Source organism: Chitinophaga sp. W3I9, assembly GCF_050434025.1.
Taxonomy (GTDB): Bacteria; Bacteroidota; Bacteroidia; order Chitinophagales; family Chitinophagaceae; genus Chitinophaga.
The window spans coordinates 5212405-5270075 of the sequence record NZ_JBNPWC010000001.1 but is presented as its reverse complement, the minus strand read 5'-3'; the positions used below and the strand labels follow the sequence as shown (position 1 = coordinate 5270075).

Annotated in this window: 41 protein-coding genes and 1 pseudogene (2 of these 42 only partly in view); 22 read left to right on the top strand and 20 right to left on the bottom strand. The window is 50.0% G+C overall.

What is annotated here, in order from left to right; all coding sequences use genetic code 11:
- The 4 genes in view from QFZ51_RS21340 to pafA are tightly spaced (at most 44 nt apart) and all read left to right on the top strand, a layout consistent with a single transcriptional unit that may run on beyond the window.
- Nucleotides 1-1050, top strand: the 3' portion of a protein-coding gene (locus tag QFZ51_RS21340) for a fibronectin type III domain-containing protein (protein ID WP_429048686.1). The gene continues 171 nt to the left of window position 1, outside the view; the window shows 1050 of its 1221 coding nt (coding positions 172-1221); its start codon lies beyond the left edge, outside the window; its stop codon occupies nucleotides 1048-1050.
- Between the two features lie 44 nt (nucleotides 1051-1094).
- Nucleotides 1095-3332, top strand: a complete 2238-nt coding sequence (locus tag QFZ51_RS21335) for a glycoside hydrolase family 20 zincin-like fold domain-containing protein (RefSeq protein ID WP_429048685.1) — start codon at nucleotides 1095-1097, stop codon at nucleotides 3330-3332.
- A gap of 13 nt (nucleotides 3333-3345) precedes the next feature.
- Nucleotides 3346-5487 (top strand): hypothetical protein, encoded by a 2142-nt coding sequence (locus QFZ51_RS21330; protein WP_429048683.1) that lies wholly within the window; start codon nucleotides 3346-3348, stop codon nucleotides 5485-5487.
- A gap of 8 nt (nucleotides 5488-5495) precedes the next feature.
- Nucleotides 5496-7118, top strand: a complete 1623-nt coding sequence (pafA, locus tag QFZ51_RS21325; RefSeq protein ID WP_429048682.1) for an alkaline phosphatase PafA — start codon at nucleotides 5496-5498, stop codon at nucleotides 7116-7118.
- 187 nt (nucleotides 7119-7305) lie between these two features.
- Here pafA and QFZ51_RS21320 read toward each other — a convergent pair whose 3' ends face one another.
- Entirely contained in the window at nucleotides 7306-7605 is a 300-nt protein-coding gene (locus QFZ51_RS21320; protein ID WP_429048680.1) for a DUF1905 domain-containing protein, read from the bottom strand.
- Nucleotides 7606-7750: 145 nt separating this feature from the next.
- Here QFZ51_RS21320 and QFZ51_RS21315 point away from each other — a divergent pair, with 145 nt between their 5' ends.
- Entirely contained in the window at nucleotides 7751-8317 is a 567-nt protein-coding gene (locus QFZ51_RS21315; protein ID WP_429048678.1) for a hypothetical protein, read from the top strand.
- On the opposite strand, the gene QFZ51_RS21310 is transcribed toward QFZ51_RS21315, so the two are convergent.
- The 3 genes from QFZ51_RS21310 to QFZ51_RS21300 form a co-directional block, all read right to left on the bottom strand.
- Nucleotides 8235-9794 (bottom strand): serine hydrolase domain-containing protein, encoded by a 1560-nt coding sequence (locus QFZ51_RS21310; RefSeq protein WP_429048676.1) that lies wholly within the window; start codon nucleotides 9792-9794, stop codon nucleotides 8235-8237. The two genes, QFZ51_RS21315 and QFZ51_RS21310, sit on opposite strands and share 83 nt — an antisense overlap.
- 65 nt (nucleotides 9795-9859) lie before the next feature.
- Nucleotides 9860-10537 (bottom strand): hypothetical protein, encoded by a 678-nt coding sequence (locus tag QFZ51_RS21305; RefSeq protein ID WP_429048674.1) that lies wholly within the window; start codon nucleotides 10535-10537, stop codon nucleotides 9860-9862.
- A gap of 2 nt (nucleotides 10538-10539) precedes the next feature.
- Nucleotides 10540-12000 carry a patatin-like phospholipase family protein gene (locus tag QFZ51_RS21300; RefSeq protein WP_429048673.1) on the bottom strand — a complete coding sequence of 487 codons (1461 nt, stop codon included), beginning with the start codon at nucleotides 11998-12000 and terminating at the stop codon, nucleotides 10540-10542.
- Between the two features lie 136 nt (nucleotides 12001-12136).
- Here QFZ51_RS21300 and QFZ51_RS21295 point away from each other — a divergent pair, with 136 nt between their 5' ends.
- Nucleotides 12137-13159, top strand: coding sequence for a DUF3500 domain-containing protein (locus QFZ51_RS21295; protein ID WP_429048672.1), 1023 nt, complete (start codon nucleotides 12137-12139; stop codon nucleotides 13157-13159).
- 226 nt (nucleotides 13160-13385) lie between these two features.
- On the opposite strand, the pseudogene QFZ51_RS21290 reads toward QFZ51_RS21295, so the two are convergent.
- From QFZ51_RS21290 to QFZ51_RS21280, 3 genes and pseudogenes are all read right to left on the bottom strand, one after another.
- Nucleotides 13386-14766: pseudogene (locus tag QFZ51_RS21290) on the bottom strand (sulfatase-like hydrolase/transferase).
- 243 nt (nucleotides 14767-15009) lie between these two features.
- Nucleotides 15010-17394, bottom strand: coding sequence for an ABC transporter permease (locus QFZ51_RS21285; RefSeq protein ID WP_429048670.1), 2385 nt, complete (start codon nucleotides 17392-17394; stop codon nucleotides 15010-15012).
- A 27-nt stretch (nucleotides 17395-17421) separates the two neighbouring features.
- The gene (locus tag QFZ51_RS21280) at nucleotides 17422-17982 is read right to left on the bottom strand and encodes an AAA family ATPase (RefSeq protein WP_429048668.1); all 561 of its coding nucleotides are present in this window, start codon (nucleotides 17980-17982) and stop codon (nucleotides 17422-17424) included.
- 499 nt (nucleotides 17983-18481) lie between these two features.
- Between QFZ51_RS21280 and QFZ51_RS21275 the strand changes: the two genes are divergently transcribed.
- Both QFZ51_RS21275 and QFZ51_RS21270 read left to right on the top strand, forming a co-directional pair.
- On the top strand, nucleotides 18482-19411 hold the full coding sequence (locus tag QFZ51_RS21275; RefSeq protein WP_429048666.1) for a sensor histidine kinase: 930 nt from the start codon (nucleotides 18482-18484) through the stop codon (nucleotides 19409-19411).
- 131 nt (nucleotides 19412-19542) lie between these two features.
- Entirely contained in the window at nucleotides 19543-20679 is a 1137-nt protein-coding gene (locus QFZ51_RS21270) for an FG-GAP-like repeat-containing protein (RefSeq protein WP_429048664.1), read from the top strand.
- 63 nt (nucleotides 20680-20742) lie between these two features.
- Here QFZ51_RS21270 and QFZ51_RS21265 read toward each other — a convergent pair whose 3' ends face one another.
- Entirely contained in the window at nucleotides 20743-20967 is a 225-nt protein-coding gene (locus tag QFZ51_RS21265) for a hypothetical protein (protein WP_429048663.1), read from the bottom strand.
- A 122-nt stretch (nucleotides 20968-21089) separates the two neighbouring features.
- On the opposite strand from QFZ51_RS21265, the gene QFZ51_RS21260 reads away from it, so the two are divergent.
- From QFZ51_RS21260 to QFZ51_RS21245, 4 genes are all read left to right on the top strand, one after another.
- A complete protein-coding gene (locus QFZ51_RS21260; RefSeq protein ID WP_429048661.1) occupies nucleotides 21090-21569 on the top strand; it encodes an inorganic diphosphatase in 480 nt (159 codons plus the stop codon).
- Nucleotides 21566-22057 carry a DUF421 domain-containing protein gene (locus QFZ51_RS21255; protein WP_429048660.1) on the top strand — a complete coding sequence of 164 codons (492 nt, stop codon included), beginning with the start codon at nucleotides 21566-21568 and terminating at the stop codon, nucleotides 22055-22057. The genes QFZ51_RS21260 and QFZ51_RS21255 overlap by 4 nt, the downstream gene beginning before the upstream one ends.
- Before the next feature lie 111 nt (nucleotides 22058-22168).
- Entirely contained in the window at nucleotides 22169-24766 is a 2598-nt protein-coding gene (locus QFZ51_RS21250) for a PAS domain S-box protein (protein ID WP_429048659.1), read from the top strand.
- Between the two features lie 192 nt (nucleotides 24767-24958).
- On the top strand, nucleotides 24959-25474 hold the full coding sequence (locus QFZ51_RS21245) for a hypothetical protein (protein ID WP_429048658.1): 516 nt from the start codon (nucleotides 24959-24961) through the stop codon (nucleotides 25472-25474).
- 6 nt (nucleotides 25475-25480) lie between these two features.
- On the opposite strand, the gene QFZ51_RS21240 is transcribed toward QFZ51_RS21245, so the two are convergent.
- From QFZ51_RS21240 to bla, 3 genes are all read right to left on the bottom strand, one after another.
- On the bottom strand, nucleotides 25481-27829 hold the full coding sequence (locus tag QFZ51_RS21240) for an ABC transporter permease (protein ID WP_429048656.1): 2349 nt from the start codon (nucleotides 27827-27829) through the stop codon (nucleotides 25481-25483).
- 121 nt (nucleotides 27830-27950) lie between these two features.
- Nucleotides 27951-30425: a YfhO family protein gene (locus tag QFZ51_RS21235; RefSeq protein WP_429048655.1), complete on the bottom strand. Its 2475-nt coding sequence runs from the start codon at nucleotides 30423-30425 to the stop codon at nucleotides 27951-27953.
- 93 nt (nucleotides 30426-30518) lie between these two features.
- Nucleotides 30519-31244 (bottom strand): BlaB/IND/MUS family subclass B1 metallo-beta-lactamase, encoded by a 726-nt coding sequence (gene bla / locus QFZ51_RS21230; RefSeq protein WP_429048653.1) that lies wholly within the window; start codon nucleotides 31242-31244, stop codon nucleotides 30519-30521.
- 123 nt (nucleotides 31245-31367) lie between these two features.
- Between bla and QFZ51_RS21225 the strand changes: the two genes are divergently transcribed.
- From QFZ51_RS21225 to QFZ51_RS21205, 5 genes are all read left to right on the top strand, one after another.
- Entirely contained in the window at nucleotides 31368-32183 is an 816-nt protein-coding gene (locus QFZ51_RS21225; RefSeq protein WP_429048651.1) for a serine O-acetyltransferase, read from the top strand.
- Between the two features lie 93 nt (nucleotides 32184-32276).
- The gene (locus QFZ51_RS21220; protein WP_429048649.1) at nucleotides 32277-34337 is read left to right on the top strand and encodes a TonB-dependent receptor; all 2061 of its coding nucleotides are present in this window, start codon (nucleotides 32277-32279) and stop codon (nucleotides 34335-34337) included.
- A gap of 243 nt (nucleotides 34338-34580) precedes the next feature.
- Complete coding sequence (locus QFZ51_RS21215) at nucleotides 34581-35375, top strand: MlaE family ABC transporter permease (protein ID WP_429048647.1); 795 nt, start codon at nucleotides 34581-34583, stop codon at nucleotides 35373-35375.
- Between the two features lie 2 nt (nucleotides 35376-35377).
- A complete protein-coding gene (locus tag QFZ51_RS21210) occupies nucleotides 35378-36151 on the top strand; it encodes an ABC transporter ATP-binding protein (RefSeq protein ID WP_429048646.1) in 774 nt (257 codons plus the stop codon).
- 3 nt (nucleotides 36152-36154) lie between these two features.
- Nucleotides 36155-37177: an MlaD family protein gene (locus QFZ51_RS21205; protein WP_429048644.1), complete on the top strand. Its 1023-nt coding sequence runs from the start codon at nucleotides 36155-36157 to the stop codon at nucleotides 37175-37177.
- Between the two features lie 26 nt (nucleotides 37178-37203).
- Here QFZ51_RS21205 and QFZ51_RS21200 read toward each other — a convergent pair whose 3' ends face one another.
- The 9 genes from QFZ51_RS21200 to QFZ51_RS21160 all read right to left on the bottom strand — a co-directional run bounded on the left by QFZ51_RS21200 (nucleotide 37204) and on the right by QFZ51_RS21160 (nucleotide 49462).
- Nucleotides 37204-37908 (bottom strand): 3-keto-disaccharide hydrolase, encoded by a 705-nt coding sequence (locus QFZ51_RS21200; protein ID WP_429048643.1) that lies wholly within the window; start codon nucleotides 37906-37908, stop codon nucleotides 37204-37206.
- 419 nt (nucleotides 37909-38327) lie between these two features.
- Complete coding sequence (locus QFZ51_RS21195; protein ID WP_429048642.1) at nucleotides 38328-39677, bottom strand: alpha-L-fucosidase; 1350 nt, start codon at nucleotides 39675-39677, stop codon at nucleotides 38328-38330.
- 10 nt (nucleotides 39678-39687) lie between these two features.
- Nucleotides 39688-40881 (bottom strand): DUF4998 domain-containing protein, encoded by a 1194-nt coding sequence (locus tag QFZ51_RS21190; protein WP_429048640.1) that lies wholly within the window; start codon nucleotides 40879-40881, stop codon nucleotides 39688-39690.
- Nucleotides 40882-40906: 25 nt separating this feature from the next.
- Nucleotides 40907-42067: a DUF5000 domain-containing lipoprotein gene (locus QFZ51_RS21185; RefSeq protein ID WP_429048638.1), complete on the bottom strand. Its 1161-nt coding sequence runs from the start codon at nucleotides 42065-42067 to the stop codon at nucleotides 40907-40909.
- Between the two features lie 26 nt (nucleotides 42068-42093).
- Entirely contained in the window at nucleotides 42094-43485 is a 1392-nt protein-coding gene (locus tag QFZ51_RS21180) for a RagB/SusD family nutrient uptake outer membrane protein (protein WP_429048637.1), read from the bottom strand.
- A gap of 30 nt (nucleotides 43486-43515) precedes the next feature.
- Nucleotides 43516-43980: a RagB/SusD family nutrient uptake outer membrane protein gene (locus QFZ51_RS21175; RefSeq protein ID WP_429048635.1), complete on the bottom strand. Its 465-nt coding sequence runs from the start codon at nucleotides 43978-43980 to the stop codon at nucleotides 43516-43518.
- A 22-nt stretch (nucleotides 43981-44002) separates the two neighbouring features.
- On the bottom strand, nucleotides 44003-47392 hold the full coding sequence (locus QFZ51_RS21170) for a TonB-dependent receptor (protein WP_429048634.1): 3390 nt from the start codon (nucleotides 47390-47392) through the stop codon (nucleotides 44003-44005).
- A 254-nt stretch (nucleotides 47393-47646) separates the two neighbouring features.
- The gene (locus tag QFZ51_RS21165) at nucleotides 47647-48810 is read right to left on the bottom strand and encodes a FecR family protein (RefSeq protein ID WP_429048633.1); all 1164 of its coding nucleotides are present in this window, start codon (nucleotides 48808-48810) and stop codon (nucleotides 47647-47649) included.
- Nucleotides 48811-48877: 67 nt separating this feature from the next.
- Complete coding sequence (locus QFZ51_RS21160) at nucleotides 48878-49462, bottom strand: RNA polymerase sigma factor (RefSeq protein WP_429048631.1); 585 nt, start codon at nucleotides 49460-49462, stop codon at nucleotides 48878-48880.
- A gap of 299 nt (nucleotides 49463-49761) precedes the next feature.
- Between QFZ51_RS21160 and QFZ51_RS21155 the strand changes: the two genes are divergently transcribed.
- From QFZ51_RS21155 to QFZ51_RS21135, 5 genes are all read left to right on the top strand, one after another.
- Nucleotides 49762-50910, top strand: coding sequence for a putative sensor domain DACNV-containing protein (locus QFZ51_RS21155; protein WP_370910550.1), 1149 nt, complete (start codon nucleotides 49762-49764; stop codon nucleotides 50908-50910).
- A gap of 18 nt (nucleotides 50911-50928) precedes the next feature.
- Nucleotides 50929-51528, top strand: coding sequence for a pseudouridine synthase (locus tag QFZ51_RS21150; protein ID WP_429048630.1), 600 nt, complete (start codon nucleotides 50929-50931; stop codon nucleotides 51526-51528).
- Nucleotides 51529-51638: 110 nt separating this feature from the next.
- Nucleotides 51639-53939 (top strand): family 20 glycosylhydrolase, encoded by a 2301-nt coding sequence (locus tag QFZ51_RS21145; RefSeq protein ID WP_429048628.1) that lies wholly within the window; start codon nucleotides 51639-51641, stop codon nucleotides 53937-53939.
- Between the two features lie 95 nt (nucleotides 53940-54034).
- Nucleotides 54035-55336 carry a hypothetical protein gene (locus QFZ51_RS21140; protein WP_429048626.1) on the top strand — a complete coding sequence of 434 codons (1302 nt, stop codon included), beginning with the start codon at nucleotides 54035-54037 and terminating at the stop codon, nucleotides 55334-55336.
- Nucleotides 55337-55658: 322 nt separating this feature from the next.
- On the top strand, nucleotides 55659-57671 hold the 5' portion of the coding sequence (locus tag QFZ51_RS21135; protein ID WP_429048625.1) for a glutaminase domain-containing protein. It continues 456 nt past the right edge of the window; the window shows 2013 of its 2469 coding nt (coding positions 1-2013); it begins with the start codon at nucleotides 55659-55661; its stop codon lies off the right edge, out of view.

The following is a 57671-nucleotide window of genomic DNA, read 5'->3' as shown; positions in this document are numbered from 1 at the left end:
CTAGCGCCGGCAACTGCCGATCCGCGTTTCACGGCAACGGCTACACGGTATACTGCTGTTACTACGCCGCCTTTCGCAGATTCCTTACCGGTGCGGTATCATCACTTTACTTTCGATCACCTCCAACCCAATACCAATTACGTGTACCGCGTAGGGCAGGAGAACGACTGGAGCGAATGGTTTTCTTTTCGTACGGCAGGATTGCCCGGTGAACCCTTTTCGTTTATTTACCTGGGAGATGCCCAGGCAAATATTCTTTCCATGTGGTCAAGGACCATCCGGAAAGCCTGGTCCGTGGCGCCGGATGCGCGCCTCATCATTCATGCGGGCGACCTGGTGAACAGGGGCAATAATAACAATGAATGGCAGCAATGGTTTGAAGCAGGGGGTTTTATTCACAGCACAGTTCCGGGTATGATGACGACCGGTAACCACGAATACTATGAAAACGCCGCAGGTCAGGATGTGCCTTCTGCCTTCTGGCGGCCGCAGTTTACCTTGCCGGAAAACGGCCCGGCCGGTTTGGAAGAAACCTGTTACTATACCGATGTGCAGGGCATGCGTTTTATTTCGCTTAATTCACAGGAAGTGGAAATATCCGATACGTTGCTGGTCCGTCAAAAGGTATGGCTGGAACAGCTGCTGAAAAATAATCCCAACCGGTGGACGGCCATCACGTTCCATCACCCGGTACTGTCGACCAAGAAAAGCCGCAACAACGAGCGGCTGCGTGAAAACTTTAAGCCACTGTTCGACCGGTATAAAGTAGACCTGGTACTCCAGGGACATGACCATACCTATGCCCGTGGACGCGACGGCAACAAGGGACCGGTATACGTAGTGTCTGTAAGCGGACCCAAAATGTCGGAGATAGATCCGCAGCCGTGGATGACCCGCACCGGCTCTTATACGCAGCTGTTCCAGGTGGTGGATGTTAAGCCCGCGGTGGTTTCTTTCCGCGCCTATACGGCTACCGGCGAATTGTATGATGCTTTTGACCTGGAAAAACAAGCCAACGGAGAAAATCTCCTGAAGAATACAATGAAATAACCGTCCTGCTATTCCTTTTTTTACAATCATCAGTTTATGAAATAATGAGAGGATTCCTGATCATATTATTTTTCATTCCGCAACTTTGTGCCGGGTCTGTATTGCCACCCGTAACCATTGTGTCAAAAGATAAACAGGTTGCCGCGCAGGTATTACAGGAAGAAGTGAAACGCCGTACCGGCCTTGTATGGCCCATCACAGCGCAGGCGCCGGAAAATGGCATGGTGATCATCTTTCAGACAAAGCCATGTGCGCCGGAATCGTATCATATCCATAGAACAGGCCGCATTATTCTCGTAGAGGGAGATGGCTCCCGCGGATTGTTATATGGGGCGGGCTATTTGCTGCGTATTATGCAGTACCGCCAGAAGGCGGCGATGTTGCCGGAGGAGATACATGCAGACGCCACACCAGAGAAAGGAATCCGCGGTCACCAGATCGGATACCGCAACCTGGCCAACTCCTACGACGGATGGACACCGGAGCAATATGAACAGTATATCCGTGACCTCGCCATCTTCGGGGCCAACAGTATAGAAGCGATTCCGTTTATGCCGGCGTCGCCGCATTTCACCGTTTCTTCCAACGAGATGACCCACCGGATCAGCGGGTACTGTAAAAAATACGACCTGGATTTTTCGGTGTGGACACCCGCAACGTTTGACCTGAAGGATACTATCAAGAGGCATCATTTCCTGATGCAGTTTGATACGCTGTTCCGCGAGACAGTGCGGCTGAATGCCGTATTTTTTCCTGGCGGAGATCCCGGCAACAACGCACCGCAGCTGGTGCTGCCGCTGCTGGAGGAGTTGGCGGTTCCGTTAAAGCAGTATCATCCGGAAGCCTCCATCTGGTTATCGCTGCAAGGCTACGATTCCACGGAATGCGCTTTCGTTTATTCGTATATCCATCAACATAAACCATTGTGGCTGGGAGGCATTGTAGTAGGGCCGTCCAGCCCTTCGCTGGAAGATACCAGGGCAGCTTTGCCGGCGCAATACAAGATCCGTCACTACCCGGATATTACCCATACTGTTCGCTGCGACTATCCCGTAGTATGGTGGGACCCGGCATTTGCGTTTACCCTTGGCCGTGAACCGGTGAACCCGCAGCCGGTATATTATGCAAACATTTACCGTTTTATTGTGCCTGATATGGATGGCTTTATCAGCTACTCCGATGGCGCGCATGACGATATTAATAAGATGCTCTGGAGCATGCTTGGGTGGAATAGCAAGGCCGATGTGCGGGAGATGATGATCCAGTATGCCAATTACTTTTTCCCTTCTGCCTCACCGGAATTAATAGCAGACGGGATCCTGGCGCTGGAAAAGAACTGGGAAGGACCGGTAGCGGATAACGGCGGTATAACAGCCACGCTTACACTGTGGCAACAACAGGAACGGCTACACGCAGAGTTGGCTGGCAACTGGCGCTGGCAAATGTGTTTGCTGAGGGCGTATTACGATGCGTATACCCGTGAACGTGCCATCCGGGAGGCCACGCTGGAAGCGGAGGTCAACCGCACCTTGCTGGAACATAAGGGCAATGAGATAGCCAACGCCGAAAGGATATTACAACAGGCAGATCAAAATGTGAAGCTGCAATGGCGGGATCGTATTATAGCATTGTGCGACGACCTGTATAAATCGGTATCCCTGCAAACCAGTGTGGCAAAGTATAAAGCCGCCGGGCCGGAACGCGGGGCGGTACTGGATTTCCTGGACCGGCCGTTGAATAACCGCTGGTGGCTGGAAGATAAGTTCCGTTATATTAAAACGCTTCCTTTAGCAGAACAGCGCAAGGCGCTGGATACTTTGGGGAGATGGGAAAATCCGGGGCCGGGCAGTTTCTACGATGATATTGGCAATGTATCGAAATCGCCGCATGTAGTCCGGAAGGAAGACCTGCACACGGATCCGCTGATGCGCCGCAGTGATACGCCGGGTTTCGACTGGTGGGAGGGTGGTTACAGCCGCCAGCGGTTGTCGTGGATGGTAAGCCTGCGCTGGCCTTCAGCCATGCGTTATGATCACCTGGATACTACCGCGCATTACGTAGTAAGAATAACGGGTTATGGCGAAAGCCTGCTGCGGGCGAATGGCGTATTGCTGAAACCATCTCTTTATAACAAAGGAACAGGAGAGATAAAAGAATTTCCCGTACCTGCTGATATCAGCAAAAGCGGCACACTGCTGCTGACATGGGATGATATCAATGAAGAACATTTAAACTGGCGACAACATTCAAGGGTTGCAGAAGTGTGGCTCATTAAATTATAAAATTATTATTGGGATGAAGAAAATAGCTTTCCTGGCAGCAGCTGTGCTACTGTCGTGCTCCGCCCGTGCCGCGTCTGACCAGCCTTTTATACAGGCGGTTTCCGTTAAGTACAACATTCCGCAGGGACTGGAGCTGATTAAAGTAATCACCGACTATAACGATAACGTGCAGGTGCTTACGAAGCAAGGCTTTTATCGCCTCAGCGGAAACGACCTGGTGCGCGATCTGCGCTTCCGCCCACTGGCACAGAAGATCCCCGTGGATGTTACCACGCAGGAGGGAAGCGGCCATTTGTATTATCTCTACGCAGATAAATGCCTGACCAACGGATATGCAGGTATCCCGTATATTAATCTCCCGCAGGGGAAATTTAACCGGGTGGCGGTAGATGCTGCCGGTCGTATGCTGTTGTCCGGCAAGGATGCATTAGCCATTGGCAACAATGGAAGGCTGCAGGAGCTGCCGCTGATCCCGGAGGGGGTGCAACGGATGGAAGCCAACGGAGGTACTTTCTTTATCTTAACCAATAAAGCGGTGTATGCGCTGAAAGATCAGCGTTTTGTGGTGGTGCATACGGTGAAATATGCTACTGCCATGGCTTTCAAAGGAAATGATATCCTGCTTGGTACGGCGAATGGCTACTACAGTATTAACCGCAATACAGGTGATACGAGTATGCCGTTGCAAACACGTGTGCCCGTTCCCGTTATTAATGAACTGCTGGTGACGAATGGGCATATCTGGGCTGGTACCGGCGTCGGCGCTTTTATGCGCACTGATTCCGGCACTTACCGCTACTTCGCCTCCAAACGCTGGCTGGATCAGGATATGGTAAAAAGTATGGCTGCCGACAGCCATGGGGATGTGTATGTACTCACCGGTACCGGTCTTAATAAAATTGCTTTTATACAACAAACACTGGCGCAGAAAGCGGCCTACTTTGAGCGTAAGATACGCGAGCGGCACATCCGCTATGGCTTCATTGCCAACCTTCACCTGAACCCGCCGGGAGATGTGGGATCAGCTGAAATGGCGGATACGGATAATGATGGTTTGTGGAGCAGCTTTTATCTCGGCAGTCAGGCTTTCCGGTATGCGGTTACCCATGATCCAATGGCTAAAAGATATGCCTGGGAAGCTTTTGAAGCATTTGAAAGAATTTTATCGATCAACCAGTTAACAGGTTTTCCTTCCCGGACATTTGAAAGAAAAGGATATAAAAATTCTGATCCTGAAAGATGGCGCGACTCACCCGATCCCGAATGGGAGTGGAAAGGCCATACCAGCAGCGATGAGTATGTAGCCTATATCTGGATCACGGCGATATTACATGAAATGGTGGCGGAAACGCCGGACGAAAAAAAGCGGGTCACTGCTTTTATTGATAAGATCATGACACACATTGTGGATCATAAGTATACGATGGTGGACATCGACAACAAGCCCACACTGTGGGCGCGCTGGAACCCGGAGTACATCAACTGGTACCCGACCACCATTGGCGACCGGCGACTGGGCAGCACCACTATCATTGCGGGTTTGCAGCTGGCGTATCAGCTGACCGGCAAAGAAAAATATAAAACAGAAGCCTATAAGCTGCTTAACAGGCACGGCTATCTGAAAAACATACAGATCGACTACCGCACTATCAAACCAACACCGGGATACCTGCACCAGGGAATTGATATGGGCATGGGCGACTGGAATCATTCTGATGATGAGATGGCCTTTCTTACTTATTGGGTGCTGTATAAATACGCCTTCACGGATGAGTTGAAGGCACAGTATAAAGGCGCTATCCGCAATCACTGGGAAGTGGAGCAACCGGAAAAGAATGCCGTATGGAATCTGATTGCGCTGGCTACCTCGGGCGATTACGACGCCCCGGCTACTACCTGGTGGCTGCAAACTTTCCCGATGGATTTGATCACCTGGAAGGTTACCAATTCAAACCGTAAAGACATTACACTGCTTCCTCCTAATTTCCGGCATCAGTACACGGAAGTACTGCTGCCACTGGATGAACAGCCGGTGCATCGTCATAATGCCAATGCCTTTACCCTGGATGGTGGCGGCAATGGTGAATCCGAGCTGGCGGGAGATGAATATTTGCTGCCTTATTGGATGGCGCGTTACCTGAAAATACTGGACTGATTTAAAATATGAAACAGATACAACAACTTTATGCAGCGGGCATCCTGGTGTTGCTGGTGGTTACCGCAGCCGCGCAGGCGCCCGCATCCAAACCAAGGATTGTAGTGGGCATGATGGTAGACCAGATGCGTTGGGACTACCTGTACCGGTATGCCGCAAGGTATGGGAATGGTGGCTTTAAGCGCCTGTTGCGCGAGGGTTTTAAATGTGAGCAAACGTATATCAATTACGCGCCCACGGTAACGGCCTGCGGGCACACGTCGGTGTATACCGGCAGCAGCCCGGCGGTGCATGGCATCGTGGACAACGACTGGTACAGCCGCGCGTTGCAGCGATCCGTGTATTGCACGGAAGATAGCACCGAAACCACGGTAGGAGCAGAAGGGAAAGCAGGGAATATGTCGCCCCGCAATCTGCTGGTGTCTACTGTTACAGATGAGCTGCGGCTGGCGACCAATTTCAAAAGCAAGGTGGTAGGCGTTGCGTTGAAAGACAGGGCCTCTATTCTTCCTGCAGGTCATACGGCCAATGCAGCTTTCTGGTATGATGGCAAGTCGGGTAACTTTATTTCCAGCAGTTATTATATGAAAGCATTGCCGGAATGGGCGCAGCATTTCAATGAACAACAGTTGCCCGTGAAATACCTGGCAAAAGGCTGGGAAACACTATATCCCATCACCACCTATACACAAAGTGATGCGGACAATAAAGACTATGAAAAATCATTCGGTCATGAGACAGCGCCGGTGTTTCCACACACTTTCACCGGCAGGGAAAAGAATTCCATACGCACCACCCCTTATGGCAACACGCTTACTTTTGCCTTTGCCAAAGCAGCCATTGAAGGCTATGGCCTTGGCGCCGGTATGGAAACAGATTTTCTTGCGGTGAGCTTTTCTTCTCCCGACGCCGTGGGGCATCAGTTTGGACCTAATTCAATCGAGGAAGAAGATCTATACCTGCGTCTTGATAAAGACCTGGAAGCATTCTTCACTTATCTTGATAAAAGATTCGGCAAAGGCAACTACCTCTATTTTATCACCGCAGATCACGGCGTGTCACAGTCGCCTGGCTTCCTCGAAGAGCACCGGCTGCCCACCGGCCTGCTGGATGCAGACATTGTATTGAAGGATATTAATACTGCTATCGCTGAGCAATTTGGCGTAGCAAAAGGCGTCGTAGCTTTATCGGCCTACCAGTTATACCTCGACCGTTCCGCCTTTGCGGCGCGGAACATTCCGCTGCAACAGGTTATCGCATTAGTAACGGAGAAGCTGAAAGCAACTCCCGGTATAGCCGATGCCGTTAGTTTGCATGATCTTGGTACGGCTGCATTGCATGAGCCTTTACGCACCATGCTGATAAATGGGTACAATAAGCAGCGCGGCGGTGATGTGATCCTGCTGATGCAGGCCGGCTGGAAAGATGGAGGCCGGAGCGGCGCCACACACGGCTTATGGTATCCTTATGATGCGCATATTCCGCTTGTATGGATGGGCTGGGGGATAAAGCCGGGTAGCACCTACCGTACCACCGGTATGACAGATATAGCGCCTACCGTGGCGGCATTGCTGAATATCCAGGTGCCCAGTGGGAATATCGGGGAGGTGATTTGGGAGATGTTTAGGTAGGTTTGGTGTTGATTGGCGATATAACGGACAGGAGTAACAGTTACCTCAAGGTTACTTCTCCCATGCTTCAGCCTTGCGTATATCCTGGAGTATCCATGCGCTATCAATACTGTTAGCATGCACTCCCCATGCACTCCCCATGCACTTCTGATGCACTCCCCATGCACTATGAATACACTATGCCCCCTTAAAGCCGCTCCGTAAGCTTCACCGTTACGGTATCCCCGGCTTCTTTTCCCAATAGCTTTCTCAGTTCCACTTTTACCGGCAGCTTATGGGTGCCGTCGCCCAAAGCCATAAACGAGCTTTGAAAAGGGTGGTTGTCAATGGTGCCTTTTACCTTTACCAGGCCACGGGTGCCGAAAAATGCCACAGAATCCGGCCATATTACGTAAGTCCAGCCACCGGCATTGGGGCTTTTCAGTAGTGTTGCGCTAAACTGCTTGTTCAGCTTGCCTTTTGCTGGTTTTTCTTTTACAGTTGCCATGTGAATATGATTTTGTAAGATAAAGGTAGCGCTGTTACCGTGATGCGAGGGTGGGTTAAAACGACATTCTTGAGGGCGATATGCGACAATTGTGAAAATAGGAAATCAAATGTTTAATTTGTGGCAGTTAAATATACAATTCTACATGTCTTACCTGAAGGTTTGTTGCCTCTTACTTGTTTTTTATCAGTCCGGGACTGACACCCGGCACATCATGGAGCGGTACCGGAAAATCAATGCCGGTATCAGAACGTACCGCCAGGTAGTGATAGATACAGAGGAACGAAGTACAGAGGGCGGAGCGGTGACAGGCTATTTTTCCGGAGATAGCATTGTGCTCATTGTAGAGGATGTGTATGGGGAGATGGGAAAAAAGCGGACCGAAATCTACTACGATCAAGGGACGCCGGTATTTATTTATACACGGGATTACCATTATAACATTCCGATGTACGACAGCTCTTTTAGCAGTAAAAATATCAGGATAGAAGAAGACCGGGCTTATTTTCAAAAAGGCAACATGATCAAATGGATCAATAAGAGAAAAGTCCCGCTCACTAAGCGGGACCAGCTCTTTACCAACCATGAGCAACAGGTACTAAAATATGCAACGCGTTTGCATACCCGGCTTAACCCTTCATCACTCCACTCAACGGTTTCCGGCTATCGGCCTTTCCGGCAGACATGGCAGTTAAGCTATCCAGGAATGTAACGGTCAGTTTATCTCCTTCAAAAACACATTGAATCCTGTCGCCGTGCAGCGTTTCCACAAAGCGCAGGTTCAGTTGCAACGTATTATCATTGATCCAGGTGGCGGTGCCGGCTACTTTGGTGGGCTGATGATTTAATCCCACTTCCGGAAATTTATAGTGCTGCCGTTCTTTGCTCAGTACCCATTTTTCCCAAGCTAAACGGATACTGGCTAGGCCTTCGGTTGTTTGGATAGTCCAGGTGCAACCGGCTGGTGAGAAATCGAACTGCATGGTGGTGGCGTTAAAATCGTTTTTATCCAGTGTCCAGGTTTTGCGCTGGTACCGGGAAGCAGTGTCTTTAGCCATGTTGCCGGTTACCACGGGCAAGGCTAAACGACCCAGCGCTGTTTTGAGTGCCGCCTGCTCTGATGGATTGTCCGGCAGCACGGTGTCGTGCAGTGCGGGGAGCAGGTGTTCCCAGATGATGTTGAGGGATTGCTGCATATCGGCGGTTTGACTGGTCACAGCCAGCACCGCATCTTTATCAGGCATTACGATGCAATACTGTCCGAAGGCGCCATCGCCGCGGTAGGCGCCGTGCCTGCATTGCCAGAACTGGTAGCCATAGCCCTGCGCCCAGTCGCCATTACCTTCCTGGGAGGAGGTTTGGTAGCCGGTGGCATCTTTTACCCAGCTTTCGGAGAGGAGTATTTTGCCATTCCATTTTCCTTTTTGCAGATATAGCTGCCCCAGTTTGGCGATATCTGTTGTTTTAACGCGGAGGCCATACCCTGCGGTATTCAGTCCTTGTGGCGAGGTTTCCCAGTCGTACCCGGTAATGTCCAGCGGCTCAAACAGGCGGGGACTGAGGTATTGTTCCAGGGTTTGCCCGGTGATGGCGTGGAGTATTGCGCCCAGCATATAGGTGGCGCCGGTGTTATACAGGAAATGAGTGCCGGGTTCAAATTCCACTGGTTGTTCCAGGAAAGTTTGTACCCAGGTTTTATTTGATTTAAGCATGGGTGGCAGGGTGTCCGCGCCATTGCCGGTGTTCATGGTCAGCAGGTGTTTGACTGTCATTTTCTGCAGGTTAGGCGACGGAGTAGCCGGTATGTCTTTTGGGAAAAACGACACCACAGTACTTTGGATATCCAGTTTGCCTTCCTTTATCAGCATGCCGATCGCGGTGCTGGTAAAGCTTTTCGACAAGGAGTACAACGAGTGCGTAAATTCGGCCGAGTAAGGATTCCACCAGCCCTCGGCCACAATATGCCCGTGCCTTAATAATACAAAGCTATGCCAGCTGATGCCGGAAGCATTGGCAGCTTCGATAAAAGAGAGGATGCCGCGGGACGATACCCCCTGTGATTCAGGAAGGGCGTGCGGCAGCAACACGGAAGGGCGCCATAGCTGGCCAACAGGGCCCAGCACAGGAAGAAACCCGATCCCCGCGAGGCCAAGCCCCGCATTTTTAATAAAATGTCTTCTGGATTGCATTGAGTTCATGGAAATTAGCGTGAAACGTGGAATGATTAAATAAATTTACATCTTACTGATAGCTGTTATACCACTGGTGCTGCATCTTCCGAGGCTTTGCGCCTGCCGGCTATAACCTGCGCTATAACAAATACAACTCCTTCACCTGTCAGTATTAACAGGTAGTGCAGCGAGCTGGTTTCATATTTTCCTGACACCCAGAAAAACAGCAATGCGGAGAATGCGCATACGGTGCCGGTTAATAACAGGATCCATTTGGCAAACACCATTTGTTGATATGCCTTGTGTACTTCGGGTGTGGAGGGCGTTACGCCTGGTTTTATTTTATTCAGCAGGTAGCAGTTTTCCATTACATCAAACAACCACGCGATGAGCTGAAGCCATGCCAGGCATTCAAAAAATATTTCGCCGGCAGGCGTCATTTTATTTGCCACCTGAATGCATAACAAAAAGATGCTGCCATAAAAGGCAGGCATAAAAAGGAAGTCGACCCACAGCTGTCCGCGGAGGGCTGAAAGCGTACGTGATTGCTGCGGGGCGGGCAATGCGTAGATCCCTTTGATCAGCTCCGGAATCTCTTTGGAAGAAGCAGGGAACTGCAGATCGATGATACTGAACTTGCGCACCACTACATCCATGAGGTAGAACTGACGCGCCTGGCGGAGCATAATAAAAGCGGTGAGCAGCAACAGTGCCGCAGAAAAACATAACCAACACCATGCATTTGAAATAACAAGTTCCATATTTATTTTTTGAGTTGGATTTGAAGATCGGTACGGTCGTTTTTATAGGTTTCCCAGTCGAAGTTTCTTAGAAATTCACAGGCCGCTTTGGCGCCAAGCACAAACATGTCGATTTTATCTTTATCAGACAGGAAAAAGTTGAGCCAGTTGTACTGATCGGACGACAGGTCCACTTTTCCCACGCCGCGCTGATACACTTCATTTTTAAGCAGGAAGTCTTTATCGTAATAGTTGCGGATAGTATTAAACATCCGCCCGAAATACCCGGTGAGCGACCAGCTGAAGGCATTTTCCTGTTTGTCGGCGGGCTTGCTGTCGTCCAGGTCGATGCCAAAGGAGGGCAACCTCGGCACCGTTACGTTGGGATTAAAAAAGATGCTGATCGGGAAATTAGACAGGATGCCCCCATCTACAAAGCGGGCAGTGGAAGGCGGCTGCGTGATACCGAAAAACTTTTTCCACGCGTCTTTGATCCGGATGTCGTTTGCCGGAATATCATTGATCATATAAGATTCAAAGAAGAGGGGAATAGACATGGATGCGCGGATGAATCCGGCAGGGGAGAGTGTATCCACATCCGTGCGGAACAGTGAGCACATGGCAGGGAACTGGATCTTATTTTGCGTAACCAGTTCGGAGGCAATAAAGGTGACATCTCCTTTCAGTTCTTCGAGTCCGCTTTGATTAGGTACGCGCAGTTGCAGCGCCGGGCAAATGGCCGCTTTCCTATTCAGATCGCTCACCGTAGCCACCTGGTTCTCCAGCAGCAACCGTTTGATCCAGTCATAAAAAACATCTCCCGGATTTATTCCATACCCTGAATTCTTCAGTCTTTTAAAAAGATCAATCAGATAAGAAACACCAATGCCAATCACCAGCGATAAAAATCCGCTGAGAATAAAACAGATGCCGGTCCATACATACAGCGCGGGATATTTGTTGCTCAATCCCACCAGCACCACGTCACCCACTATCAGTAATGCAAATGCCGCCAGTACCACCAACAGCTTATTTTTGGCTTTATCGATATAGTTTTTCCGGGTAATAAAATTTTTGATCAGCGTGCGTGCCGCGGGATGTCCATCTACCAGGGAAAAGAAATCCAGGTCGCAGATGGCCTGTAATACTTCCGCTGATTTTTTATCAGATTTATTTTTAATCACTGTAATCAGCGCCGTATTAATGGCTCCAGCGCTGGTACCGGCCAGCCGGAGGAAACGGATACCCATTTCTTCCAGGATATAGGTATATCCTACGAGGGCAATGCCAAATACGCCGCCGCCTTTCTGTACCAGGTTTACATATTGATGACCATCGGCATCCAGCACGTCAGAAACGATGAGGGGCCTGCCACCACTGGCAGCAGGATCAAAAGTTTGCTTTAAACTTTCCAGCTCCGCAATCACTTCGTGGTGGTGAATAAAATCGGATACGGTTAATTTAACAGGGTTTTTCGGCGGCATAATGTTATGTATAAGGGGTATCCTTCTAAATTAATCATTTTTTTGATTTTTTTCATTCCGGCATAAGGTTGCAGAATCGTTGCTGATCGACTATATTTATCTGTTATTATTTTTCCACGTTATTCAAATGCTCCTTATGCACCGGTTGGTCCTGTTATTCATTATTGGTTGTTGCGTATTCACCGGGCCTCTCCTGGCGCAGGAGATGTCTGAAAAGGCAAACCGGTTTATCCGGTTGCTCAGTAAAGCGCAGCAGGCACAAACACTTTTTCCTTTCGATACCGGTGAACGCTATCATTTTGCGTATGTTCCCCGGGACGACCGGAAGGGTATTTCTGTAAATGAGCTGAACCCGGCGCAACGAAAAGCGCTCATGGATTTATTGAATACGGCGCTGAGTGAAACCACCGTGAAAAAGGTGAATGATATCATGCAGCTCGACCAGGTATTGAAACAGCTGGAACACCGGGAAGAGAACGATCATTACCGTGACCCCGGCAAATACTTCGTCACCATTTTTGGTGTGCCTGCCGCCAATACTATCTGGGGCTGGCGGTTTGAGGGGCATCATGTGGCATTTAATTTTTCGGCAGATAAAAAAGAACTGGTAGCGGGCACCCCGGCTTTCCTGGGCGCTAATCCTGCTATTGTACTGGACGGACCACAAAAAGATAAGGAAGTACTGAAAGAAGAAACAACACTGGCCTTTGACCTTGTGCATGCCCTGTCGCCAGCGGAGTTGCAGAAGGCGCTGGTAACCGCCAAAGCGCCTGCTGAAATCATTACGGGCAACAGCCGCAACGCCATGATTGCACACCCGGAAGGCATCCGTTTTAGGGAGTTGAGCCCCGCACATCAGCAATTGTTACTCCAGCTCATTAACGTATATGTGCATCGCTTCACCAAACTGTTCGCCGATAAAATGCTGAAGGATATCCAACAAGATGGTTTGGATAACCTGTGGTTTACATGGGCCGGAAGCACAGTACATGCCTTGGGCAATCCTTGCTACTACCGCATCCAGGGCCCCGGCCTCATTATCGAATACGACAATACCCAAAATAACGCCAACCACATTCACACCATCGTACGGGACCTGAAAAACGATTTCGGCGGCGACCTGCTGCTGGAACATTACAGGGCAGCCCATGCGAGATAATGCAGCGGAGGTTGTCTTTCTCACTGATTACGCTGATTATACTGATTTGCTTGATTTTACTCTTTTGGATTTTAAAGGATTTTGGGAGATATGAGCGAAAATATCCGCTTATATCTCCCAAAATCCTTTAAAATCCTTTAAAATCCAAAAAGTAAAAATCAAGCAAATCAGTATAATCAGCGTAATCAGTGAGAAAGACAACATCCGCGGTGAGCCCCTATTTAACTTATGGCTTATCGCGTATTGCCTGGAGTTCCGCAGCCAGTGCGGATGCTTTGGCAGGATATTGTGCGGCTACGTTCTGTTGTTCGCCGGCGTCGGTGGTCAGGTGGTAGAGTTGTGGGGCGGTGTCGTTGCCCAGTTCGATGTTGACATCGCGGTCGAGTTTGGCGCCTTTGGAGGGTGAAATATATTTCCAGTCGCCGGAGATAATGGCGAGGGTGCCCGCATGTGTAACGAGGTAGGGGCGGTTTTGACGGGATTTGCCCAGCAATTGTTGCAGCATGTCGAAGCTGTCCGGTGCTTCACCGGGTTGGATGGACTGGCCGGTTAAGCGGGCGAAGGAAGCAAAGAGGTCCAGTTGACTGATCAGTGTGTTGGAAGTTTGTTTTGCTTTGATGCCGGCAGGCCATTTAACGATGAAAGGTACCCTGGCGCCGGCTTCAAAGGCGCTGTATTTGCCGCCTCTCAAAGGTCCTGCGGGGTGGTGGTTGCCGGCCAGTTCTGCTGCCTGGTCCAGGTATCCGTCGTTGAGCACGGGGCCATTGTCGCTGGAAAAAATGATCATCGTGTTTTTTGTGAGTCCAAGGCTGTCCAGCGCTTTTACAATTTCGCCTACGGTCCAGTCGAGCTGTAATATAGCATCTCCTCTCAGGCCCATGCCGCTTTTACCCCCGGAACAAGCTGTTAGGGTAACGGGGTACATGGATATCGCCGCTGGCGAAATAGAGAAAGAATGGTTGTTGTTTATTTTTGCTGATGAAGTCGATGGCTTTGCGGGTGATGATCCCGGCAATGTTTTCATCTTTCCAGCGGGCGCTGTTGCCACCGCTCATCCAGCCGATCCTGCTGATGCTGTCTACGATGGTTTGGTTATGTCCCTGGTGGGGATCGGGATGCATGCGCAGTTTTTCCGGATTTTCCAGGCCGGTAGGATCATTGCCTGTTTTATGTTTATAGTTTACTTCGATAGGATCATTGGGATCTGCATTTACTACGTGGTGATCTTCCACAAATACACAGGGCACACGGTCGAGGGTAGCGGGCATAATAAAGGAATAGCTAAATCCTGCTTCCAGGGGACCGGGGCTGATGGATTTGTTCCAGTTGATGCCCGTGCCGTCGCCAAGACCTAGGTGCCACTTACCAATAACAGCGGTCTGGTAGCCGGCGTCTTTCAACATGCCGGGAAGGGTACGGCGGTCGGTAGGAAGGATCAGCGAAGCATCGCCGGGAGCGATGCCGGTATTCTTTTGCCGCCACGGATACTTGCCTGTTAAGATGCCGAAACGGGAAGGGGTACACGTAGCAGAGGTAGCATATGCATTGCTAAACCGGACGCCCTGCTGCGCCAGCCGGTCGATGTGCGGTGTTTGGATCCTTTTCATACCGTAGCAGCTTACATCTCCATATCCGAGATCATCTGCATAAATAATAACGATGTTAGGTTTTTGCTGCGCAGATACCGTTAGCGAGAGTAAACCGCATAACAATCCGGTACTGATTTTTTGAAAGAAAGTAGTCTTTGTCATCAGGATAATTGTTCACTTTTAGCCCCAGATAGCGGAGGGGTGCCGGGCATAAATATAGTTTTTTCCTGCTGAAATGTCCGGCGTTGTTCCTTTATATTATCAGCCGGCATTCAGGTGTTTCAACGGATTAGCGCCAACAGCGCGGATTACCTGGAAGCTAACCGTAGCCAGTGCAATGAGTAACGTAAAACTGCCTGTAGCCACAAAGATCCATGCGCTGATACCGGTGTGGTAGGCAAAGCCCTGTAGCCAGCGATGGATCACTATCCAGGCCAGGGGAGCGGCTGTTATAAAGGCAATAGCTACCAGTTGCAGGAACTCTTTTGAAAAAAGGGTGATGATGCTGGTCACACCGGCGCCCAATATTTTCCGGATACCGATTTCTTTCATCCGTTGATGGGTAGCAATATGCGCGAGCCCGAATAACCCGGAGCAGCAGATGAGCACCGACAGTAATGCCGCCCAACGGATAATTACTTTCCAGCGTTGGTCCTGCGCATATTCCTGTGCATTTAGGTCGTTGAGGAAACTGTAGGTAAAGGCGGTTTCAGGCAATGCCTTTTTATATGCGGCCGCCACTGCGGTTAATGCGGCCTGTTGCCTGCGAGGGTCCAGTTTTATCCATACGTCGCCGCCATACCAGGGGCTCATGATCATCACCATGGGTGCTATGCGTTCGCGCAGGGAGCCGGCATGAAAATCTTTCACCACGCCGGTGATGGTCCTCATTTCCTTATCAAAATATTCATCCGTGCGGATGGGTGTTCCAATGGGATTTTGGAGCCCGGCAGCTTTTACAAAGGCTTCGTTTACGATTACGCCATTGGACCAGTTGTTTGTAAAGTTCCGGCCTTCTTTGAGTGTAATGCCCAATGCAGCCAGGTAGTTTTTATCGATCACCCGGTGGACGGCTGCGATCTCTTTATCATGAAGATGTACGGCGCTGGCGCCACCGCGTTCACCTCCAAAGGAAAGGCCGGTGATGCCAGGTTCACTGGCCAGTTCATTTTTCAGAATATCCTGTACCTGTTTGAGGTTGCGGTCGCCGCTGATATGCGTTACCACTACCTGTTCGGGACGATAGCCCAGGTCTTTCGATTGCACATAATCCATCTGCCGGTAAAACAGGGCGGTAACAATGAGGAAAAATACGGCCAGTGAAAACTGCGTGACAATCAGTATTCGTCCGGGTATATTCCTGCCGGTTAGCGGCTGGTGCCCGGAAAAGGCTTTTATGGCGCTGAATTTCGCCAGCACATATGCCGGGTAAGCACCGGTTAATGCAATGATGAACAACAGCAATCCGGCGGCGGCCAGTCCTGTTAGCGGCTGCAATATTGCCTGGATAGCAATGGCTTTTCCGGACAGTTCATTAAATACCGGCAGCGCGGCGGCGGCCATCAGAAAGGCCAGCAGCAGCGCGATGGCGCAAAGCAGCGCGGATTCTGTCAGGAACTGATTGATGATTTGTATACTGCTACTTCCATTAATTTTGCGGACACCTACCTCTTTGCTTCTTCTCAGGGACCCGGCGAGTGTAATATTGATAAAATTAATACCCGCCATTACCAGGATAAATACGGCGATGCCTATAAAGATCCAGGCAAATACGGGGTTGCTGCCGTTGATCACACCGCCTTCGCGGTTACCGTCGGGGGAGTAGAGCGGATGAAGGTGAATGTCGGTGATCCGTTGCAGGCCAAACCTGAGGGCGGTGGTGTTATTATCTTTTGCATAGGCTGCCCCCACCCGGTTTAGTTGCTGCGTAACTGTATTTATGGTGGCATCGGGCCGGGTAACCACAAATGTGCTTAGGTATACATTGTTCCAGTCGGTGTCGTTAAACGACAACTGCATAAACCGGAAGGGGAGCAATACATCAAACCTGATAGAAGAATGTATGGGAGGGTCTTTCACCACGCCGCTGATCACCAGTGGTTTTCCGAGGCGCCGGGCAGAAGGGTCGGCGTCCATCCGGAGCAGCTCACCTGTTACATCGGTACGGTTAAAGTATTTCAGGGCCGTACTTTCTGTAATAACGGCCGATCCAATGTCGTTGAGCGCAGTGGCGGAATCGCCTTTTACCAGGGGAAAAGAAAAGACCTGGAAGAAGCCGGGGGCTACAAACAGGAGCTGTTGTTTGAGTACTTTGTTGCCGGCAATGATATCCCCGTAAATATCTCCGCCCATCACCCGGGTGTAGGCGATTATTTCCGGTACCTGCGCTTTGAAAGCCGGGCCGTGTAACTGACCGGTGCTGCCCGTCCACTGCGGACTGCCACCTGGTTGGGTTACAGCAGTGGTGATACGGTAAAGATGTGGATTCTGATGATGAAACCGGTCGAAGCTGTTTTCATCTTTCAAATATAAAAATGCCAGCAAAACACAGCTGATACCAATGGCCAGGCCAATGATATTGATGCCTGCATACAGCTTGTTTTTCCGGTGGTGACGAAGGGCTATTTTCAAATAGTTAAAGAGCATACAGGAAGATAATATTTTTATGGTTGTTTATAAAGGAAGATGCAGGGTGCTATCCAGTATAAATGCCGCCCTTTCCGCCACGGTGGTTTCGGGGAGCTGAACCAGCTTATATTCCAGCCGGCTGTATACTTTTATCATGCTTTCATAAGTTTGCACGGCTTCCTCAAAAGATTGTTTACGTTCCTTATCGTGTTCATAAATGGCTTTCCACGGAGAGGCGAGGAATACGGTTTGATGGTACCTGTATAAGGCGGCGGCCTGCTCCATTTCTTCCGGAACGGGCAGTCTGCATAGTTCAAGATAACCGATGGTATCGGCAATGCCCCGGTCGAAAAATACGGGGCGGCCGGTGGCTGGCTGTTCCAGGTAATCCTGCAGAGACTGCTCAAACATCAGCCGGGCAAATGCCTGCCGGTTGACCCAGGGCAGTGCCTGCCCGCCGGCAGCTACCTGCTGCCGGATAATTTCCCGGCCCGTTTCCGGAACGGTGATATGTCCCTGTTCACGCAGCGCCGCTATGATAGCGGTTTTGCCCATGCCGGGCCCACCCGTGACGATAAAAAAGTGATCTCTTACTTTTTTGTTCATCTTAATAAATTAAAAAAATAAATAATTGGATTAAAGGAAGTGGGGAGGGGGGTAAAAAAATATTCCGCCGACAAACGTTATAAAGTATCTTTACGGCATCTATGCTGCAGGGAGTCAAGCAATTTCTATACCGTTCAGCCGAATATCACTGGAACAACATCGTGAATGTTGGTGTGCATCCTGCTATGCCCTATATAGAATCCAGGCGCACAAAATTATTGAATTTATTGTCATTGCCCTGTATTCCTTTCATGTTTTTTTATTGCATCTTAAATACGATCCAGGGCAGGTACATACTGGCGGGCCTGAATGCCATTACCACCACTACTTCCGTGCTGGTACTGATATTCCATAAGTATCGGATGTATCTTAGTGCAAGGATAGTGTTGATCTGTATCAGTATCCTGATCTATACGTTTACCGGTGTTTATTTTCATAACGGGGCGGAATATTTTTTACTGAACATCCTTTTTATCGTAATCCTGATTTACGATAATAAATGGATAGTGGGGAGCCTGAGCCTCCTGGTGATCACAGCTTTTATGCTGATTATATTTATGCCGCGGTCGTGTGGTACCTGGCGCCACCGGTGCCGGTGGAAAGGGTATGGTGGAATGTGGCGGTGGCATTATTATTTGTGGTGGTGGCACTTAGCTTTTTTAAGTATATCCAGGCGGACTACCAGCAGGAAATTGAGCAGCAGCGACAGGCATTAGTGTCGATGAACAAGGACAAGGAAAAACTTTTTTCTATTGTGGCGCATGATATCCGCAGCCCGCTGGCTACGCTGGAAAGCCTGCTGGACATGTTCCGGAAAGGACAATATCCCCGCGAGGACATGGAGGAAGCGGCAGATGTGTTGCACAAAAAAGTATCGCAGCTGGGTGTTACGCTCGACAACGTACTACGCTGGAGCACCCGCAGCATGAAGGGGATCCAAACCCGGCCCCGGCATTTTTTACTGGCGCCCGTGGTAACAGAAGTGCTTCATTTTTTTGAACTGATCATACAACAAAAACAGATTACAGTAGAATTGCAGATACCCGTAACTACTGCTTTGTATGCGGACCGCGACCAGGTGTCGGTGATCCTCCGGAATCTCTTCAGCAATGCGCTGAAATTTAGTTATACCGGCGGGCAGATAGAAGTAATGGCGGTGATAGCAGAGGATGTGGTGATTACTATTACCGATCACGGTGTGGGCATGTCGCCGCAGCAACTCAGCACCCTGTTCACTTCCCACCAGCATCCGAAGTACGGTACAGATGGGGAACGTGGCACGGGCCTCGGCTTATTGCTCTGCGGGGAGTTTGCGGCGCAAAATGGTGGCACTATTAAAGTAGCAAGTTTGCCCGAAAGCGGCACCAGCTTTACCCTGCATTTTGCTAAAGGGGATTTTTCCCCGGAAGACGAGGCAGCTTTCAATTAATACATTATTGCAGGGCTTCCTGCATGCGGATCGGTTACCAGCGGGGATACTTCCTGACCCATCAGGACACTACAGGATAGTTTATTACAGGTATTCATTATCTTGTTCTATTCCACGTTTAACTGTTCGATATGAAAAAACGCCTTGTTCCTGTTGCAGGATTATTGTTATTGACTGCAGCGGTTTCCGCCCAATCTGCCAAAGGTCCTGCGCCCCTGAAATTTGAAAAGCGGCAGATCGCTGCAGAAAGCTATGAATCGGTAGCGGTGATGGACGTAAACAATGACAAGATCCCTGACCTGGTATCCGGTGCTTTCTGGTATGAAGGACCGGCTTACTTCAAGCGTCATTATATTGGCCCGGTAAAGCAGTTTGGCGAATACTGGGATGACTTCTCCACCATTCCTTTTGATGTAAACGGCGATGGCCGCATGGATTATGTGACCGGCGGCTGGTTTGGGAAAACGCTGGTATGGAAGGAGAACCCGGGGAACGACAACGAATGGAAAGAACATGTGATCGCCACACCTGGCAATATTGAAACCACCCGCGCATGGGACCTGGATGGCGACGGTATTCCCGAAATAATTCCCAATACGCCGAATGATCCGCTGGTGGTATATCATTATACCAAAGGCAGTGCAGCATTTACCGCGCATACAATACTGGACCGCAAATCGGGGCATGGCCTGGGCAGCGGTGATATTAACGGCGACGGACGTACGGACCTGGTGGTGCCGGAAGGCTGGGCAGAAGCGCCGGCATCGCCTTACAGTGCTGCATGGACTTTCCACCCGGAGTTTAACCTCGGCACGGCCAGCGTGCCGGTAATAGTAGCCGATGTAAATAAGGATGGGTTGCCTGATCTTATAGCAGGGCAAGGGCATGATTATGGGCTCGACTGGTACGAGCAAAAGAAGGACAGCAAAACAAATAAGCGGCTATGGATCAAACATGCCATTGATCCTTTCAATTCGCAATATCATACCATGCTGTGGGAAGATATAGATGGAGATGGGGAACCGGAGCTGATCACAGGAAAGCGTTACCGTGCGCACAATGATCATGATCCGGGTTCCGATGATCCCTGCGGTATCTATTATTTTAAATGGAACGGCTCTTCTTTCACCAAACAGGTGATCAGCTATGGATCAAAAGGAGCGGGATTATATTTTGTGACGCATGATCTTACAGGATCAGGCAAAAAAGATGTGATCGTAGCCGGCAAAGATGGATTGTTCATCTTTTATAATAAAGGAAACCAGTGATCAGCATCTTTATAAAAATACTGCCTGCAAGATAAGTAGGCAGTATTTTTTTGTAAAAAAAATTCAGGAATTATGTTTCGCCAGCCAGTTCTCAATGGCGGCCCCAATATTAGCGGTGAGGGAAGTTTCATTATCCTTGCCCTGTTCAAACCAGTGGTTAGCTCCTTCATTGTCCTGCCTTTTTTCCACGTAAATAGTTTTTTCAGGAAGACGAACGATAAACACATCTTCGTCGTGGCGTGTAACCCCGGTCTCGTGATTGTCGAGTTGTATGTTAAAGGTATCCATATCGCAAAGTTTATCTTTTGCGGTACAATCATTATGCCTTATGTGGGTTGGTTGGTCCTTTTTTTGTTTCTTCGCAGCTGAGTCCTCTTTATCCTATTTAACCAGACCAACAAAATGTGCGTATGATCATTAAAGAGTTACCTGTTGTTATTGAAACTCCGAGAGGGAGTAGTGAAAAATACGATTTCGACCCTGCATCGCGGTTTTTTGTACTCAGTAAAATATTACCCGCCGGTATGGTTTTCCCATATGATTTTGGTTTTATCCTGGGAACCAAGGGTGCTGATGGAGATCCACTGGATGTGATGGTGATCTCTGAATTTAAAAGCTTTCCCGGCTGCCTGATCAAATGCCGTTTGCTGGGCGCTATTAAAGCAGAGCAAAAGGAAAGGGATGGCACCATTGTCCGGAACGACCGCTACATAGCGGTGCCGGTGGTATCCAGGTTATATAAAGGAGTGGATGCGGTGTCGGCGCAAACCATCCGGGAAATAGAGCTTTTCTTTATTAACTATAATGAGCAGGAAGGAAAACAGTTTACGCCACTTGGATATATAGAAGCAGCTCCTGCCTATGAGCAAATAAAATTTCCTGAAAAATGAGTGCCGCGGCTAACCTGTGGGGACAAGGCGATCAGTTAAATGTGCTGCAGATGTCTGTCAGGGCGGTAGCCATGTATTTTGTTACCCTGACCCTCATCCGGTTGGGAGGGATGCGCATTTTTGGGAAGAAATCAGCTTTCGACACGATTATTGTAATTATGATGGGAGCAGTGCTGGCCAGGGTGATTGTAGGCGCCTCGCCGTTTTCAGGTACTGTAGCCGCCGCCGCTGTAATGGTGGCTATCAACAGGAGCCTGGCCTGGATCTCTTTGAAAAGCAATATGATCAACCGGCTGGTAAAAGGAAAGCCACTGCTGCTATATGATGCAGGAGAAATTAAATGGGAGAATATGAATAAGGCCTGTTTGAGTAAATCCGATCTCATGGAAAGCCTGAGACTGGAAACACTGAAGGCCTCGCTTGCTGAAATAGAGCAGGCATACATGGAAACGAACGGAAGGATCAGTTTTATATTGAAGCCGGAATAGATGATGATTGTGCATTTTATTACACGGTTTTATAGTTGATTGTGGAATTTTAATGGCATCCCCCATCTTAGAATCAACCAGTATATATTTTAGGATTATATATTTTGTACAATGATAAATGCCCCGACAAAGGCAACTTTAAGTGAACCGGCTGCGGCGTCAGATAAATTTCCCTCCGGCGGAGGTGAAATGGGTGAGTTGATCCGTTCTTTTAACTGGACAGATAATCCCCTGGGGCCGGCAGATCATTGGTCGCAAAGTTTAAAGACCTGTATCCAGATTTTACTCTCCTCCGTGCAACCCATGCTGTTATGCTGGGGTAACGAAAATATTTTTATCTATAATGATGCGTGCCGGGAATTACTTGGCAGCCAGCATCCATTGTCCATGGGACAACCGGCAGTAACGGTATGGCCCGCCTTGTGGTCGGCTACTGAAGCGGCGGTAGCAGCGCCGCAGCTGCAGCTCATGCGGCCGGATGGCAGTTGCTACCAGTTTAATGGTATGCCTGTAAGAGACGATTCCGGCGATACGGGCATCCTCTTTATGGGGGCAGCCCTGAACAACGGGAAGGCGCCTACGTTTGTTAAAACAGATCTGGGCAATTTCACCAGGACCCTCCTGGAGCAGGTAGAACCCGTGATCCGGGAAGGTGGATTAACCCTCGTTATTAACCTGGATATTGTTCCGGAAGATATTTATATAGACAGGGACATCTGGGAACAGATCCTGTTGTCGTTGCTCACTAACGCGATCAGCTATACGTTGAAGGGCGGAGTGGCCGTGAGGCTGAGGCAGGAGGGCAACCAGGTATTGCTTTCCATAGCAGATACGGGTATCGGCATCACGCCTGGCCTGTTGTCTGAAATTAACGCTGCATTGCAGGAGCCGCCTCGGACCCGCCGGGGCCTGACCGTAGCCAATGAAGGCATTCTTCTGCACGGCGGGGAGTTGCAGATCAGCAGCATTCCCGGCGAGGGAAGCACTTTTACCATCTCCATTCCGGTGGGTTATGCGCACTTACCTGCCGAGCAGGTGGTTCGTAATGCTGCGCCGGTACACAAGGCCTATCACGGTTACCTGCCGCATATGGCTGCCGAGATGCGGACCTGCCGGGAAAAGCTCCAGCAGCAAAGCGCGGGGTTGCATTACCGGCAATTGCTGGAGGCATTGCCAGCCGCCGTATACACCTGTGATAAGGAAGGCCGCGTGCTCCTTTATAATACAGCCGCCGTTACATTGTGGGGCCGGGCGCCCGTAGCAGGAGTAGACATGTGGTGTGGTTCCTGGAAAATATATGAACCCGACGGCACTACTCCCATTGACCTGGATAGCTGCCCGATGGCAGAGGCCATCAAAGGCGCCGTGCCGGTGAGTGGGAAGTTGATCATGATAGAAAGACCCGATGGTTCCAGGCGCATCATCCAGCCATACCCCGATCCGATTTTTGACAGCGCCGGCAATCTGCAAGGCGCGGTGAATATGCTGGTAGATATTACCGATCAGAAAACTGCGGAAGAATATGTATCCAGGCTGGCCGCCATCGTGGAAAATTCAGACGATGCCATTATCAGTAAAACGCTGGATGGTGTTATTACCAGCTGGAACCCCGCTGCAGAAAGGTTGTTCGGGTATAGTGCCGCAGAAATGAAAGGGGAACTCATCACCCGCATCATCCCGACAGACAGGCTGGATGAAGAACCCCGGATCATTGGGCAGCTCAGGTCGGGCAACAGGGTAGATCACTTTGAAACAAAGCGCGTCACCAAAGACGGGCAACTGCTGGATATTTCCCTGACCATCTCCCCGATAAAAGACATGCAGGGAAATGTAATCGGCGCCTCCAAAATAGCCAGGGATATTACACAGCGAAAAAGATTATTCGAAGCGCTCCAGGAAAGTGAAGCCCAATATATGCAGCTGGCCATTAAGCTGGAGGCCATGGTGGAACTGCGAACCAAAGAGCTGCTGGAGGCGAACTTCTATCTCGAAAAATCAAACCGAGAACTTGAACAGTTTGCCTATGTAACCAGCCACGATTTGCAGGAACCGCTCCGGAAGATCCACACGTTTGCAGGCATGCTGTATAACGTGAACAAAGACATCCTTTCAGAAACATCGCGGATGTACATTGAAAAAATAATGCAAAGCGCCAAACGGATGTCGCTCCTGATCAGTGAACTGCTGGATTACTCCCGGCTGGTGCACGTAAAAGATCCGTTTGTGGAAACAGACCTCAACAAAATAGTGAAAAATGTGCTGACGGATTTCGAAGTGGTGATCGGTCAGCATGATGTTACCATTGCTGTAAAAGAACTGCCCAGGCTTACCGTAAGCCCGCTGCAAATGAACCAGCTGTTTCATAACCTCATCGGTAATGCTATTAAGTTTTTGTCGCCCGGAAGAAAGCCGGTGATCAACGTTTACGCGGAACCGCTCAGCCCTGCCGACGCAATGGCATTGCCGGATCTGGACCCCAGCAGGACCTACTGCACCATTACGGTATCGGATAACGGTATCGGGTTCGACCAGGTATATGCCGATAAAATCTTCCAGATCTTTCAACGGTTAAACGACCGTACCGCCTATGAAGGAACAGGAATAGGGCTGGCCCTGTGTAACAAAATTGTACTGAATCATAAAGGAGGAATTTATGCGAATGGTGTACCGGACAAGGGCGCTGACTTTAAAGTGATCCTGCCAATGTAAAGGTGCCCGATCTGTTGTGTTTTTGTTAATTGTGTTTCTTTTCTGAAGAAAGGAGGGGGATTGCCGGTCGCTGATTTTTTCAGGAACATTTCCTGCTGTACTTTTGCAGCAGTTACAACTTTTCTTTTTCCTCTTTTGTTTTTCATAGTACGAATTGTTACCGATTTATCCTGCCATTAAAACTGCCCTGCAATGAGAGAGAAATTAATCAGCTTACTAATTGACCCGGACCGCGACCGGCGTAACCAGTTTTACCTTGCGCTGGACCTCCTGAATGTGAGCAAGGCCTGCATAGCACAGGATAACACCAGCAAAGCGCTGGACTATTTTAAGAAGCACACCAGCCTTGTCCCGGACTACATTTTCTTAGACAGCCTGTTACCTTCAGATGAAACGCCCCATTTCTTGCGTGAGCTGAGAAAGATCAAGCGCCTGAAACAGGTGCCGGTTATCTGGTATGCAGCCTCTTTTGAACCCGATCAGCAACAGGCTATCAGGGAAGCAGGATTTGCTGCCGGTTTGGCTAAACAGAGCGATCTGTATAGACTGAAAGGAAATCTCCAGGTGCTCTTCCAGAGCGAGCTGCAGGAAACCGTTATACCGGATGAAACTTCTGCTGCCACCCGCTTTAAGATGAAGATGAAAGAGATGTTACTGCAAACCCAGTCGTTGCTGGAGGCGCCGGAACATCTGCTTACCCACTCCTGATTTATTTTATTCCGATTGCAATGCCTTTACAGGATTGGCCATCGCAGCTTTCGTACCCTGATAGCTGATGGTCAGTAATGCAATGAGCGCAGTAAGTATGCCTGCTGCCGCAAACATCCACCATTGCAGTGATATGCGGTAATCTATATTGCGCAGGGCGGCCTGCATGGCCAATACAGCCAGCGGCACCGTAATCACAAAGGCAATGAATACGGGTTTCAGGAATTCTTTGGCGAGCATATACCAGATCCGGCCTACGCTGGCGCCCATAATTTTACGGATGCCGATTTCTTTACTGCGCCGTTCTGCGAGGTAGGTAGATAAACCAAATAATCCCAGGCAGGAGATCAGGATAGCGAGACCGCTGGTCCAGTTGAACATGAAGCCCGACGAACGCACGCCGTTAAACATTTTTTGATAGGCTTCTTTGATGAAGCTGAATTCAAAAGGAAATTCAGGATTACTTTTTTTGAGAGCCGCTTCTATCTTGGCAAGGGCTGTTTCCGGGTGATCTGTTTTACGGAGCCGCACAAAAATATGACTTACAGGCCCGTTGCCTAAATAGATAACCAGCGGTGGCGCCGCCTGGTAAGGGTTATTAATTACAAAGTCTTTCACTACCCCGATGATCGGATTAGTGCCGAGTAATGTGCCCACCACCGGTTCTTTCAATCCCATTTTCTTTACTGCGGCTTCATTTACCAGGCATCCGGTGGAATCGCTGCCATATTCCGTGCTGAAATCGCGTCCTGCAGCCAGTTGCAGCCCGGCGGTTTTTACCCAGTCGTATTTCACCCAGGTAATATTAATAGGGAAATTCTGATCCGCTGTTTTCCCGGGCCAGGCAATACCATCGGTGGCGCCGCCAAACCTCAGCAGGTCGTCTGTACCGGCAGACACGTTTTCTATTTCAGGAATACGCAGCAGATCTTCCTGCAGCAGGTTGTACTTGTTAGCCATTTCGCCGCGGGCGGGTATTTCCAGAAGATTGTCCTGGTTGTAACCCACCGGCCGGTTTTCGCCGTACTGCAATTGCCGGTATACAACGATGGTGGAGATAATGAGAAAAATAGAGATGATAAACTGGAAGGTGACCAGGCTTTTCCGGAATAATCCGCCGCCGCGATTGGTGGATATCACACCCTTCAATACTTTTACGGGCCGGAAGCTGCTGAGGAAAAAGGCTGGATAACTGCCGGCAACGAGGCCGGTGAACAGCAGCAGTAATAATATCCCCGTCCATATTTCCCAGTTCATAAAATCGAGGCGGATACTTTTGCCGGATACGCTGTTGAGGCCCGGCAGCGCCAGTTTTACCAGCAATATTCCCAGGAGCAGGGCGCCAAAAGTGATGATCAGCGCTTCAATGAGAAATTGAAAGATAATGGTGATGCGGGAGGCGCCAAGCGCTTTCCTTACGCCTACTTCTCTTGCGCGGCGTTCCGCACGTGCAGTAGAAAGATTCATGAAATTAATACACGCAATCAATAAAATAAAAAGCCCGATGGTGCCCAGCAGCATCATGATCTCTATCCGGCCGCCGCTGGGCTCACCATTTTTGAAACCACCGTGCAGGTGCAGCGCGGTGAACGGGTAGGCAAACAGGTAGCTGGTACTATCTGTGGTACCTGTGAGCATTGCTTTCTTCAGCTTTTTGTTAAAGCCATCCACATTGCTTCCGGGTTGCAACAACGCAAAGCTGCCGACACGGTAATTGTCCCAGCGGTTGATCCAGTCGGCATTCTCCAGTTCATAAAGGCGGAAGGGGAGTACTACGTCGAATTGAATGGAACTGTTTTCCGGTGCATCGCGGATTACCGCTGCTACCCGGAGGTGATGCTGGTTATTGTGTTTAACAATGCTGCCAATAGGGTCTTTGTCGCCAAACAGCCTGTGGGCAGCACTTTCCGAGAGTATAATGGCGCCGGGGTCCTGAAGGGCGGCAACCGGGTTACCGGATATAGCCGGGAAAGTAAAGATGTTGAAGTAATCAGGATCTGCGTACACGCTTTGCTGGTAAATACTTTTCTTACCGGTGCTGAGCAGTTGTTGCCCGCCATAAACCTGGCGCGTGGTATATTTTATTTCTGGGAACTCCCGTTTTATTTTCTCTGCCAGTGGCGCCGGTGTAACGTCGCCGGTAAACCACCGGCCTTCGTGGTACTGATTGTTCATCAGCAGATGAATGTCGGTATTATGCTGGTGGAAGGAATCGTAGCTGACTTCCCCATGGATCCACAACAGGATGATGATACCGGTAGCCAAACCAAGGGAGAGGCCTCCTATATTAATAAGGGTGGAGAGTTTGTTTTTAAGGAGATTTCTCCAGCCGTGCCTGCAATAATTTTTGAACATAGCGGATAGTTTTGGGTGGAGAACTGGGTTCTCCTTTGTTCCCTAAAAATAACTGCCCGCACGGATCCTTAATTTACAATGTGACAGAAGTCTTGTTTGCTGTGATGAAAATGGTGTTGCGTTATTTGGTGCCCTGCTTCCTCCATGCCAGGATAAACCCTGCTGCTACCGCCACCAGTAACAGGATAGAAGATATCGTGGAGATCTTTCTTCCGAGGAAGAAGGTGGCCGGCTCAAACCGGAATACAATTTCATGTTTCCCCGCCGGCACCATGAGGCCACGCAAGGCATAGTTTACACGGAGGATAGGTGTTTCCTTACCATCGATAAAAGCTTTCCAACCGGCAGGGTAATAAATATCGGAGAACACGCCGAGGCCCGCCCTGGTATTCACAGCAGTATACTTCAGTTCATTGAGACCATATTTATCCAGTACGATGCGCGCATTGCTGTCGGCCGCAGGTATGAAGGCGCCGGTGGTTTGCTGAAAGCGCTGGTCAATAATCACCGTATCTGCCGGGTTAAAATGATCGAGTGCTTTCATTTCTGCGTTGGCGTTAGGCGCCCACTGGATGACTTTTACAAACCAGGCATTGCCCAGTGCGCCGGGGTTGCGTTGGGCTACCGGCTGACCGTTCCGCTGGTCGGGCACAATAAAGTAGCGGGTGTTCAGCATATTGAACACAGCCATATTGTTTTTGGTGAGCTGGTGTTGGATCAGGTCTTCATAGATCCAGAGTTTCGCCGGACTCTGGCCGCCGATGGATTTATGAAAGTAGCTGGTATTGGCATCAAGAAAAGGATTGGTGGTGGCGTTAAGCACCCGGTAATAGGGGTCTTTATCGCGCAGGATCATCTCATCTGCCGGGGATGGGGCAATATAGTTTTCCAGGCGGGACACTTCCATGAAGCTGTCTTCATTCAGATAATTTTTATCCACCTGGAAGAGATCGAAGAGTACCGCAAAGGCGACAATGCCCGCTGCGTATACCGGTTTTAATTTTTCTTTCAGGGAGAACCAGAGGGTGGCAAAGGCGATCAGCATAAACACCAGTGCACGGATACCATCGGCCCGCAGGATGCTGCTGCGGTCCTGTTTGAGGGCATTCAATAACCTGGCGGCGGGAATTTCGCCTCCCAGCATTTGTGTATACCGCGCGAGGATGTTACTGTCGTTAGGGCCATTGAAGGCATATACCACACTGCCGCCAATGGCCAGCAGTAATACCAGGCCGCCGGTTACATACAGCGTCATTTTGAGGTGTTGTTCCAGCCAGGCTTTTGTCTGCTTACCATATAATAACTCCTGTAAAGCCCAGCATGCGAGGATCACCATGGTTACCTGCGGGATCACCAGCGCCATTGTAGGTGCGCGGAACTTGCTGTATAACGGAAGATGATAAAAGAGGAAGTTGTTCAGTTCCGGGAAGTTGGCGCCCCAGCTGAGGAGTATGCCGATAACGGTGGCGGCTATCAGCCACCATTTATGCCAGCTGTGAACGATGAACAAGCCAAGCACAAACAGGAAGCAGATGATTACGCCGATGTAAACGGGGCCACCGGTGAAGGGCTGGCCGCCCCAGTATAGCTGCCACGACGGGCGTTCCACGGCTTCCGCTGCTTTCGCCGGCGGTACGCCGATATCGGTGAGGGTTTGGTAAACGTGGGAGCTGGTCGACAATTTCTCCGAAGTAGATCCGCCTACCAGGTGTGGCAACAGCATGGTAAAGGTTTCTCCTTTGCCGTAACTCCATTGAAATGCATAGGCGATATCGAGACCGCCGGATTTTTTGGCGGCTTTATCCGGCTGCGTTAACTCCGACTGGCTGCCCCGGATCGTATAGCTGGTATACTCTTTCATGATAAGCAGGTTATCCATGGAGGGCAGGATCGCCATGATACCGGCCGCCATCAATACCAGTGACGCTTTGAAAAATGCCGAGAGCTGCTTTTCGCGGAAGGCGTGTATGCCGGCAGCTACGGCTGCGCATAGGGCGATGATGCCGGTGTAATAGGTGATCTGCGGGTGGTTGTTGTAGATCATCACCGCCGCAGCCAGGGCAGTAAGGCTTCCGCCTGCGAGGTATTGTTTGCGGTAAGCCAGGATAATGCCGCCCAGCACCGGCGCCATGTAGGCCATGCTCATTACCTTGGTGATATGCCCCGCGTCAATGCTGGTAATGGTGAAGGTGGCAAAGCCATAGGCGATGGCCCCGGTTATCCGTATCCAGTATTTAAACCCCAGTACACACAGCAGCACATACATGCCCATCATCAGCATAAAAAACATGTCTACCGGGTTGGGAAGGTATAAGGCAAACGCGCGGTTCAGTATTCCTACTTTGTTGGTGGAGGGACCGGTGTAGATGACATAGGTGGGCATACCACCAAACATGCTGTTGGTCCAAAGAGGAATATCGCCGGTAGCTTCATAGTAATCAGCCGCTTCTTTTTGCATGCCTTTGTAATGCATCATGTCCGATTGCAATAGTTGTTTGCCATCCAATACAGGGCTGCAAAACACAAACGCCAGGGTCACAAAAAGGACTAATGCGCCCAGGTGAGGCGTTAAAGCTTTAAACCACATGTATTTCATATTATGCTGGTTTTCATATATTTTAGAAAGGATGATTAATGAGAATTTTAATCAATTTTCATCTCTACTTAAAGTTTTACTTTAAGTGTGCGTTTACAAGGAAAGCAGTTCTAATGTGCGGGAGAACATGGCAGCTGGGCTGTCGCGCCAGGCATCATGACCAGGAATAATATAAGCCGGGTTGGGAAATTGTTGTTTCACTCTTGCTACGCTGGCAGGCCATGCTTTTACGTTGCCATCGCCGGTATAACCAATATCTTTTGCTTTGCTGCTTTTTATAAAGCAGCCGCCGTACAATACTTTTGTGGCAGGGAACCAGGCAACGATATTATCTTTCGTATGTCCTTCGCCGGGATAGTAAGTTTGTATTTTCACACCGCCTATATTAAAAGTGGTGTCTTTGGTAAATACATACTGCGCCTGTTTTTCTCCTTTGGCCTTGCACAATTCCAGTGTAGCGGTGCTGCTGTAGGTTTTTACGCCCAGTTTTTTGAAGAGGTCGAGACCGGCGGTTCTGTCTTCATGAAAATGCGTAACGATGCAGTAAGTAATTTTGCGGTGGTGCTTTTTCAGGATGCTGTCTGCCAGCTGCCGGGTTTGATCTACGCTCCAGGGCGTGTCCATTACTACCACGCCCTTTTTTGTTACCGCATACACGCCATTGGTAGGGTAGACCACATTCTTGAATTCTCCATAAGACGTATATACGTACAGGTTACCGGTGAGATGGGCGATGTTAATCCGGAACCTGCTGCTGTCCTGGGCAGATGTGGCGCCTGCTGTCAGCAGGGCGCAGATAAAAGCAAAAACTGGTCTCATAAAAAACAGGATGAGCCGCAAAATTACATATTATCCCGGCCTGCCGCTTATTTTCTTCTTTTAAAACATTACCCTACTGATTTAGTAGATTATTCATATCTTACCGGTAAATCCCACACCCGTATGGATAACAAGCATACCCAAACATTAATCAGTTTGCTCAGGAAAACGCATCATGCGGAGTGGGAAGCTACGCCGTCTGCCCAGGATGCCATTACCTGGCTGAACGACCTGGTTGGTTTTTTATTCCCGGGAAATCATCTCCCTAAACAAACCTCCTATGAGGGCATCTTAAAAAAGAACCAGATAGACCTGGAGAATATCCTGCTCAGTTACCTGGACCCCCGCGAGGTACCTATAGAAGAAATTGTAAACGCCTTTTATAACTCATTGGGAACCATTTATCAGCACCTTCGCCAGGATGCTGCTAAAATACACGAATACGACCCCGCCGCCACCAGTGTGAACGAGGTAATTGTATCGTACCCGGGATTTTATGCCATCACAGTATATCGCATTGCCAACCGGCTAACGCAACTGGATATACCGGTATTGCCGCGGATCATCAGTGAGTTTGCACATGGCAAAACGGGGATCGATATTCATCCTAACGCCACCATCAGCGTACCCTTCATTATAGATCACGGTACGGGCATCGTGATTGGGGCCACCAGTATCATCGGCTCCAATGTAGTGATATACCAGGGCGTAACGCTGGGTGCATTGCATGTAACAAAGGAGTTGTCGGATATAAAAAGGCATCCTACGGTAGAGGACAACGTGATCATTTATGCGCGCAGTACCATCCTGGGCGGTAATACCGTGATCGGGCAGGGCAGTATTATTGGCGGCAGCGTTTTTATCACGAAAAGTGTTCCGCCATATTCGCAGGTGTTCAATACACACCAGGTGCGGATTACCACCAAAACAGGCGTATAACAGTTCCACACAAATAGCGGTTGCATTCGCAGAAATATTTATATCTTAAGCCGAAAGATGACCGTCTTCCGCGGCGGATAAAGAATTACTGACATGCGAATGAGCGTTTTGCCGGCAGGCATTTTATTAACCATGCTATCCTTTTCTCCGGGGCTAAAGGCCCAGCAGGACACCTTGCAGCAGTTGCCGGAGGTGGTGGTGCAATCCTATTATTCAAAAGCTTCGCTGCAGCGTGTACCCACCGCCGTGAGTATCCTGTCGCCCGCCGACATGCAGCTTCAGCAGGGCGCTTCCCTGTTGCCCGCCATAAATACGGTGCCGGGTATACGAATGGAGGAGCGCTCGCCGGGCAGTTATCGTTTATCCATCAGGGGTAGTTTGCTCCGTTCTCCCTTTGGTATCCGGAATATTAAAATTTATGCAGATGATATCCCGCTGACCGATGCCGGGGGCAATACCTATCTCAATCTTATAGACGCTGATGCGATAAGCCGGGCGGAAATACTGAAAGGACCGGACGGCAGCTTGTTTGGCGCTAATTCCGGCGGGGTGGTGCGACTGGACCTTTTCCCCCCACCGGCCGACACGCACCACCTGCAGGTGAACCTGCAAGGCGGCAGCTATGGCCTGTTTCACGGCAGTGCGGCCTGGCAGCAGCAATGGAAAAATTACCAGGTACAGGTATTCCAGGGATACCAGCGGGCAGATGGCTACCGTGAAAATACCGCCATGAAGCGGTCTTATACCCAAACGGCTCAACGCTGGGAATACAAACCGGGCTACACACTGAAGCTGCTGGCATTTTACTCGGATCTGTCGTACCTCACGCCGGGAGGATTAACCCTGGCGCAGAGCGAAGCCAATCCCCGTGCCGCCAGGCCCGGCACGCCCGTTACACCAGGCGCGGTAGCGCAAAAGGCAGGCATCTATAACCGTACTTTCCAGGGCGGACTGGTCCACGAAGCGCAATTTACCCCACGGCTACAGCATGTGCTCTCGGTGTTCGGGGCCAATACTCATTTCGAAAATCCTTTTATCACCAACTATGAAGCGCGGGATGAAAATACCGCCGGCTTCCGCACCTACCTGCAATGGACCAACGATCCGCAGCGCAGCTCGCCGTTCCAATGGAAATGGCTGAACGGCGCCGAGTGGCAGCAAACCACCACCGACGTGATCAATTACGGTAACAAGCAAGGTAAGCGCGATACGGTGATGGCTGCCGATAAGCTAAAAGCGGATCAGTACTTTTTCTTTACCCGCTTCCAGGCCAATGTGAGCGCATTTACCTTTGAGGCAGCGGCCAGTTTAAATTATTATGGTTACCGCTACAACAGCAACGGGCACACGAAAATCAACTTCACGCCGCAGCTGATGCCGCGCTTCTCGCTGTCGTACCTGTTTACGCCACAGGTAACAGGCCGTATTACGGTTAGCAGGGGCTATTCCCCACCGGCTACGGCAGAAGTTCGTGCATCCGACAACGTGATCAACACGGCGTTGCAACCCGAAACCGGCTGGAACTATGAAGCCGGTGTACGCGCGGCTTCCCGTAACCACACGGCAACAATCGATGCGGCCTTCTTTTATTATAAAATGCAAAATGCCATTGTGCTCCGGCAGCACGACAATGGCGAGGAGTTTTTTACCAATGCCGGCGGCGTTCAGCAGAAAGGGATAGAGGTACAGGGCATGTGGTGGCTGATGAAGCCACGTAACGGCGGTGTGTTACGCGGCATCCGGTGGCAGGAAGGGTATACGCTGAGTGACTTCCGGTTTAACCACTATGTAAGTGCTGATGGGAAAGACTATTCGGGGAATGCACTCACCGGTGTGCCGCAGCATGTGCTGGTGAGCAGTTTGTTGTGGCAGTTCCCTGCGGCAGTGTCGTTATATGCGCAGCATACTTTTACCAGCAGCATACCGCTAAACGACGCCAACAGCGTGTATGCCGGCGGTTATCATTTGCTGCAGGCCAATGTGAGCTGGAAACTGCCGCTGCGTTCGCGTTGCAGCATCCGCTTGCGCGCGGGCGCCGATAACCTGCTGAACGTAAACTACAGCCTGGGCAACGATCTTAACGCCTTTGGCGGCCGTTATTACAATCCTGCGCCGGGCAGGAATTATTTCGGCGGCATCAGTATGCAGTTATAGTAATGATATGTCTACAACCACAGATAATGCAGCGGAACAACATTCCGCTGCATTTTTTTTGTCCGGTTGGGGAAGATAATGACCGTAGTGTGAAGGGACATCCTCATGGGAGATTACTCCTGTGCAGCAGCTTCCGCGCCGTGGCGTCAAAAAATCCTATCACAGCGGGGCCTGACGTTAACATCTGTGTATTTAACAAAAGCGGCATAGAATTGTAATAAGTGAGTAAGCATTAACAAGAAGATGAATTCTACCAACGGAAAATCGGATAAGCCGGTCATAACCGCAAAAATTGATGGCTTTTTTCTCCAGTTTTATCATATCGCCGCCTTTATAGGTCGCTTTTTCAGGGAGGCATTCCGGCCTCCTATTGAGTGGGGCGAGTTTGTGCGGCAATGTTACCAGGTGGGGTATAAGTCGCTGGCCCTTGTTACGGTAACGGGGTTTATCACCGGCGTGGTGTTTACGGAGCAGTCCCGTCCTACTTTATCGGAGTTCGGGGTTACTGCGTGGCTGCCGTCGCTGGTGGCTATTGCGGTGGTGAGAGCGTTGGCGCCGCTGATCGCGGCCCTGATCTGCGCAGGTAAGGTGGGCTCGAGCATCGGCGCAGAGCTGGGATCGATGAAGGTAACAGAACAGATTGATGCGATGGAGGTATCTGCCATTAACCCTTTCCGTTACCTGGTGGTTACCCGCGTCATTGCCATGACGGTTTGTTTGCCTCTGCTCATGTTTTATAACGCCCTCATAGGTTGTTTGGGTTCTTACTTTGATGTACATGCGCACGAACAAACCAGCCTGGTATCGTTTTTTGATAATGCCTTTGCGCAGATCACTTTCCTGGATTATACCACCGCTCTTACTAAAGCTATCCTGTACGGGTTTACCATTGGCATTGTGAGTTGTTACCAGGGTTTTAATGCAAGCCAGGGCACCACGGGCGTGGGTAAGGCAGCGAATGTATCCGTTATTGTATCCATGTTCCTGATATTTATAGAGGAAGTAATTATTGTTCACGTGTTTAATACCATCCGCTAGTCATGAAAACAAATGGTCACCAGATAGATATGAATGAAACCGTGATCAGTATCCGGAACCTTTATAAGTCTTTTGGAGAGAAGCATGTACTACAGGGAATCGACCTGGATCTTCATAAAGGCGAAAATGTGGTGGTGCTGGGTCGTTCCGGTACCGGTAAATCGGTGCTGATAAAAATTATCATCGGGCTGCTGCGACCAGACGCAGGTACTGTGAATGTATTGGGGGAAGAGGTGGATCAGCTGAAAGAAGCCGAGCTGCGTGCATTGCGGCTGAAGGTGGGGTTCTCTTTTCAGAGCAGCGCCCTGTATGATAGCATGACGGTAGGGGAAAACCTGGCCTTTCCGCTGAAACGTAATCAGCGCGATATGACCAAAGAGCAGATCCGGAAAACGATCGACATTGTACTGGAAGCCATCGGGCTACCGGAAACCATTAACCAGATGCCGTCGGAGCTGTCGGGTGGCCAGAAGAAAAGAATTGGCATTGGCCGTACCCTCATCCTGCGGCCGGAAATTATGCTGTATGATGAACCCACTGCTGGTTTGGACCCTATTACCAGCATGGAGCTGAACAAACTGATCATCGCTGTGCAGGAAAGATTCAATACCAGTTCTATTATTATTACCCACGATCTTACCTGTGCCAAGGAAGTGGGCGACCGGGTAGCAGTGATGGATGAAGGGAAATTTATACGGCAGGGAAGTTTTGAAGAAGTATTTAACGAGAAGGACGGACTTATTAAAAGTTTTTACGACTATAATTTTATACAGTAAGTTATGGAAGCAGGAAAAAAACGCGCTGTCATTGTAGGCATCTTTGTATTTGTAGGGCTGGCCATTTTTGTAACCGCCGTGATGATGCTGGGCAAGCAACAGAAACTATTCAGCAAGTCCATCCAGGTGAAGGCTTATTTTAAAGATGTGAACGGGTTGTCCGTAGGCCGCAATATCCTGTACTCCGGTGTAAAGATCGGTACGGTGAAAAAGATCAGTTTTGTGAGAACCAACCAGATCCTGGTGTTGATGAATATCGATGAAAGCTCGCAGGAGTTTATCCATAAAGATGTAGAGGCCCGTATCAGCTCTGAGGGCCTGATGGGTAATAAGATCGTGATGCTGACTGGCGGTACGCCCAACATGCCGGTAATAGAAAACGGCGATCAGCTGCATGTGGTCAGCGGTTTAAGCACCGAAGAAATTATGAGTACCCTGCAGGTAAACAATAAAAGCCTGGTGGAAATCACCGACAACCTGAAAGTGATCACCAAAGGCATTGTAGACGGGAAAGGCACTTTAGGGAAATTGATTACCGACGATACTGTTTACAAAGATCTGAATGCCACCATGGCCGGCTTGAATGCCGCGGTGGTAAATACCCGCCGGCTCACCGGGGCTTTATCTTTATATGCGGCCAAGCTGCAAACCAAGGGCGTATTGTCCAACGACCTGGTAACGGATACGGTGGTATTTGCGCAACTTCGTGCAGCCGTTACCGAAATGAACAGCGCAGCGCTCAACGCCAATCAAACCGTGCAGGAGCTACGGCAGGCCAGTGCAGGAGTGCGGGCCAACCTGGATGATCCGGAAGCGCCGGTGGGCATGCTTTTAAAGGACACCCTGCTGGCGGATGCCTTTAAAGAAACGATCTATAACCTCGAAAGCAGTACCCAGAAACTGGATACCAATATGCTGGCCTTACGGAACAACTTCCTGTTCCGCGGTTATTTCCGGAAACAGGCAAAGCGGGAAAGAAAAGCACAGAAAGAAAAAGAAAAGGCGGAGCGCCAGGCGCAGAAATAACTACGCCCACTTCCACTGATTTCATATCAATGTCCTTTTTTGGAGAAGGCAGTAATAGGCGTGAGATCCACTTTCCGGAACTCCACTTCAGAACCTTCCGCCTGCAGGGCAATTTGTCCTTTGCTGGCAGTAGCATTGGTGCCATAGTTCACCAGGTCGCCGTTTACCCATACTTTAATGGCGTTGCCTACGCATTCCACGATCATCGTGTTCCATTCCTTCAATGCTTTTTCGGAGCCATCGGTGAGGTTGATGATGCGGCGCTTTTTACCATCTACAGCTCCCCATTCGCTTTTCGGTCCCCTGCGTTTTTCCATATCCGGTACGGTGATATCTTCACCTATGCACCAGAAATCACCGGCATCCTGGTTTTGCAATTGTACTTCGATGGACTTCGGGAACATATCATATAATACCCGTGGCGTAGAAGCGAACACCAGTACACCGCAGTTGCCTGGTTTGGCCGGGAAGCGGTATTGCACCTCCAGCCGGAAGTTTTCGTAACTGGCATCGGTAATAATGTGCCCCTGTGGGTTAGCCAGGCTTACGAAAACGCCGTCCCTTACAATGAACGGGCTTTTCACGTTCGGATCTTTATCCATGGCAGGAACATCAATATGCCACCCACTGAGGTCCTTAAAGTTAAAGAGACTGCGCGTTTGTGCATTCGCGTTAGCCATGCTAGCCAGCAATGCAGCGGCCGTGAGGACAGGGAAAATATACTTCTTCATGAACTAAATATAATAAATTCCACGCGAAGGTTGTCTTACTCAGGATTAAACTTATTTCACTGATTACGCTGATTTGATCACTTTGTGATTTTAACAGATTCGGGGAGATAAAAGCGGAGACGCGGATTTTGTCTTACTCGCTGATTACGCTGATTATACTGATTTTTGGATTTTGTTTTTTTGATTTAAAATGATTGGGGAGATATAAGCGAAAATATCCGCTTATATCTCCCCGAATCTGTTAAAATCACAAAGTGATCAAATCAGCGTAATCAGTGAAATAAGTTTAATCCTGAGTAAGACAACCTCCGCGTCTCCGCTTTTATCTCCCCGAATCTGTTAAAATCACAAAGTGATCAAATCAGCGTAATCAGTGAAATAAGTTTAATCCTGAGTAAGACAACCCTCGCTGCCCCCTGCTAATTAAGGACCAACTCGACCACAGGGATTTCCACGTTGGGTTGTTTGTCAGGCAAGTTTAGTGTGATGTTGTTGCCATCAGTGGTGAATTTTACTTCTGAGTTGTCGTGCAGCAGCTGGGCATATTTAATTTTGCCTTTGTATTGCGGTAGCTGGAGGCGGTTGTTGTATTCCAGCAGGTGTACGTACAATCTTTTGGTGGTGGGATTGTAGGTGAGCATGGTGTTTTTGGGCGTTTCGAAAGTCTCCGGTGCGTAGGTGCAGCCGTAGATGGATTCGCTGTTGCCTTTCATCCAGTCGCCGATGTTGCCGAGGGCGCTTTGTGCGCGGTAGTCGAACAGGCCGCGGGCGGTGGGGCCTACGTTGAGGATGAGGTTACCGCCTTTGCTTACGGAGCCGATGAGAAGTTCCAGCAGCTGGTGGGTGCTTTTCCAGGAGTTTTCATCGCGGTAGTAGCCCCATGAGCCGGAGAAGGTTTGACAGGTTTCCCATGTTTTGCCGCGGTATTGTGCCAGCTCTTCCACCTTTACCTGTTCGGGGGTGAGGAAGTCGGCGCCATCTTCATATTCCTCGAGGTTGAGGCGGTTGTCCACGATGATGCCGGGTTGCAGTTTGCGGATCATTTTCAGGAGATTTACCGCGTCCCAGTCGTCTTTGCCTTTCCCGTTTTTGCCGGGATAGGAGAAGTCGAGCCAGAGGATATCCACTTTGCCGTATTGGGTAAGCAGCTCCGTGATCTGGTTGCGGAGATACTGGCGGTATTTGTTCATGTCTTTGCCTTTGTTGAGGCGTGCGTAGGTGCTGTCGGCGCCGTTTTCCACCCGTTGCGGGTGTACGCCATCGATGGTGAAATCGGGATGGTGCCAGTCGATCAGCGAGTAATAGAACCCTACTTTGATGCCTTCTGCGCGGAAGGCATTTACAAATTCCCGTACCAGGTCGCGGTGGGCTTTGGTGTTGGTGGCTTTATAATCGGTGTACCTGGAGTCAAACAGACAAAAGCCTTCATGGTGTTTGGTGGTGAGTACAGCGTACTTCATGCCCGCGGCCTTTGCCTGTTTTGCCCAGGATTTCGGATCAAACTGGTTGGGGTTAAATAAGTCGAAATAATTCTGGTATTGTTCGTTGGTAAGTCTTTCGTTATGTTTCACCCATTCGTGCCGGGCGGGCATGGCGTACAGTCCCCAGTGGATGAACATACCGAAGCGATCGTGTGTCCACCAGGCCATGCGTTTTTCTTTTTCGGCGGGTGTTTCATGTCCGATCCATTTTTTTTCCTGCGCCTGCAGGGTGATGAGTGGGCTGCATAACAGCAGGATGATCCCTAATTTCCTAAGTTGTTTGTTCATGATGCAATTGCTATTTATCTCTGATCAGTAATACGTTGCTTATCCGGATGGTTTGTTCCGCGGGATTGGAAAAGGTGCCGGTGAATCCTAAGGTTACGGTGGTGGTGGCTGTTAGCGTGAAGGCAACAGAGGCGTATTTGTTGTTGTTGTCTACAATCCTTGCTGCGCCCAATGCCGTATTTACCTGGTCTACATCCGGTAAGGCGTTGCCTTGGGCTACTAACAGCCAGGTGTTTTCCAGGGTGTTATCTATATTGGAGACGGCTGCTTCGAAGCGGTATTCACCTGCCGGCAGGGTAATGGTCTGGTAAATTTTGCCGTTGGTGATAGGGCCGTTGCCCCAGATCCACATGGTGAGCCTGCCGGTGCCGTCGATATTATCATAGGTACCGTTCCTGGATGCTTCCTCGTTGTATTGCCAGTCTTTCACCTGTCCGAAGCGGCCGCTAAACGGTTTGGTATCGTCCAGTACGAAAGGGTTGCCCGGGTTACGTATATACGTTGCTGTGATATTCTCTTTTACGCCTTTTGTTTCATACGGGGTGTGAAAGGTATCTACCGACAATTTATCCGGCATGTACAAGGTACGGTAACGGAAGGTGCTCATGGAAAGATAGTTGTTAAGAACGGTTACCTGGCCTTCCGCTTCTGCGGCAATAACGGTGTCATGTGCTACATTGTCGGCGGTGGTGTATTGCAGTTGCATACCGATGATACCGCCGGTGGTATCGATGTTGGCCCAACTTATTTCTGCGTTCCCGTCTTTCATTTCCGCGTTGCTGAAGGCCCTGGTCAGCAGGGCATCTTCATAAAAACTACCATATACAAAACCGGTGGCTTCTGATCTTACGGAGGTGTTGCCGTCGCGGTCGAAGTTATACACTTCAAACGTATAGGCCCGTTCCTCGAGATTATTGATAACGTAGCGGATGGTGTCTACGCCGCTGGTGCGTTTAATATCGAGCATAGCGGAGTCCTTGTGGTTGTTCCAGTAGATTTTTGCGCGGCTGATCTTTGGATCGGAGATCAGGAGCCACGACAGCTGTACGCGGTTGCGGCCTGAATGTACCAGCAAGGAATCTGCTTTACCGGTGTAAAGGATTTCACCGTTGCCCAGGTATTTTTTATAATCGCTTTGTTTGGTGCAGGCGCTGATGGTTGTCAGCAGTACACTATATAATATGATAGAATGAAGGATGCGCATAAATTTTGTTTTAGGTAGATGATCATCATTTGTCGTTACCCCAGAACTTCATTTCCTGGATGTTGGCGGCGTATCCGCCGTCGGTCCAGGTACGGAGTATTTTCACGCGGATATACCTTACGCGTGGTGCATCCAGTGGTACGGTCATTTGTTCGCCGGCGATGCTGGCGTCTATGTCGTCCTGTGTTTTTTGTCCTACGGGCAAGCCGGAAGGCTTGATTACAGTATGTTCCACGAGGCGGGTCCAGCTGTCCCAGCTGCCATCAGAGGCGGGATTGGTGGAGCCCCATATTTCAAACTTGCGGACGTTGTTCTGCAGGTAGATCCATTCATTAGGGCGTTGCCACAGGGTGATGCGGCTCAGTTGCGCCGTTACGCCGAGGTCGAACGTGATAGACATGGGCATGCCGTCGAGTTTATCTGCCGAGTGCCATAATGTTCCGTTCCATAGGTTGGGGATAGGCAGGCCCCAGCCGTAGTCCACATCTCCCGGTAATTTCACTTCCCTGAAATTTGCTTTATCCAATAGTTTTTCAAAGATGGGCGTCAGTTCCTGCATAAGGGTATCTGATTGGTTGCCCCATCGGTCTCTCACAAAAAATCCAAACTTTCTCTTTTCTGCTGCGAAGCCCCTGATGGAATAGTTGCCACCTTCCAGTTTGGTGTAATGAACATCCGACGAGCTGAATGCGCCCAGGGAATCGGTGGTGAGTGCAACGATGGCGATATCTGCTTTGGTATCATTTTTAAAGCTGATGTTGATACCGCCGAAGTCTGCTTTTATCTCCAGTGATTTGCGTACAATCAGCATGGGCGGCGACAACGGCTTGATGGTTGTTTTTACTGCATCGGAGGCTGTTTCATTACGGCTTACCACATACAGGGCTATTTCGTGGCTGGCGGAGTCGCCAAAGCCATCTACCACGAGGAAGTTATTATAGTAAGAGGATCTTATTTCGCGTTTCTCTCCCGGCCTGATATCATACACGGCCTTTACATACAGGATATCCTTGTTGTCGGGCAGGCTGTAGGTAATTTTTGCGGCGCCTGGCATATTGGTAACGCTGAGATTTGTAATGACGCCAGGTTTTTCTCCGGAGGTATTTACCGGCTCATGTGTTTCTTTTTTGCAGGCGGCTGCCAGCAGTAAGCAGGCAAGCGGCAGGATATATTTATTGATGTTCATGTTGTGCGTTTTTAGTAAATGAAAGATTACCATCCAAAGCCCTGCACCAGTTTTGGATTGTTAAGCAGGTCCCAGTTTTCCAGCGGCCAGAGGTAATTGCGGGTCTGGAATGTTTGCCGGTACAGGGTTCTTACGCGGTAGTAGAACACGGGATCTGACTGGTCCACATCCCAGCCGGTAACCGGTTTGTTCAGTTCTTCCATACTTTTTTTCCAGCGGCGGAGGTCCCAGAAGCGGGCGCCTTCCATGGCGAGTTCTATTAGTCTTTCCTGCTGAACGATCTGGCGGAAACCTTCCTTGGTCTGGTATTTTCCGGGTTGCCTGGAGTAGGCCGTCCATGCGGCTTGTACGCCTGGTAATCCTGCGCGGGCCCGTACTTTATCGATGTAGGTAAAAGCTGCGGGTTGCGGGCCTTCTGCTTCATTCAGTGCTTCTGCGTACAGCAGGTACAGGTCGGCGAGTCGCATTTCCGGCCAGGGGTGGGTTTCTACAAAGAGGCCCTGTCCTTCGAGGATTTCATTTTTCCAGTTCACCAGTTTTTTGGCGAAGTAGCCGGTAGTGTTATTATCGTAAATATTTTTCCGTGTTTGCCATTGACCTGCTTTGGATTCTATATGGAACATTTTCTTTTGCATCATCCATATGGCTCCGTCGAATGCGAGATCTGCGTAGAAGCGGGGCTCGCGGTTGAAGTGCATGGCGGCGGTGGTATATCCTTCCTGTATGAGTTCTCCCTCTGCTTTTACGGCTGTTCTGAGTTTCAGGCGACCGGCATAGTCGAAGGTTTTATCTTCGTTCATGGGCACGCCTTTGTCGGTATAAAATTGCTCTGCTATTTTCATGGTGGGCGCCAGGCTGCCGAGTACCGATTCGTTGCCTATGCGGGCAGGATCAAGGCGGGGCATAGCCTGCCGTTGTATTTCATAGGTGCTTACACTGGGATTGGCCCAGATGATTTCCGGGTTCCATTGTTCGCAGGTGCTGTTGCGGATAGACATCTGCCGGGTGAGTGTATCCGACAACGTTACCCCCAGCTCGCTGAAGGTATAGAGCAGCATGCTGGTGCGTTCGCATGCGTCGATGGCTGCTTTACACGCATCGGCGGCCACTTTCCATTTGTTGGCATCGAAGGCGGTATTGAACAGCGGCGCACCGTCGGAATTTTTGAAAGCGGTGTAATCGATGTTGCCGTTGTACAGGGGGCTGGCAGCGGTTACCAATATGCGCGCTTTGATGGCGAGTGCAATCGGTTTGGTGATGCGTCCCAGTTCTGTAGACCTGTCGGCAATAATTTCCGGCAACCCGGCTGCGGCGGTGTCCAGCAGGTGCGAGATATAGTTGAATACGGTATCCACGTGTTCGCGCGGCACTTTAGTTTCTTCGGCGGTGCTGGAAATGGGCAGGTTGTACCGGATCACGGGAACGGGGCCGTATTGGCGGAGCAGCAGTCAGTGGTAATATGCTTTAAGGAACATCACTTCTGCACTCCAGCGGTCTACTTCACTCTGGCGCATGTCTACCACTTTATGGATATTTTCCAGGAAGATGTTACAGTCGCGCAGCGCCTTGTAATACCATCCCCAGGTGGACATATACACGTTGTTGGCGCTCTGGAAGCCCTGTGCCACCTGCCAGGGTGTTTCGCTGGTGCTGTAAGGGCGTACCATCCAGAATTCGTCGCCGGCCACGAGGGCAGGATTCGTGGAGAGGTCCGCACTGTTGGGAAGATAGGAGTAACAGGTAAAGAGGTATTTTTCTGCTTCTGCGCGCATGGTAAAAGCGTTGTCGATAGTAGCCACGTTGTCGGGTACTACATCAAGGAATTTTTTACAGGAAGCGGCAGAGAAAAGGAGTATGCATAAGCCGCACCATTGCAGGTACCGGCGTATATTGAGCGTATTGGTATGTTTCATATTTGCACAGTTAAGCGGTGAATCAAAGTCCCAGGGTTATTCCCATATTAATAACCCTTTGTACCGGGTAGCCAAGCCCGTTGCCTCCCATTTCGGGATCCCAGGTTTTAAATTTGCTGATCGCAAAAAGATTGGAGGCGTTGGCGTAGATGCGTGCGTTGGTCATGTGTACGCGGTCCAGCAGGCGTTTGGAAAAGGTGTATCCCATTTCGAGGGATTTTAACCGGAGGAAGTCGCCGCTGCGCATCCACCAGGTAGACGTTTGATTGTTGTTGTTCACAAAGTAGTCGCTAAGGCGTGGCCACATGGCGTAGAGGTTGCGGTTACTTTCGCTCCAGTGATCATCCGCAATGGCTTGTAACAGGCCATGCTGGCCGCCTTCGTTCAGCACAAACGGTGAAATTTGGTAAGAGCTGATAAAGAAGGAAGAACGGGCAGATCCCTGGAAGAAAAAGCTAAGGTCCAGTTGTTTGTAACCAAAAGAAAACCCGAAGCCATAAGTGATTTCCGGTGTGGTAGGTAACCCGATGGGCACCGCATCGGAGCTGTTGATTTGCCCGTCGCCGTTTACATCATGGTATTTGATATCTCCGCCCATTACTGCCTGTCCCCAGTTCTGGTAGGCCGAATTGGCTACTTCCTGTTCATCTACAAATAACCGTTCTGCAATATAACCCCAGCTTTGGGAAAGGGGATGTCCTACCCGTGAGCGGTATTCTTCCGGGTAAATGGGTTCCTCATTTACGAGCAGCTTGCTGGTAGCGTAGGTGAAGTTACCGCGGAACTGTACGAAGGAGTTGTTGTTGAAACTTTTCGTATAGTCGACCGAGAGATCCACGCCTTTACCGGAGGCTTCGCCAACGTTAGCCTGTGTGGCGGCATTGAGCCCCATGGTGCTGGGAATGGTGCTCCGTGTCATGAGGATATTTTTCCGGTTTTCCTGGTATACGTCCAGGGTGATGTTCATGGCGTTGAAGAGGCCGACCTCCATACCGAGGTTTGTTTTGTATGATTTTTCCCAGGTGATGTCGCGGTTCTCATAACGGTTCACGGATACGCCATTGCGGTAGTAGCTTCTTCTTTCTCCGAAGGAGGCGCCTTTGGAATTGTCGTTCATATTTACATCCGACAGGTAGAAGAAGCGGTCGTCTTCATTTCCGATCTGGTCGTTACCTACCAGTCCGTAGGTGGCGCGGAGTTTCAGTTTATCGATTGTTTTGGAGAATGGTTTAAAGAACGCTTCGTTTTGAAGGTTCCAGGCGATACCGGCGGAGGGGAAGAATCCAAAGCGATGGTTGCTGGCGAATCTTTCGGAGCCATTGTATCCAAAGTTAAATTCTGCAAGATAGCGGCTGTCGTAGTCGTAGGTAAACCTGCCGGACACGCCCTGGTTGCGGTGTGGCAGGGATGTTTGCAGTGTACCGGCGTTGGCGGTGAGGTAGTTGCGTACCAGGCCGATGAGCATACCGGACACGTTATGTACTTTATTGAACTGCTGGTTGTAGTTAACCGCAGCTTCCATATAAGCCGTAGTGTTCAGCACTTTATTGCCGGGTTCATAGCCCAGGTATTCGGTACCATTGGTGTTGAGTGAAGTGAGCACCGGTTCTTTTGTGAACTGATCATACCTCATGGTATAAAAGTAAGGGGTGTACCTGCGCGTTACATCGAAGTAGGAGTAACGTTCTGTATAACCCATCATGCGCGCGGTGAGGCCGGGAAGCAGGAATTTCAAGTCCTGTTTCAGTTCCAGTTGTACCAACAGTGTAGAGGTGTTGTATTGCTGGTAACCGGAAACGGAGTTGGCGTAAGGGTTATTATAGAGGTTACTTCCGTTGCCGGGCAGGCTGGGGGAGCCTGGTTTGATGGCGTTACCAAACAATGGATGTTTTAATTGCGGTGCATAGCTGGCGGGATAAACAGCGGGGAACATTACGGGGTTGGCCCATATAGTTTGTGAAAAGAGCCCTGCGCCGCCGCCTACTGGTCCGTTATAATCATCGAACTGGCCGTAGGTACGTACAATTGCCTGCGAAGTGGGGGTGAGGTTAATGTTTACGTTGGAGCGGAGCGAATAGTTTTTTAGTTTGATGTTGCTGTTGAAATTATTCCGCTGATCAACGTTTAGCACGCCATTGTCGACGTTATAAGTACCTGCAATATAGAACTGGGCTACTTTTCCGCCGCCTTTCAGGTTGAAGTTAGTGCGTTGGTTGACGGTGTAGTCTTTGATCAGTTGTTCGATCCAGTTATTATTCGGATACAGCAGCGGATCATCGCCGGCGGCAGTATGGTCTATTTTAGATTGGGAGTATTGAACATCCTGCAGCGGAAACCTGGTGAGCACGGCTTCATTGGCCAGTTTCATATAGGTGATGTTGTCTGCAAACTGGAAGTTGCGGGTATTGCTGGAGATGGAGTTTTCGAAGCGTACATTAAAAGATGTTTTTGCTTCCACGCCGGATTTGGTCGTTACCAATACCACGCCGTTAGCGCCCCTGGCGCCATAGAGGGAGGATGCGGTGGCATCTTTCAGAATAGAAAACCCGGCGATATCATCCGGCTGCAGGCGGGCGAGGTCGTTGGTGCTGGATTCCATTCCATCTATGAGGATGAGCGGATCCACTTTACCGGTGCCGAAAGTGGTGATACCGCGTATAAAGAAGCTGGCGTTGTCCCTGCCGGGTTCCCCGCTGCGCTGGTAGGATATTACACCAGACAGGCGGCCTGCGAGCATGGTAGTAAGATTGCTGGTAGGGCCTTTCAGTTCTTTTGGATTGATGCTGGTTACCGCGCTCACCATGCTGGTTTTTTTCTGGGTGCCATAGGCTACCACCACCACTTCACCTACATCCGATACTTTTTGCTGCATCGTTATTTTCAGGAGTTTGTCGTTTTTTACCTGTACTGTTTGCGGCTGCATACCGATCATGGTAAAGAGGAGGCTATCGCCCACATTGGCTTCTATGGTGAAGATACCCAGTTCGTCGGTGAGGGCGTTGGTGCGGGATGTTTTATTAACAACGGATACGCCTACCATGGGGGTGCCGCTGTTTTCCGTTACCTGTCCTTTTATTTTTATACGCACCGTGCCGGTGGGAACGGTGGAGGCGATGAGGGGTTTCTTTTTAAGGATAATTGTTTTTTTAACGATGGTCCAGGTGAGAGGCTGGTCCCGGAAGATGTCGTCCAGCAGGCGCTCCAGGGGTACATTGTCCTGTGAGCAGTTAACCGGTTTGGCATTTTCCACCATTTGCAGGTCAAATACAAATACATACCCGGTTTGCTTCCTGATAGATTTAATCACTTCCGTGAGGGGGGCTGCTTTTACGTGCAGCGTAACGGGCTGCGCATAGCCGGTGGCGTGGGCCTGGAGAACGGCGGCGAGCAGCAGCAGAAAGGTTAGTTTCATAAAGCATAATAGTTTTTGGTTCGATGAAACATGCCACCAGTTATGGCGGACTTTCAGAGAAGTTTGCATCATTTTTTACTGCGATTTAGCATGTTATTAAGGTTGATAACGTAACAGGAACATAAGGGCATAGCTACGCCAGTGCGAGCAGGCCGCTGGTAATTATTCACTGCCGGTAAATAGCTTTAAATGTTAAGCTGTCGTTGATTTTGGCTGACTTATTTCTTTTTTCATAACTAAAAATGCGCGTGGTGTTAAGGACTTACTGTAATTGTTTTATCGTTGATGTTGAAATGAATACTGCCGGTTAATTCCAGTTGTTGCAAAATATCTTTCAGGCTGTCGTGGCGGGAGAAGGTGCCGGCGAACGCTTTATTTGTCAGCTCGCCTTCATAGATAAACTGCACATCGTACCAGCGGGCCAGTTCGCGCATAATGCTTTTGATGTTACCATTGAATTCGAAGCGGCCTTCTTTCCAGGCGATTGCTGCCTCTACATCAGCATTACTGATGCTGATACCATGATGATCGCGGTTTACGAGCGCCTGCTGGCCGGGTTTCATTTGCCGTACGGTATTTCCGCTGATGATGTTTACGGCGCCTTCCAGCAGGGAGGTGCAGATGTTTTGTTCTTCTTCATATGCCATCACATTAAAGTGGGTACCCAGTACTGCTATTTTCATGTTGTTGGCTTTTACAATAAAAGGCTGACTGGCCTGATGCGCTATTTCAAAATATACTTCTCCCTGGATGGTTACTTCGCGGGTGCTGTCGGTGAATGCGGTGGGGAAACGGATGGAAGAGGCGGCGTTGAGCCATGCTTTGGTGCCATCGGGTAATATTAACTGGTAGGTACCACCTTTATTAGTATAGAGGGTATTGATGGTAGGCGTGATGGTGGCGCTACTGTTATAGGCAAGGGTGTTGCCTTTGCGGGCAACGGATACGCCGGATTGCACATCTACTGCTTCATCTTTATGTTGTTCCAGGTCGATCACCGCGCCATCGCCACGTACCAGGCGGGCGTGTTCCTCTTTACGGGCAGGAGCGTGGTTGCTGGCAACGGCCGTATTAACGGCGCTGCTTTTCACATATAGTTTATAGCCAGCCAGTGCGAGTACGCCGAGCACGCAGGCGGCTACGGCCGCGCGTTTCCATACTGCTATCCTGCGCACAGGGGCCGGCTGTGGCTCGCTGTTGCTGGTTTGCATGATCTGTTGCAGCATGTTGGCGGCGGTATTGTCCGGCATGGCGCTGCTGTCCTCATCTGCCTGCAGGAGCAGTTCATCGAGTAGTTCTTTAAGTTCTTCGTCATGTGTTGATTGCTCCATCAGGAGCATAAACTCCTTTTTTTCTTCCGGTGTGTATTGCCGGCTATAGTAACGATCAAACAGGTATCTGAATCGGGATACTGTCATGAATAGCGATTTGAATAAGGAGACTATAAAAAGAAGCACATGGGTTAGTGCTTTTAAAAAAAAATATTTAACTGTAAATCCAAACCAGGAGAAGGAAGGTGTTAAGGTCCATGCGGGTGAGGCAAAATGCGCGGATAGAGCGCATGGCATTGGCCAGGTGTACTTTAATGGTTTCGGGGCTTAGCTGGAGGCGGTCGGCGATTTCATTTCTTTTCAGGCCTTCTTCCTTGCTGAGTTTATAGATCAGTTCCTGTTGGGGTGGAAGCTGGGCGATGGCATGTTGCAGGATCTGTTCATATTCTTTATGGATGACATGAACGTCTCTTACATCCGGTACCATGGCGGCCGACAGCTCGGATTCCATGAGCTGTTCACGGGCCAGCAGCTTCATGGACGTGAAAATATGATTGCGGGTAGTGGTAAAGAGATATGCTTTGAAGTGACTGATTTCATGGAGTTCATACCGCTTGAGCCACATCTTCAGAAAAACATCCTGTACAATATCCTCAGCTTGTGAAGTAGAATTGAGCAGGCGGAAGGCAATTGCGTATATGCGGTGACGGTAGTGATGGAATACACCCGCAAAGGCATGATCGTTGCCCTGAGCGAGGCTCAACAAAAGTTCCCTCTCATTGTAAGTATTTATTTCCATACGTGGTTACAAGTAACCCCAAATTACTTGATTTCCAGATAGCTTGTTAGCCGTAAATTCGCCGCGATTAATATTATTTTAGCTTTTAATAAACGCAGCGGAACTTTGTCCACTGCGTTTACTAAAAGATTTAAAAAGTTACATGCCGCCGCTCCGGCCCTTACCGTCGCCAAAGGTTCCGGGATAGCCCAGCGGTGCCGTTGGACATGAGGAAAAGTTCACATGGCGCCTGCTATTCCGAAATGATTTAAATTAGCGGTTTAATATTATATAAGGACGATTAAATGTGACCAGGATTTATGGAAATAGCAAACGACGCAACATACCAGGCCGCCGCGAAGGTGGCCGGAACGATAGAAGCACATTTTAAGAAACATCTTTGCGCTGCGAAGGAGAATGGAGAAGATGATCTCGCCACTGTGCCGGCAGCCTGGCAGGTGGAAAAGATCATTGACGTGGCCTTTTGGGCCAGCTTGCGCAAGGAAGAAGGGAACGCCATCCGGATTTCCCTGGCGTTTTTGCCGCCTTCACAGGCCGGCAAGCCCCTGCTTTTTGAGAAACCCCTGCTGCTCACGCCGCAGCTGCTCACCAAACTGGCGCCGGGCGTGGAACGCCCCGGCATTCATATTGGCGTATGGCCGGTGGGCGATGAGTTGCACGTATGGGGCACTACTATAAAATTACCCAACCTCTGTTTTGTATTGGATGTATCGGAACCGGGATTGCTGGTAGTAAAACACCGCCGTGCCGCCGGATTGGGCAAGTTTACCAATGTGGCCATGCTTCGTGGCGACCAGGTGAAGGTGGTGAACGAAGACAGCGGGTTGCTGCCCGACAGTCCGCCGATCCTGAAATCCCTGCTGGGCTTAACGCCTTCCTGTTTATGGAACAACAGCGTGAATGTATTGATACAAATTGCCGTGTCGATGCGTGCGCACAAGCGGGGTGGTATTTTGCTGGTAACGCCTTCCAACAGCGACGCCTGGCGCGAATCTATCATTCACCCGCTTCAATATCCCATCAGCCCTGCCTTTTCAGGGGTGGCCGATTTGCTGCGCTATGACGGGAAAAGCGTGACCGAAATTTTCTGGCAGAATGCACTTCGCCGCGAAGTGGAGAATATCACCGGGCTTACCGCTGTAGACGGCGCCACTATTGTAAACGACCAGCAGGAGTTACTGGCTTTTGGCGCTAAGATCACCCGCGCCAAAGATGCCTGGCCCGTTGATAAAGTATTGCTGGCCGAGCCGATAGAAGGCGGCGTGCCTACGCTGATACATCCGTCTGCCATCGGGGGAACGCGGCATTTGTCCGCTGCGCAGTTTGTGCACGACCAGCACGATTCACAGGCGCTGGTAGCCTCGCAGGATGGATACTTTACGATATTCTCCTGGTCGAACCAGCAGCAGCTGGTACAGGCGCACCGGATCGATATCCTGCTGATATAACTTACTTTGCAGCCTCTTATGCACAGATACTTCATTATTAACAAGCCTTTTGATATGGTGTCGCAGTTTGTCAGCTCTCACGATGTGAGGTTGCTCGGGGAGCTGCCGTTTGATTTCCCGGAGGGAACCCATGCCATTGGGCGGCTGGACAATCATTCCGAAGGGCTGCTGATATTGACCACCAATAAAAAGGTGACGCGGTTGTTGTTCCAGGGGAAGGTACCGCATGAAAGAACGTATCTCGTAAAAGTAAAAGGGGAGATGAACGAGGCCACCCTGCAACGTTTGAAAGAAGGGGTGCCTATTTGCGTGGGGGAAGGCGAGGAGTACGTTACCACGCCGTGCCGCGTGGAAATAGTAACGCGCCCGGAGGGACTGTTTGATCACCCGCGGGAGTTGCCTATTAAAGTACCGCATACCTGGCTGCTGATCACGTTAACCGAAGGGAAATTTCACCAGGTGCGTAAAATGGTGGGAGCGGTGCATCACCGCTGCCAGCGGCTGATCCGCGTGTCTATCGAAAACCTGTTGCTGGGAGACATGCAACCCGGCGAAGTAAGGGAACTGCGGGAAGCCGAGTTTTTTGAACTGCTGAAGATCACAGATTATAAAGATTAACATCTGTCAGAGATGAATATAGCTGCATGATAAGTGAAGATCCCATTAGTTTGGGGCCTTGTTTCTTATTAGGTTTGCCCTTTGGACATCATGCTTTAATGAGATTTTTTATGAAGAAGATTTTTTTGCTTGCAGGGGCTTTGTGTTTACTGATGCAGGCTACTTTTGCGCAATCTGAGCGCTATCCCTTAATTCCTTATCCGCAGCAACTGGAGGCCAGGACCGGCTCATTTGTAATTACACCTGCTACCAAACTGGTGTTGCCGGCCAACCGGGCGCAATTTTCTACCGAAGCGGCGCAGCTGCAATCTTTATTTGCGCAGGCATTGGGAGCATCCTTGCGGGTAACAAAGAAGCCCGTGAAGGGCGCCATTGTGATGCAGCAGAATCCTGCGCTTGCCGGCGAGGAAGATTATACGATGGACGTGAGTGAGCAGCAGTTGCTGATCACCGCCCGCACACCGGCAGGATTTTTCCGTGCCATCCAAACATTAAGACAGCTGATGCCTGCTTCCATTGAAGGAGCACATGCGGCGGCGTTAAAAAGCATCGCCATCCCGGATATGCTGGTGAAAGATCACCCGGCCTACGGCTGGCGTGGGATGCACCTGGATGTATCGCGTCATTTCTTCTCTGTTGATTATCTTAAAAAATACATCAACCTGCTGGCATTATATAAAATGAATAAGCTGCACCTGCACCTGACCGATGATCAGGGCTGGCGCATAGAAATAAAAAAGTACCCGTTGCTTACTTCACAGGGCGCCTGGAGGGAATTTAATAACCAGGATTCTGTTTGTATGAAGATGGCCGCTACCAATCCGGACATGGTTATTGATACGCAGCATATTATTCATAAAGATGGTAAAACGCTGTATGGCGGCTTTTATACGCAGGAGCAGATGAAGGATATAATCCGCTATGCGGCCGACAGGCAGGTGGAAATTATTCCTGAAATTGATATGCCGGGTCATATGATGGCCGCTATCAGGGCATATCCTTTTCTTGCCTGTAGTGGTGAAATAGGCTGGGGCAAGAATTTTTCCACGCCTATTTGCCCGTGTAACGAATCTACTTTTGCTTTTGCAGAAGATGTATTTACAGAAATCGCCGCGTTGTTTCCTTCAAAATATATTCACCTTGGCGCCGATGAAGTAGAGAAAACCAGCTGGGCTGCTTCTCCGTTGTGTGCTGAAGTAATGAAAGCCAACAGCCTGAAAACGGTAGAGGAGCTGCAGAGTTATTTTGTGAAGCGCATGGAAAAGTTTTTCCACTCAAAAGGCAAGGTACTGATTGGCTGGGATGAAATTCTGGAAGGAGGTATCAGTCCTACGGCGGTGCTGATGTACTGGCGCTCCTGGGTGCCGGATGCCCCTGTAAAAGCAGCGCGGCATGGCAACTCCGTGATCATGACACCGGGCAACCCGCTGTATTTCGACGCGGTTCCGGATCGTAATTCCATTTATAATGTATATCATTTTCAGCCGGTGCCAAAAGGTTTAACGGCTGATGAGGCTACGCACATCATGGGTGCGCAGGCGAATATGTGGACGGAATACATTCCTTCGGAGAAACGCGCCGACTATATGTTTATGCCGCGTATGACTGCGCTGGCGGAAGTATTGTGGACGAACCGGAACGAGTACGACCACTATCTGCAACGCCTCAACGAACAATACAAACGCCTGGATGTGCTGGGTGTGCATTACCGTTTACCTGACCTGGACGGTTTTACAGAAGATAACGTGTTTGTAGATGAAGTAACGCTGCGTGTAAAGAAGCCACTAACGGACATGACTATCCGCTATACAACGGATGGCACGATTCCCGGTGAGCAGGCGGCCGTGTTACCGGACAATTATGTGATCCGGGAGCCGCAAACGATCAGGCTGGCGGCTTTCAGTCCCGCGGGCAACCGGGGCGATATTTATACGCTTCGTTACCGCAAAGAAGCCTACCGCAAAGCTACTGTGGTAAAAGATGCGCGGCCGGGTTTGAAGCTGGATTATGTTGAAGGCGCCTACAAAAGCGCTGCAAAGATCAAAGAGCAGGCCGACAGCTCCATGCGTGTGAGCAATGCCATTATTCCGGAAGGAATGGGTAAAGGCGGCGGTCCGTTTGGTGCGCGGGTGTATGGTTATATCAATGTACCGGCTACCGGCATCTACAGTTTTTACCTGACGGCAGATGATGGCGCCATATTATACATCGATGACCAGGAAGTGGTGAACAACGATGGCTGGCATGCGCCGTTGCAGAAAAGCGGGCAGGTAGCGCTGGAGAAAGGATGGCATCCTATTAAAGTAACGTTTGTAGAAGGGGGAGGCGGGTACACGCTGAAGCTGGAATACAGCGTGAACGGCAGTAAGCTGCAACCGGTACCAGACAGCTGGCTGGGAGCGGGGTTATAAAAAATGTTTTTAAGATAAAGGAAGCGGGTGGCTGTTCAGCTATCCGCTTCTTCTTTTTTGGGAAGTAAATTTTTTTGTTATTTTTGATACCATCTATGCGTATCATAAAAATATTCCTGTTCCTGTTAACCTTCAGTCAGGCGGCATTTGCAACAGATGCTGCGTTGGCGAAGATCCTGGCCTCTCTTAGTTCTGAGCAAAGAACGTTATTGTATCAATATGGCACCTTGAATACCTGGGCGAGTCCTGCGGAGGCAGACAGTTTCTGGCGCGTGCATCAGCCGGCGTTGGGGGCTATTTCGCCTGAACAGGGTAAGTTGCTGGCAACAGAGTTGCTAACGAATACTGAACTGACCTACACCATTAAGAAGCCTTCCCGTTTGCAGGCGCTCAGGGGCGTGTTTACCGCTTCGAGGCTGTTGCTGGGGCTGGCGGCGCTGGTAGGGGCTTTTGCGGCCGTGCAGTTGATTGGCCGGTACCTGCCGGGCGCCTGGCAATGGCTGGTGCGGCATCTGTATCCCTTTTACCGGCGGTTATTTTCGCCGCAGATGCTTAGTTGGGAGCTGCTGATAGTAGCGCTGGCGGGCATTTACTGGGGGCCGCTGATCCCGGAGCTGATCATCCGTACCATTGTGATCCACGTAGCGTTGGTGTTGTTTTGGACGCAACTAACGGCCATCCTTACACGCCGTTATTTTGCAAAGCAGTATACGCATATCATCCTGCAGAGTTTTGATCATTATAACACGCCGATGCAGGCTTTTTTATATGTATCTGTGCCGGCGACCCTTACTTCGGCCGCGATATTGTGGGTAATGCAGGTATGCGCGGATGTGTGGTATCCGTATGAGGTGATTGTGCCGGCGATGATAGGGATATTTACGTTGCCGCCATTGCGGAGCATGGAAAAGGCGTTGAGCCGTTTGCTGTTCCCTTTTACCTACGAGCGGTTACGGCCCAAAGATCAGCGTGCAGCCACTTACGTGCTCATTTCCCTGGTGGTATGGGGCGTGTTGTTACTGCTGCCGGTGGTGCTGAAAGAGGCCTTGCTGATGCTGACGATTTTCCTCACAGGCGCCTTGTTGTTTATTTCCATCGCAGACGTGATCCACAGCGGTGGTAAAAATTATATCTGGCTGCAGGTGGTTACACTGGGCTTTCTTTTCGGGGTAGTGGTAACAGGATCGCAACTGGGCATGCTGTTACTTACCTGGACAGGCATGGGCGGGTTGCTGGTGTATTTGCTGATCAAGTACTGGGAGCTGCCGGTAGTGCTGGGTTGGAGCTGGAAGGATAAGAAGGCGTGGGGTGCGCTGGGCATGGCGGTGCTGATATGGGGCATTGCCACATTGATCCGTTCGCGGCCGGAATGGTTTGCGTTATTCCCTAAGATTTAGCGAAGAATTTAATGTAAAAGTGTATTTTTGCGCTCCTTATAGGCACCGCATTTAATTAATTTAAGATACGCGCAGATCCGAAAACGTACTGACAAGGCTTCTCAGGGCCTCCAAGGCGGGAGTAGGGTTTGCGTTTTTTTTGTGTTTCCCCTTTTCTTTTTTTTCTCCGGAGATATTTTTTCGACAGCTAGTACTAACCACGTTGATGGACGATATACCAGTAACGGGGACGTTTTTTTATGAACGGTTATGAATCCCCCGGAAAATGTAATACTTTTATTAACTGTACTTTATACGCTTAATCGATTTATCAAATCACGTTATGGTGAAAACACTCGCATTTTTGGCCCTGCTGGGCATCGGCGGCGGCGCTGTGGCACAACAAAAGGCTCCGTCTTATCCTTTGATCACGCATGATCCTTATTTCAGTATCTGGTCGGCTACCGACGAATTGAATGGCAGCACCACCAAACACTGGACCGGCGCGGCTCAATCGCTCACTGGGCTGGTAAAGGTAGACGGCGTTACCTACCGCGTGCTGGGACAGAACGAACAGAGCTACCAGGCCATAGCCGCTACCAGCGATGAAGCGCCTTACCAGGTGAAGTATACTGAATCCGCCCCTGCGGACGACTGGATGGCGTCCTCCTTTGACGACAAAGCCTGGAAATCAGGAAAAGCGCCATTTGGCGATAACGTGGCCTCCGGCGGTACCCGCTGGGAAAGCAAGGAGCTGTGGACCAGGAGAACCTTTGACGCGGGCGACCTGAGCGCCGCGGAGTTATTCCTGAAAATCTCTCATGATGATAATATTACCGTATACCTCAACGGGGAGGAAATTTACGGGCATAAAGGCTGGCTGAATCAGTACATCTACAGGCCAATACCGGATGCCGTAAAAAGTAAGTTAAAGCCCAAAGGCAACGTACTGGCCGTACACATCCTGAACACCGCCGGCGGCGCCTTCCTGGATGCCGGCATTGCGCGTTTGGTACCTCCTCCGGGCAACAAAGGCATAGAGAAAGGAGTTCAGACAGCGGTGAACATCAACGCCACCCAAACCAGCTACCAGTTCACCTGCGGCAAAGCAGATGTAACCCTCACCTTTACCTCGCCCTTGCTCATGGACGACCTGATGCTGCTGTCGAGGCCCGTTTCTTACATCTCTTATAAAGTAACGTCCAACGACAACGCTGCCCACAAAGTGCAGGTATACTTTGGCGCCTCTACCAACATCAGCGTAAACGTGCCCGCACAGGCCGTAACTACTGCTAAATATACCAACGGCCAGCTCTCCATATTAAAAGCCGGCACCAAAGAACAACCGGTGCTGAAAAAGAAAGGCGACGACCTGCGGATAGATTGGGGTTATATGTATGTAGCCACACCCACCGCCACACGCCCGGTACAATATATCAGCAACGCCGGGGATGCCATGGCCGCATTTGCCAACGGTACTACCGCCAGCACCAAACAGGACAAGCAACTGGTGCTTAGCACCGCTGTGGACCTGGGCACGGTAAACGCCACGCCGAAAGAGCAGGTGTTCCTGCTCGGCTACGATGATCTTTACGCTTTGCAGTATTTCAATACCAACCTGAAAGCATGGTGGAAAAATGATGCCACCCAAACCATCGATAAACAACTGAATGCCGCTTACACTGGTTACGCTTCCATCCTCGAAAAATGCGCGAAATTCAATGCGCAGCTGTATAAAGATGCCGTAAGCGCCGGTGGTGAAACCTACGCCAAACTCTGCGAACTGGCCTACAGACAAGCGATTTCCGCGCACAAACTGGCTAAGAGTCCGCAGGGAGATATCCTGTTTCTTTCCAAAGAAAACTTCAGCAACGGCTGTATCAATACGGTAGATGTTACCTATCCATCGGCCCCGCTGTTCCTGCTCTACAACCCGGACCTGCTGAAAGGCATGATGAACGGCATCTTCTATTTCTCTGAAAGCGGCAAGTACACACAACCTTACGCTGCACACGACCTGGGCACCTATCCACTCGCCAACGGACAAGCCTACGGCGAAGGCATGCCAGTAGAAGAATCCGGTAACATGCTGGTGCTGGCAGGCGCCATTGCCCGCGCAGAAGGCAATGCGGACTACGCCAAGAAACACTGGAAAACGCTCACCACCTGGGCGGAATACCTGCTGAAAGAAGGCTTTGACCCCGCTAACCAGTTATGTACTGACGACTTTGCAGGCCACCTTGCCCGCAATACCAATCTTTCCCTGAAAGCGATTGCCGGTATCCGTTCCTACGCCATGCTGGCTAAACAGCAAGGGCTTACCGACGTAGCCACTAAATACGAAAACGCCGCCAAA

What these genes read in the sequence shown, in the direction of transcription:
- QFZ51_RS21335 (WP_429048685.1), top strand. Translation starts at nt 1,095, where the DNA reads ATGAGAGGATTCCTGATCATATTATTTTTCATTCCGCAACTTTGTGCC.
- QFZ51_RS21330 (WP_429048683.1), top strand. Translation starts at nt 3,346, where the DNA reads ATGAAGAAAATAGCTTTCCTGGCAGCAGCTGTGCTACTGTCGTGCTCC.
- pafA (WP_429048682.1), top strand. Translation starts at nt 5,496, where the DNA reads ATGAAACAGATACAACAACTTTATGCAGCGGGCATCCTGGTGTTGCTG.
- QFZ51_RS21320 (WP_429048680.1), bottom strand. Translation starts at nt 7,605, where the DNA reads ATGGCAACTGTAAAAGAAAAACCAGCAAAAGGCAAGCTGAACAAGCAG.
- QFZ51_RS21315 (WP_429048678.1), top strand. Translation starts at nt 7,751, where the DNA reads ATGTCTTACCTGAAGGTTTGTTGCCTCTTACTTGTTTTTTATCAGTCC.
- QFZ51_RS21310 (WP_429048676.1), bottom strand. Translation starts at nt 9,794, where the DNA reads ATGCAATCCAGAAGACATTTTATTAAAAATGCGGGGCTTGGCCTCGCG.
- QFZ51_RS21305 (WP_429048674.1), bottom strand. Translation starts at nt 10,537, where the DNA reads ATGGAACTTGTTATTTCAAATGCATGGTGTTGGTTATGTTTTTCTGCG.
- QFZ51_RS21300 (WP_429048673.1), bottom strand. Translation starts at nt 12,000, where the DNA reads ATGCCGCCGAAAAACCCTGTTAAATTAACCGTATCCGATTTTATTCAC.
- QFZ51_RS21295 (WP_429048672.1), top strand. Translation starts at nt 12,137, where the DNA reads ATGCACCGGTTGGTCCTGTTATTCATTATTGGTTGTTGCGTATTCACC.
- QFZ51_RS21285 (WP_429048670.1), bottom strand. Translation starts at nt 17,394, where the DNA reads ATGCTCTTTAACTATTTGAAAATAGCCCTTCGTCACCACCGGAAAAAC.
- QFZ51_RS21280 (WP_429048668.1), bottom strand. Translation starts at nt 17,982, where the DNA reads ATGAACAAAAAAGTAAGAGATCACTTTTTTATCGTCACGGGTGGGCCC.
- QFZ51_RS21275 (WP_429048666.1), top strand. Translation starts at nt 18,482, where the DNA reads ATGGATAGTGGGGAGCCTGAGCCTCCTGGTGATCACAGCTTTTATGCT.
- QFZ51_RS21270 (WP_429048664.1), top strand. Translation starts at nt 19,543, where the DNA reads ATGAAAAAACGCCTTGTTCCTGTTGCAGGATTATTGTTATTGACTGCA.
- QFZ51_RS21265 (WP_429048663.1), bottom strand. Translation starts at nt 20,967, where the DNA reads ATGGATACCTTTAACATACAACTCGACAATCACGAGACCGGGGTTACA.
- QFZ51_RS21260 (WP_429048661.1), top strand. Translation starts at nt 21,090, where the DNA reads ATGATCATTAAAGAGTTACCTGTTGTTATTGAAACTCCGAGAGGGAGT.
- QFZ51_RS21255 (WP_429048660.1), top strand. Translation starts at nt 21,566, where the DNA reads ATGAGTGCCGCGGCTAACCTGTGGGGACAAGGCGATCAGTTAAATGTG.
- QFZ51_RS21250 (WP_429048659.1), top strand. Translation starts at nt 22,169, where the DNA reads ATGATAAATGCCCCGACAAAGGCAACTTTAAGTGAACCGGCTGCGGCG.
- QFZ51_RS21245 (WP_429048658.1), top strand. Translation starts at nt 24,959, where the DNA reads ATGAGAGAGAAATTAATCAGCTTACTAATTGACCCGGACCGCGACCGG.
- QFZ51_RS21240 (WP_429048656.1), bottom strand. Translation starts at nt 27,829, where the DNA reads ATGTTCAAAAATTATTGCAGGCACGGCTGGAGAAATCTCCTTAAAAAC.
- QFZ51_RS21235 (WP_429048655.1), bottom strand. Translation starts at nt 30,425, where the DNA reads ATGAAATACATGTGGTTTAAAGCTTTAACGCCTCACCTGGGCGCATTA.
- bla (WP_429048653.1), bottom strand. Translation starts at nt 31,244, where the DNA reads ATGAGACCAGTTTTTGCTTTTATCTGCGCCCTGCTGACAGCAGGCGCC.
- QFZ51_RS21225 (WP_429048651.1), top strand. Translation starts at nt 31,368, where the DNA reads ATGGATAACAAGCATACCCAAACATTAATCAGTTTGCTCAGGAAAACG.
- QFZ51_RS21220 (WP_429048649.1), top strand. Translation starts at nt 32,277, where the DNA reads ATGCGAATGAGCGTTTTGCCGGCAGGCATTTTATTAACCATGCTATCC.
- QFZ51_RS21215 (WP_429048647.1), top strand. Translation starts at nt 34,581, where the DNA reads ATGAATTCTACCAACGGAAAATCGGATAAGCCGGTCATAACCGCAAAA.
- QFZ51_RS21210 (WP_429048646.1), top strand. Translation starts at nt 35,378, where the DNA reads ATGAAAACAAATGGTCACCAGATAGATATGAATGAAACCGTGATCAGT.
- QFZ51_RS21205 (WP_429048644.1), top strand. Translation starts at nt 36,155, where the DNA reads ATGGAAGCAGGAAAAAAACGCGCTGTCATTGTAGGCATCTTTGTATTT.
- QFZ51_RS21200 (WP_429048643.1), bottom strand. Translation starts at nt 37,908, where the DNA reads ATGAAGAAGTATATTTTCCCTGTCCTCACGGCCGCTGCATTGCTGGCT.
- QFZ51_RS21195 (WP_429048642.1), bottom strand. Translation starts at nt 39,677, where the DNA reads ATGAACAAACAACTTAGGAAATTAGGGATCATCCTGCTGTTATGCAGC.
- QFZ51_RS21190 (WP_429048640.1), bottom strand. Translation starts at nt 40,881, where the DNA reads ATGCGCATCCTTCATTCTATCATATTATATAGTGTACTGCTGACAACC.
- QFZ51_RS21185 (WP_429048638.1), bottom strand. Translation starts at nt 42,067, where the DNA reads ATGAACATCAATAAATATATCCTGCCGCTTGCCTGCTTACTGCTGGCA.
- QFZ51_RS21175 (WP_429048635.1), bottom strand. Translation starts at nt 43,980, where the DNA reads ATGAAACATACCAATACGCTCAATATACGCCGGTACCTGCAATGGTGC.
- QFZ51_RS21170 (WP_429048634.1), bottom strand. Translation starts at nt 47,392, where the DNA reads ATGAAACTAACCTTTCTGCTGCTGCTCGCCGCCGTTCTCCAGGCCCAC.
- QFZ51_RS21165 (WP_429048633.1), bottom strand. Translation starts at nt 48,810, where the DNA reads ATGACAGTATCCCGATTCAGATACCTGTTTGATCGTTACTATAGCCGG.
- QFZ51_RS21160 (WP_429048631.1), bottom strand. Translation starts at nt 49,462, where the DNA reads ATGGAAATAAATACTTACAATGAGAGGGAACTTTTGTTGAGCCTCGCT.
- QFZ51_RS21155 (WP_370910550.1), top strand. Translation starts at nt 49,762, where the DNA reads ATGGAAATAGCAAACGACGCAACATACCAGGCCGCCGCGAAGGTGGCC.
- QFZ51_RS21150 (WP_429048630.1), top strand. Translation starts at nt 50,929, where the DNA reads ATGCACAGATACTTCATTATTAACAAGCCTTTTGATATGGTGTCGCAG.
- QFZ51_RS21145 (WP_429048628.1), top strand. Translation starts at nt 51,639, where the DNA reads ATGAAGAAGATTTTTTTGCTTGCAGGGGCTTTGTGTTTACTGATGCAG.
- QFZ51_RS21140 (WP_429048626.1), top strand. Translation starts at nt 54,035, where the DNA reads ATGCGTATCATAAAAATATTCCTGTTCCTGTTAACCTTCAGTCAGGCG.